The sequence below is a fragment of the Aliihoeflea sp. genome, from assembly GCF_052435475.1.
In the GTDB taxonomy this organism is placed as follows: domain Bacteria; phylum Pseudomonadota; class Alphaproteobacteria; order Rhizobiales; family Rhizobiaceae; genus Aliihoeflea.
The window spans coordinates 108,572-163,682 of the sequence record NZ_JBQVMV010000007.1; the positions used below are offsets into that span (position 1 = coordinate 108,572).

General features: G+C 65.5%; 56 protein-coding genes (2 of these 56 cut by a window edge). 30 read left to right on the forward strand and 26 right to left on the reverse strand.

The genetic code is table 11. The features are described 5' to 3' along the window. Positions 1–339, reverse strand: partial view of a bifunctional nicotinamidase/pyrazinamidase gene (gene pncA / locus ACT6QU_RS10540; RefSeq protein WP_444565363.1) — the 5' portion only. It extends 261 nt beyond the left edge of the window; 339 of the gene's 600 nt are visible here — the first part of the coding sequence; the start codon lies at positions 337–339; its stop codon lies off the left edge, out of view. 134 nt (positions 340–473) lie between these two features. Between pncA and ACT6QU_RS10545 the strand changes: the two genes are divergently transcribed. Genes ACT6QU_RS10545 through ACT6QU_RS10565 form a run of 5 tightly spaced genes read left to right on the forward strand, consistent with a single transcriptional unit; the run spans position 474 to position 4,114 of the window. Further along, positions 474–1,637, forward strand: a complete 1,164-nt coding sequence (locus ACT6QU_RS10545) for a M20 aminoacylase family protein (RefSeq protein ID WP_444565364.1) — start codon at positions 474–476, stop codon at positions 1,635–1,637. After that, positions 1,634–1,849 (forward strand): hypothetical protein, encoded by a 216-nt coding sequence (locus tag ACT6QU_RS10550; protein WP_444565365.1) that lies wholly within the window; start codon positions 1,634–1,636, stop codon positions 1,847–1,849. Before ACT6QU_RS10545 ends, ACT6QU_RS10550 begins: the two co-directional genes overlap by 4 nt. Then, a complete protein-coding gene (gene pdxY, locus ACT6QU_RS10555; RefSeq protein ID WP_444565414.1) occupies positions 1,846–2,685 on the forward strand; it encodes a pyridoxal kinase PdxY in 840 nt (279 codons plus the stop codon). Before ACT6QU_RS10550 ends, pdxY begins: the two co-directional genes overlap by 4 nt. Next, the gene (locus tag ACT6QU_RS10560) at positions 2,666–3,442 is read left to right on the forward strand and encodes a DUF429 domain-containing protein (protein ID WP_444565366.1); all 777 of its coding nucleotides are present in this window, start codon (positions 2,666–2,668) and stop codon (positions 3,440–3,442) included. Before pdxY ends, ACT6QU_RS10560 begins: the two co-directional genes overlap by 20 nt. A gap of 36 nt (positions 3,443–3,478) precedes the next feature. Next, complete coding sequence (locus tag ACT6QU_RS10565) at positions 3,479–4,114, forward strand: carbonic anhydrase (RefSeq protein WP_444565367.1); 636 nt, start codon at positions 3,479–3,481, stop codon at positions 4,112–4,114. A 6-nt stretch (positions 4,115–4,120) separates the two neighbouring features. Here the strand turns inward: ACT6QU_RS10565 and ACT6QU_RS10570 are convergent, their stop codons facing one another. Together ACT6QU_RS10570 and ACT6QU_RS10575 are read right to left on the reverse strand one after the other, a co-directional pair. Further along, on the reverse strand, positions 4,121–5,377 hold the full coding sequence (locus ACT6QU_RS10570; RefSeq protein WP_444565368.1) for a multidrug effflux MFS transporter: 1,257 nt from the start codon (positions 5,375–5,377) through the stop codon (positions 4,121–4,123). Continuing rightward, a complete protein-coding gene (locus ACT6QU_RS10575; protein ID WP_444565369.1) occupies positions 5,374–5,841 on the reverse strand; it encodes a MarR family winged helix-turn-helix transcriptional regulator in 468 nt (155 codons plus the stop codon). Before ACT6QU_RS10575 ends, ACT6QU_RS10570 begins: the two co-directional genes overlap by 4 nt. A 125-nt stretch (positions 5,842–5,966) precedes the next feature. On the opposite strand from ACT6QU_RS10575, the gene ACT6QU_RS10580 reads away from it, so the two are divergent. Then, a complete protein-coding gene (locus ACT6QU_RS10580) occupies positions 5,967–7,997 on the forward strand; it encodes a M3 family metallopeptidase (RefSeq protein WP_444565370.1) in 2,031 nt (676 codons plus the stop codon). A gap of 220 nt (positions 7,998–8,217) precedes the next feature. On the opposite strand, the gene lpdA is transcribed toward ACT6QU_RS10580, so the two are convergent. From lpdA to ACT6QU_RS10630, 10 genes are all read right to left on the reverse strand, one after another. Beyond that, on the reverse strand, positions 8,218–9,624 hold the full coding sequence (lpdA, locus tag ACT6QU_RS10585; RefSeq protein ID WP_444565371.1) for a dihydrolipoyl dehydrogenase: 1,407 nt from the start codon (positions 9,622–9,624) through the stop codon (positions 8,218–8,220). A gap of 24 nt (positions 9,625–9,648) precedes the next feature. Beyond that, positions 9,649–10,395 carry an SDR family oxidoreductase gene (locus tag ACT6QU_RS10590; protein ID WP_444565372.1) on the reverse strand — a complete coding sequence of 249 codons (747 nt, stop codon included), beginning with the start codon at positions 10,393–10,395 and terminating at the stop codon, positions 9,649–9,651. Between the two features lie 190 nt (positions 10,396–10,585). Continuing rightward, entirely contained in the window at positions 10,586–11,014 is a 429-nt protein-coding gene (locus tag ACT6QU_RS10595) for a VOC family protein (RefSeq protein ID WP_444565373.1), read from the reverse strand. Positions 11,015–11,038: 24 nt separating this feature from the next. Then, entirely contained in the window at positions 11,039–12,259 is a 1,221-nt protein-coding gene (gene odhB, locus ACT6QU_RS10600; RefSeq protein WP_444565374.1) for a 2-oxoglutarate dehydrogenase complex dihydrolipoyllysine-residue succinyltransferase, read from the reverse strand. Positions 12,260–12,287: 28 nt separating this feature from the next. Beyond that, positions 12,288–15,275, reverse strand: coding sequence for a 2-oxoglutarate dehydrogenase E1 component (locus ACT6QU_RS10605; RefSeq protein WP_444565375.1), 2,988 nt, complete (start codon positions 15,273–15,275; stop codon positions 12,288–12,290). Positions 15,276–15,412: 137 nt separating this feature from the next. Then, complete coding sequence (sucD, locus tag ACT6QU_RS10610) at positions 15,413–16,315, reverse strand: succinate--CoA ligase subunit alpha (RefSeq protein ID WP_444565376.1); 903 nt, start codon at positions 16,313–16,315, stop codon at positions 15,413–15,415. A 5-nt stretch (positions 16,316–16,320) separates the two neighbouring features. After that, positions 16,321–17,517 (reverse strand): ADP-forming succinate--CoA ligase subunit beta, encoded by a 1,197-nt coding sequence (sucC, locus tag ACT6QU_RS10615; RefSeq protein WP_444565377.1) that lies wholly within the window; start codon positions 17,515–17,517, stop codon positions 16,321–16,323. Between the two features lie 12 nt (positions 17,518–17,529). Then, positions 17,530–18,495, reverse strand: a complete 966-nt coding sequence (gene mdh / locus ACT6QU_RS10620; protein ID WP_444565378.1) for a malate dehydrogenase — start codon at positions 18,493–18,495, stop codon at positions 17,530–17,532. A 194-nt stretch (positions 18,496–18,689) separates the two neighbouring features. Next, complete coding sequence (gene zapE, locus ACT6QU_RS10625) at positions 18,690–19,844, reverse strand: cell division protein ZapE (RefSeq protein ID WP_444565379.1); 1,155 nt, start codon at positions 19,842–19,844, stop codon at positions 18,690–18,692. A gap of 19 nt (positions 19,845–19,863) precedes the next feature. Continuing rightward, on the reverse strand, positions 19,864–20,445 hold the full coding sequence (locus ACT6QU_RS10630; protein WP_024587455.1) for an AprI/Inh family metalloprotease inhibitor: 582 nt from the start codon (positions 20,443–20,445) through the stop codon (positions 19,864–19,866). A 226-nt stretch (positions 20,446–20,671) separates the two neighbouring features. Here ACT6QU_RS10630 and ACT6QU_RS10635 point away from each other — a divergent pair, with 226 nt between their 5' ends. The 10 genes from ACT6QU_RS10635 (at position 20,672) to ACT6QU_RS10680 (ending at position 30,324) form a co-directional block, all read left to right on the forward strand. After that, entirely contained in the window at positions 20,672–21,751 is a 1,080-nt protein-coding gene (locus ACT6QU_RS10635) for an MBL fold metallo-hydrolase (protein ID WP_444565415.1), read from the forward strand. A 31-nt stretch (positions 21,752–21,782) separates the two neighbouring features. Next, positions 21,783–21,956 (forward strand): DUF1328 domain-containing protein, encoded by a 174-nt coding sequence (locus ACT6QU_RS10640; RefSeq protein WP_444565380.1) that lies wholly within the window; start codon positions 21,783–21,785, stop codon positions 21,954–21,956. A 49-nt stretch (positions 21,957–22,005) separates the two neighbouring features. Continuing rightward, positions 22,006–22,887, forward strand: coding sequence for a diaminopimelate epimerase (gene dapF / locus ACT6QU_RS10645; protein WP_444565381.1), 882 nt, complete (start codon positions 22,006–22,008; stop codon positions 22,885–22,887). Positions 22,888–23,065: 178 nt separating this feature from the next. Next, complete coding sequence (gene mtaB, locus ACT6QU_RS10650) at positions 23,066–24,355, forward strand: tRNA (N(6)-L-threonylcarbamoyladenosine(37)-C(2))-methylthiotransferase MtaB (RefSeq protein ID WP_444565382.1); 1,290 nt, start codon at positions 23,066–23,068, stop codon at positions 24,353–24,355. Positions 24,356–24,364: 9 nt separating this feature from the next. Then, positions 24,365–25,900, forward strand: a complete 1,536-nt coding sequence (gene ftsY, locus ACT6QU_RS10655; protein ID WP_444565383.1) for a signal recognition particle-docking protein FtsY — start codon at positions 24,365–24,367, stop codon at positions 25,898–25,900. Positions 25,901–25,902: 2 nt separating this feature from the next. Further along, a complete protein-coding gene (locus ACT6QU_RS10660; protein ID WP_444565384.1) occupies positions 25,903–26,562 on the forward strand; it encodes a septation protein A in 660 nt (219 codons plus the stop codon). Positions 26,563–26,572: 10 nt separating this feature from the next. Further along, the gene (locus tag ACT6QU_RS10665; RefSeq protein ID WP_444565385.1) at positions 26,573–27,187 is read left to right on the forward strand and encodes a pyridoxamine 5'-phosphate oxidase family protein; all 615 of its coding nucleotides are present in this window, start codon (positions 26,573–26,575) and stop codon (positions 27,185–27,187) included. A gap of 57 nt (positions 27,188–27,244) precedes the next feature. Then, entirely contained in the window at positions 27,245–28,465 is a 1,221-nt protein-coding gene (locus ACT6QU_RS10670; protein ID WP_444565386.1) for an NAD-dependent epimerase/dehydratase family protein, read from the forward strand. 168 nt (positions 28,466–28,633) lie between these two features. Further along, the gene (locus tag ACT6QU_RS10675; protein WP_444565387.1) at positions 28,634–29,449 is read left to right on the forward strand and encodes a glycosyltransferase; all 816 of its coding nucleotides are present in this window, start codon (positions 28,634–28,636) and stop codon (positions 29,447–29,449) included. Then, the gene (locus tag ACT6QU_RS10680; protein ID WP_444565388.1) at positions 29,446–30,324 is read left to right on the forward strand and encodes an NAD-dependent epimerase/dehydratase family protein; all 879 of its coding nucleotides are present in this window, start codon (positions 29,446–29,448) and stop codon (positions 30,322–30,324) included. The genes ACT6QU_RS10675 and ACT6QU_RS10680 overlap by 4 nt, the downstream gene beginning before the upstream one ends. Here the strand turns inward: ACT6QU_RS10680 and ACT6QU_RS10685 are convergent, their stop codons facing one another. The 6 genes from ACT6QU_RS10685 to acnA form a co-directional block, all read right to left on the reverse strand. Beyond that, complete coding sequence (locus ACT6QU_RS10685) at positions 30,325–30,897, reverse strand: DsbE family thiol:disulfide interchange protein (RefSeq protein WP_444565389.1); 573 nt, start codon at positions 30,895–30,897, stop codon at positions 30,325–30,327. Then, entirely contained in the window at positions 30,894–31,052 is a 159-nt protein-coding gene (gene ccmD, locus ACT6QU_RS10690; protein WP_444565390.1) for a heme exporter protein CcmD, read from the reverse strand. Before ccmD ends, ACT6QU_RS10685 begins: the two co-directional genes overlap by 4 nt. Beyond that, positions 31,049–31,816: a heme ABC transporter permease gene (locus ACT6QU_RS10695; protein ID WP_444565391.1), complete on the reverse strand. Its 768-nt coding sequence runs from the start codon at positions 31,814–31,816 to the stop codon at positions 31,049–31,051. Before ACT6QU_RS10695 ends, ccmD begins: the two co-directional genes overlap by 4 nt. 78 nt (positions 31,817–31,894) lie before the next feature. After that, positions 31,895–32,278 carry a DUF2794 domain-containing protein gene (locus ACT6QU_RS10700; protein ID WP_444565392.1) on the reverse strand — a complete coding sequence of 128 codons (384 nt, stop codon included), beginning with the start codon at positions 32,276–32,278 and terminating at the stop codon, positions 31,895–31,897. A 325-nt stretch (positions 32,279–32,603) separates the two neighbouring features. Beyond that, complete coding sequence (locus tag ACT6QU_RS10705) at positions 32,604–33,395, reverse strand: DUF1223 domain-containing protein (protein ID WP_444565393.1); 792 nt, start codon at positions 33,393–33,395, stop codon at positions 32,604–32,606. A gap of 193 nt (positions 33,396–33,588) precedes the next feature. Next, complete coding sequence (gene acnA, locus ACT6QU_RS10710) at positions 33,589–36,282, reverse strand: aconitate hydratase AcnA (RefSeq protein ID WP_444565394.1); 2,694 nt, start codon at positions 36,280–36,282, stop codon at positions 33,589–33,591. Between the two features lie 260 nt (positions 36,283–36,542). Between acnA and ccmA the strand changes: the two genes are divergently transcribed. After that, complete coding sequence (gene ccmA, locus ACT6QU_RS10715) at positions 36,543–37,148, forward strand: heme ABC exporter ATP-binding protein CcmA (RefSeq protein WP_444565395.1); 606 nt, start codon at positions 36,543–36,545, stop codon at positions 37,146–37,148. A 187-nt stretch (positions 37,149–37,335) separates the two neighbouring features. After that, complete coding sequence (gene ccmB / locus ACT6QU_RS10720; protein ID WP_444565396.1) at positions 37,336–38,001, forward strand: heme exporter protein CcmB; 666 nt, start codon at positions 37,336–37,338, stop codon at positions 37,999–38,001. 3 nt (positions 38,002–38,004) lie between these two features. Here ccmB and ACT6QU_RS10725 read toward each other — a convergent pair whose 3' ends face one another. The 4 genes from ACT6QU_RS10725 to ACT6QU_RS10740 all read right to left on the reverse strand — a co-directional run bounded on the left by ACT6QU_RS10725 (position 38,005) and on the right by ACT6QU_RS10740 (position 42,981). After that, positions 38,005–38,574 (reverse strand): GNAT family N-acetyltransferase, encoded by a 570-nt coding sequence (locus tag ACT6QU_RS10725; RefSeq protein WP_444565397.1) that lies wholly within the window; start codon positions 38,572–38,574, stop codon positions 38,005–38,007. Positions 38,575–38,696: 122 nt separating this feature from the next. Next, positions 38,697–39,476, reverse strand: coding sequence for a Bax inhibitor-1/YccA family protein (locus ACT6QU_RS10730; RefSeq protein WP_024588348.1), 780 nt, complete (start codon positions 39,474–39,476; stop codon positions 38,697–38,699). A gap of 219 nt (positions 39,477–39,695) precedes the next feature. Then, the gene (locus ACT6QU_RS10735; protein ID WP_444565398.1) at positions 39,696–42,242 is read right to left on the reverse strand and encodes an ABC transporter permease; all 2,547 of its coding nucleotides are present in this window, start codon (positions 42,240–42,242) and stop codon (positions 39,696–39,698) included. Positions 42,243–42,303: 61 nt separating this feature from the next. Continuing rightward, positions 42,304–42,981 carry an ABC transporter ATP-binding protein gene (locus tag ACT6QU_RS10740; protein WP_444565416.1) on the reverse strand — a complete coding sequence of 226 codons (678 nt, stop codon included), beginning with the start codon at positions 42,979–42,981 and terminating at the stop codon, positions 42,304–42,306. 110 nt (positions 42,982–43,091) lie between these two features. Between ACT6QU_RS10740 and ACT6QU_RS10745 the strand changes: the two genes are divergently transcribed. The 4 genes from ACT6QU_RS10745 (at position 43,092) to ACT6QU_RS10760 (ending at position 45,353) form a co-directional block, all read left to right on the forward strand. After that, positions 43,092–43,727, forward strand: a complete 636-nt coding sequence (locus ACT6QU_RS10745) for an arylesterase (protein ID WP_444565399.1) — start codon at positions 43,092–43,094, stop codon at positions 43,725–43,727. 300 nt (positions 43,728–44,027) lie between these two features. Continuing rightward, positions 44,028–44,624, forward strand: a complete 597-nt coding sequence (gene thpR / locus ACT6QU_RS10750; protein ID WP_444565400.1) for an RNA 2',3'-cyclic phosphodiesterase — start codon at positions 44,028–44,030, stop codon at positions 44,622–44,624. Beyond that, positions 44,624–44,920, forward strand: coding sequence for a 4a-hydroxytetrahydrobiopterin dehydratase (locus tag ACT6QU_RS10755; RefSeq protein ID WP_444565401.1), 297 nt, complete (start codon positions 44,624–44,626; stop codon positions 44,918–44,920). The genes thpR and ACT6QU_RS10755 overlap by 1 nt, the downstream gene beginning before the upstream one ends. A gap of 52 nt (positions 44,921–44,972) precedes the next feature. Continuing rightward, positions 44,973–45,353 carry a YkvA family protein gene (locus ACT6QU_RS10760; protein WP_444565402.1) on the forward strand — a complete coding sequence of 127 codons (381 nt, stop codon included), beginning with the start codon at positions 44,973–44,975 and terminating at the stop codon, positions 45,351–45,353. Here the strand turns inward: ACT6QU_RS10760 and ACT6QU_RS10765 are convergent, their stop codons facing one another. Next, positions 45,354–45,929, reverse strand: coding sequence for a sigma-70 family RNA polymerase sigma factor (locus ACT6QU_RS10765; protein ID WP_444565403.1), 576 nt, complete (start codon positions 45,927–45,929; stop codon positions 45,354–45,356). Positions 45,930–46,315: 386 nt separating this feature from the next. On the opposite strand from ACT6QU_RS10765, the gene ACT6QU_RS10770 reads away from it, so the two are divergent. The 3 genes from ACT6QU_RS10770 (at position 46,316) to ACT6QU_RS10780 (ending at position 48,709) form a co-directional block, all read left to right on the forward strand. Beyond that, the gene (locus tag ACT6QU_RS10770; protein ID WP_024588340.1) at positions 46,316–46,819 is read left to right on the forward strand and encodes an invasion associated locus B family protein; all 504 of its coding nucleotides are present in this window, start codon (positions 46,316–46,318) and stop codon (positions 46,817–46,819) included. 191 nt (positions 46,820–47,010) lie between these two features. Then, a complete protein-coding gene (gene rlmN / locus ACT6QU_RS10775) occupies positions 47,011–48,234 on the forward strand; it encodes a 23S rRNA (adenine(2503)-C(2))-methyltransferase RlmN (protein ID WP_444565404.1) in 1,224 nt (407 codons plus the stop codon). A 10-nt stretch (positions 48,235–48,244) separates the two neighbouring features. Continuing rightward, positions 48,245–48,709 carry a hypothetical protein gene (locus ACT6QU_RS10780; protein ID WP_444565405.1) on the forward strand — a complete coding sequence of 155 codons (465 nt, stop codon included), beginning with the start codon at positions 48,245–48,247 and terminating at the stop codon, positions 48,707–48,709. On the opposite strand, the gene ACT6QU_RS10785 is transcribed toward ACT6QU_RS10780, so the two are convergent. Next, positions 48,690–49,334 (reverse strand): LysE family translocator, encoded by a 645-nt coding sequence (locus tag ACT6QU_RS10785; protein WP_444565406.1) that lies wholly within the window; start codon positions 49,332–49,334, stop codon positions 48,690–48,692. The two genes, ACT6QU_RS10780 and ACT6QU_RS10785, sit on opposite strands and share 20 nt — an antisense overlap. A 160-nt stretch (positions 49,335–49,494) precedes the next feature. On the opposite strand from ACT6QU_RS10785, the gene ACT6QU_RS10790 reads away from it, so the two are divergent. The 5 genes from ACT6QU_RS10790 to ACT6QU_RS10810 all read left to right on the forward strand — a co-directional run bounded on the left by ACT6QU_RS10790 (position 49,495) and on the right by ACT6QU_RS10810 (position 54,286). Further along, entirely contained in the window at positions 49,495–50,631 is a 1,137-nt protein-coding gene (locus tag ACT6QU_RS10790; protein WP_024588334.1) for a TRAP transporter substrate-binding protein, read from the forward strand. A gap of 80 nt (positions 50,632–50,711) precedes the next feature. Then, positions 50,712–51,332 carry a TRAP transporter small permease subunit gene (locus ACT6QU_RS10795; protein ID WP_444565407.1) on the forward strand — a complete coding sequence of 207 codons (621 nt, stop codon included), beginning with the start codon at positions 50,712–50,714 and terminating at the stop codon, positions 51,330–51,332. Then, complete coding sequence (locus tag ACT6QU_RS10800; RefSeq protein WP_024588332.1) at positions 51,329–52,747, forward strand: TRAP transporter large permease; 1,419 nt, start codon at positions 51,329–51,331, stop codon at positions 52,745–52,747. Before ACT6QU_RS10795 ends, ACT6QU_RS10800 begins: the two co-directional genes overlap by 4 nt. A gap of 14 nt (positions 52,748–52,761) precedes the next feature. Further along, the gene (locus ACT6QU_RS10805) at positions 52,762–52,956 is read left to right on the forward strand and encodes a hypothetical protein (protein ID WP_444565408.1); all 195 of its coding nucleotides are present in this window, start codon (positions 52,762–52,764) and stop codon (positions 52,954–52,956) included. A 106-nt stretch (positions 52,957–53,062) separates the two neighbouring features. Beyond that, positions 53,063–54,286, forward strand: coding sequence for an argininosuccinate synthase (locus ACT6QU_RS10810; protein WP_444565409.1), 1,224 nt, complete (start codon positions 53,063–53,065; stop codon positions 54,284–54,286). 66 nt (positions 54,287–54,352) lie between these two features. Here ACT6QU_RS10810 and ACT6QU_RS10815 read toward each other — a convergent pair whose 3' ends face one another. Next, positions 54,353–55,111 carry the 3' portion of a lytic murein transglycosylase gene (locus ACT6QU_RS10815; protein ID WP_444565410.1) on the reverse strand. Its footprint extends 57 nt past the window's final position, so 759 of the gene's 816 nt are visible here — the last part of the coding sequence; its start codon lies off the right edge, out of view — the gene reads right to left on this strand; it ends in the stop codon at positions 54,353–54,355.

A 55,111-nucleotide genomic window follows, 5' to 3' on the forward strand; every position in this document is an offset into this window, starting at 1 on the left:
GGCGGGGCGGAAGCCCTTGCGAACCACCAGCTCGGCGCGCGTCCAGTCGAGGTCGGGATGGAACGCCGCGCCCTTCGTGCCCTGGACGCAATGGTCGGGCCAGAGCGTCTGCGCGCCGTACTCCATCTCGACCGTCTCGAACGGCGCCTTGCCCGCGTGGCGCGAGGCGAAGCTGGAATGGCCGGCCGGGTGCCAGTCCTGCGTCAGGATCACATGCGGCGCGGCCTGGATCATCCGATTGACGACCGGCACGATCGCGTCGCCATCCTCGACGGCGAGCGCGCCGCCGGGGCAGAAATCGTTCTGCACGTCGATGACGATCAGTGCTTCCTCGGCCATGCGCGCGTCTCCCTGTTGGCGGCCCGCACCGTAGTCAGCGACCGGGCGAAGGGCAACATTTGCGGTTCCCATGATTTCCGGTTCCCATGCCGCAAGCCGCTGGATAGTCTGCGACGAGCGAACTGGAGACCATGATGCCGATCCTGAACCGCGCGAGCGAACTGCATGATGAAATCGTCGGCTGGCGCAGGCACATCCACCAACATCCCGAGATCGGCTTCGAGGTTCACCAGACGGCGGAATTCGTCGCGCGCAAGCTGGAGGAATTCGGCGTCAACGAGATCCATCGCGGCTTCGGCGAGACGGGTGTCGTCGGCGTGATCCGCGGCCGCCTCGGCGACGGTCCGGCCATCGCGCTGCGCGCCGACATGGACGCGCTGCCGATCGTCGAGGCGACGTCGCAGCCGCACGCCTCGACGGTCGAGGGCGCGATGCATGCCTGCGGCCATGACGGCCACACGGCAATGCTGCTGGGCGCTGCGAAATACCTCGCCGAGACGCGCAATTTCAAGGGCTTCGTCGTGCTCGTCTTCCAGCCGGCCGAGGAGATCGGCGGCGGCGCCAGGGCGATGATCGAGGACGGGCTCTTTGACCGCTTCGGCATCGGCCATGTGTACGGCATGCACAACATGCCCGGACTGGCGACGGGCCATATTGCGCTTCGTCCAGGCTCGATCATGGCAGCATCGGCCAAGTTCACCATCCGGGTGACCGGGCGCGGCGGCCATGCGGCGCGCCCGCACACGACGATCGACCCGATCGTCACCGGCGCTCAGATCGTCACCGCGCTCCAGACCATCGTCTCGCGCAATACCGATCCCGTAACGTCCGCAGTGGTGACGGTGACGAAGTTCGACGCCGGCACGGCCTACAACATCATCCCAGAGATCATCGAGTTGTGGGGCAGCGTGCGCGCGCTCTCGATGGATGTGGCGAAGGCGACCGAAGACCGGATCGTCCACATCGCGACCAAGATCGGCGAGTCAGCGGGTGCGTCGGTGGAGGTCGACTACAACCAGACGATCTCGGTGACCCACAACGACCCCGACGAAGCCACCTTCTCGACCGCAGTCGCGCGCGAGGTGGTCGGCGATGCGATGGTGGACGCCGACGTGGCGCCGGTCATGGCGGGCGAGGATTTCTCGCGCATGCTGGAATTGCGGCCGGGCACGCTGGTCTTCCTCGGCAACGGCAAGTCGGCCGACCTGCACCATCCCGCCTATGATTTCGAGGACGAGGCGATTCCGGCCGGCGTGTCCTATTGGGTCCGGCTGGTCGAGCGGAAGCTGGCCGCATGAAGGACGACACCGAATCGAAGCGCATCATCCGCCGCGTCGGGCAGGAGAGCGAAGCGACGATGGCGACGCGCATCCGCCGCCACATGAGCGGCGCGGACGCCGACCCGGACGACTGGGTCGAAATCTGGGGCACGCGCATCGGCCGCGTCTTGAGCGTCGTCCTCGCCGCGGTTCTGGTCTGGTGGCTGATCGATTTCATCCGCACCCTATGACAAAGCTGGCGATCCTCGTCATATCGAGCCATGTCGTGCGCGGCACGGTCGGCAATCGCGCTGCCGTCTTCGCGCTCGAAACGCTCGGCTTCCCGGTCTGGGCCGTGCCAACGGTAACGCTGCCTTGGCACCCCGGCCACGGTCCCGCGACGCGGATCATCCCGCCCGCCGACGCCTTCGCGGCGATGCTGGCCGATCTCGAACGCGCGCCTTGGCTCGGCGAGGTGGGCGGCGTCCTGACCGGCTACCTCGGCAGCGCGGAACAGGCCGCGCCAGTCGCGCGGTTGATCGAGGCCGTGAAGGCATGCCGCCCCGATGCGCTCTATGTCTGCGACCCGGTGATCGGGGATCGGGGCGGCCTTTATGTGCCGCAAGCCACCGCCGAGGCGATCCGCGACCATCTCCTGCCGCTCGCCGACATCGCGACGCCGAACCGGGCCGAACTCGACTGGTTGTCGGGACAGCGAAACGAAACGCTGGACGGAATCGCGGCGGCAGCACGCAGCCTGCCGCCCCAAGGCATGCTCGTCACCTCCGCGCCGGCGGGCGAAGGACGCATCGGCAATCTCTGGGTCGAGGAGGAGACAGCGCTCGTCGCCAGCCACGACCTCGTCGCGAAACCGCCGAACGGGCTCGGCGATCTGACGGCGGCGATGCTGCTGGCGAAGCGCCTTGAAGGCCAAGGTGCACCCGAAACCCTCCGGCAGGTCACAGCCGCCGTGTTCGACATCCTGTCGCGCGCAGCAGATCGCGGCGCGGACGAGTTGATGCTCGAGACGGATGCGGCGAGCCTGACTGCGCCGACGGCTGGAGTCGATGTCCGGCCGCTCGGCTGAGAGGCCGATCGTCGGCGTCGACGGCTGCAAGGGCGGCTGGATCGCCGTTTCGCGGAACGGCGCTGGCAGAACCGCCTGCCGCATCCACGCGACCTTCAAGACTCTGATCGCGTCCTATCCCCCAGACGCGATCATTGCCGTCGATATGCCGATCGGCCTTCCCGACCGGATCGGCCGTGCCGGGCGCGGGCCGGAGGCGTTGGTACGCAAGCATCTGGGTGAGCGGCAATCGAGCGTCTTTGCGATCCCGTCGCGGCCGGCGGTCTATGCCGCCATCAATCCATTCACGACATTGGACAAGTGGTACGACGACCATCGCAAGGCGAGCGAAGTCGCGTGCGAAACCTCCGACCCGCCGCGTGGCGTTTCGATTCAGGCTTTCGCGCTGTTTCCGAAAATCCGCGAGATCGACGCGCGCTTGCGCGTATCGCCTGAACTGCGCGCGCGCGTCATCGAATCCCACCCTGAGGCCGCTTTCTGGCGGCTGAACGGCGAGCACGCGATGACCCTCCCGAAGAAGGTCAAGGGAAGGGTCAACCCGGCCGGCATGGCGGAACGGCAGACGCTTCTTGCGTCATCCGGGCTCGATTCGGCGTTTCTGCAGGAGCGGTGCCCGGTCGGCTCGGGTGCGGACGACTTCCTCGACGCCTGCGCGATGCTGCTGGTGGCCGAGCGCTACGCGAATGGTGAAGCACGGCCATTCCCCGACCCGCCGCTCGTCGACAGCCACGGCATTCCGATCGCAATCTGGACGTGATTGCCCGCGCGGAATTTTCCGTCTATCTCATCTCCCATGAGCTATCTGCCTGACAATCTCCTCACCGGTTATCGCGATTTCATGAGCGGTCGTTATGCGACCGAGAGCGAGCGCTATCGCACTTTGGCCAAGGAGGGCCAGAAGCCCGAGACGATGGTGATCGCGTGCTGCGACAGCCGCGCCGCGCCCGAAACGATCTTCAACGCCAGCCCGGGCGAGTTATTCGTGGTGCGCAACGTGGCGAATCTGGTGCCGCCCTACGAGCCTGACGACAAGCTGCATGCGACGTCGGCGGCGCTGGAATTCGCGGTGCAAAGCCTGAAGGTCAAGAACATCGTCGTGCTCGGCCATGGCCGCTGCGGCGGCATCTCGGCCGCGCTCAATCCGATGAGCGAACCGCTGTCGCCCGGAGATTTCATCGGCCGTTGGATGAGCCTTGTCGCTCCTGCCGCCCAGATGGTCGCCGGCAACGACGTGATGACTGCCAGCGAACGCCAGACTGCGATGGAGCGCATCTCGATCCGCTTCTCGCTCGCCAATCTGCGCACGTTTCCCTGCGTCGACATCCTGGAGAAGAAGGGCCGGCTGACGCTGCATGGAGCCTGGTTCGACATTTCCTCCGGCGAGCTTTGGGCGATGGACCCCGCGACCGGCGATTTCGAGCGCCCGTGATCGGGGCTACTCGGCCGGCGCCGCCGGAGTGATGACTGTGCGCGCCAGCGCCGGCTCCGGATAGCGGCTCCACAGGAACCACGACAGGATCGCGAAGAAGCCCATCGCCGGGATGACGGTCGAGATGCCGATGACCGGATCGCCGACGAGCGCCGCGACCATGCCGCCCACGAGCCCGCCGCCCATCTGGATGAAACCGCTCATCGAGGCGGCCGCGCCCGCCATGTGCGGGAACGGCGCCAGCGAGGCCGTCGACATGGCCGGCATGACGAAGGCGATGCCGAACGCATAGACGCCGACCGGCGCCATGACGAGCAGGAAGCTCGGCTCGAAGGCGTGCATCCCGATTGCGAGCAGAAGGCTGCCGGCGGCGATGAACCACAGCCCCGGCTTGACGAGCTGGTAGGCGCTGCGCGTCCCCATCAGCCGGCGCATGACGACAGCGCCGATGAAGAAGGCGCCAGACTGCATCAGCATGCCGAGGCCGAACTGGGTCGGCGTCAGCCCGACGCGGTCCATCAGCACGAAGGGCAGGATGGTGGCGAGCGTGTAGAGCGCGCCGACGGAGCCGCCCATGACGAGGCTCGACCACATGAAGTAGCCGCTGGTCGACAGCGAACGGTACGAGCGCATGAGCGCCCGCGGCCTGACGCGCGAGGGATCGCGCACCACCGTCTCCGTCATCGCGAACTTGACGACGAGAATGATGGTGACGCCGAAGGCCAGCATGAAGGCGAAGATCGCGTGCCAGCCGAACAGCTCCATCGTGATCCCGCCGAGCGTCGGCGAGAAGGCAGGCCCGATGCCGAGGATCATGCCGATGAGGTTCATGATCCGCGCGGAACGCTCGTTGGTGAAGAGATCGCGCACGATGGCGCGCGAGATGGCGACGCCGGCGGCCGCGCCGACGCCCTGCGCGAAACGCGCGGCGATGAGCAGTTCGATGGTCGGGGCAAGGATCGCGGCGACGGTGGCGGCGAGATAGATGCCCATGAAGGCGATGGTGATCGGCTTGCGGCCATAGCCGTCCGACAGCGGCCCGCAGACGAGCTGCGCGAAGGCGAAGCCGGCGAAGTAAAGCGACAGCGTCATCTTCACCGCCGCATCCGTCGTCCCGAACGCGCGCACGATCTCGGGCATGGCGGGGGTGAACAGCGCCATCGAAATCGGGCCGATGGCGACGAGCATCGCGCCGATGATGGAGACGCGCAATTCGCTCATGACGGGCTGAGGAGCGACCGGCTGGGCTGGCTGCATGTTCATGCCGCCGAACTCCGCGCTTCGATGCGGGCGTCCGAAAGGTTGCAGCGAACCGTCTTCAGCACCTTGAGCATCACCGCCCATTCCCCCGGATCGACCGAATGCGCTGCCTGCCGGCGCGCCTCGTCCGCGAAGACCTTGACCTGGTCGAGCACGGCGTCCGCCGCGTCGGTCAGCGCGATCAGCTTGGCGCGCCGGTCGGACGGATCGGGCAACCGCTCGATCAGCCCGCGCGCTTCCAGCCGGTCGACATAGGAAGAGACGGTCATCGCCTCGACACCGATGCGCTCCGCGAGGACGGACTGGCGAACCGTTCCGGCGCGCGCGGCCTGCGCGAGGAGGCGCACCTCGCCGGGCGTCAGCTCCATGCCGGAGCCGGCGATGCGACGGTCCATCTCGGCGCGCAGCATGCGCGCGAGGTCCGTCACCAGGAAACCGAAGGATTCGGGGTCGATCTGTCTGAGCATATGCTAAGTAAACCTTATTATCTGGTCTACTTAGTATTTGTGCGCCGCAGCGTCAAGCGATGCCGGTTGCGGCGTGCGGACGAGGTGCCTAAATGTCGATGACGCCACTTCGCCCGAGGATTTTCATGACCATCGATCTTGCCCGCCACCCGCTCACACATTGGACGGGTCCGCTCGGCCTGCCCGCCTTCGAGACGATTACCGATGCCGATTTCGGACCTGTCTTCAACGCGGCGCTGACCGTGCACCAGGCGGAAATCGACGCGATTGCGAACAATCCCGCGACGCCGACGGTCGAGAACGTGCTGGCGCCGCTGGAGCTCGCCGGCGAAGCGCTCGGCCGCGTGTCGGCGATCTTCTGGTGCAAGGCCGGTGCCGACACCAACCCGCAGATCCAGGCGATGGAACGCGAGATTTCGCCGAAGATGGCGCGGCACTTCTCCGCGATCCACATGAACGCGGCTCTGTTCGCCCGCATCGACGCGCTTTACGCCCGGCGCGACACGCTCGGCCTCGACGCCGAGACGCTGCGTGTTCTCGAAAAGACCTGGAAGCGTTTCGTCAAATCCGGCGCGAAGCTGGACGAAGTGTCGAAGACCCGGCTCGGCGCGATCAACGAGGAACTGGCCTCGCTCGGCGCCGCGTTCGGCCAGAACGTGCTTGCCGACGAGGCGGGCTGGGTGATTTTCATCGACGAAACCGACCTCGACGGCCTGCCTGACTTCGTGCGCGATGCGATGGCCGAAGCCGCCGCCTCGCGCGGTCAGGAGGGGCGCTATGCGGTGACGCTCTCACGCTCCATCTACGAACCCTTCACCACCTATTCGACGCGCCGCGACCTGCGCGAGGACGCATGGCGCGGCTTCACCTCGCGCGGCGGGAAATCGAATGCGGACCTCGTGACCAAGACGCTGGCCCTGCGCGCCGAAAAGGCGAAGCTGCTCGGCTATGAAAGCTATGCCGCGCTGAAGCTCGACGACACGATGGCCAAGACGCCCGAAGCGGTTCTCGGCCTGCTCGAGCCGGTTTGGGAAAAGGCCCGCGCCCGCGCGGCCGAAGACCAGCGCGAACTCGAACGCCTCGCGCGCGAGGCCGGCGCAAACGAGCCCTTCGCCGCCTGGGACTGGCGCCACTATGCCGAAAAGCTGCGCGCCGAGCGCTATGCCTTCGACGAGGCGGAACTGAAGCCCTATCTCCAGCTCGACCGCATCATCGAGGCCTCCTTCGATGTCGCGACGCGGCTCTTCGGCGTCACCTTCGAGGAGAAGACCGGCATCGCCGCCTGGCATCCGGACGTGCGGGTCTTCGAGGTGAAGAACCCGGACGGCTCGCACCGCGCGACCTTCCTCGCCGACTATTTCAACCGGCCTTCAAAGCGCTCGGGCGCGTGGATGAGCAGCCTGCAGTCGGGCTTCGACCTCGGCGACGGCCAGCCGCCGATCATCTACAATGTGATGAACTTCGCCAAGCCGTCGAAGGGCGAGCCGGCACTGCTTTCCATGGACGAGGCGCGCACGCTCTTCCACGAGTTCGGCCACGCGCTGCACGGCATGCTGACCGAAGTCACATGGCCGTCGGTTTCGGGAACGTCCGTCTCGCGCGACTTCGTCGAACTGCCCTCGCAGCTCTACGAGCACTGGCTGACCGTGCCGGAAATCCTGAAGGCGCACGCGGTGCACTACCGCACCGGCGAGCCGCTGCCGCAGGACCTGCTCGACAAGATGCTGGCGGCGAAGAATTTCGGCCAGGGTTTCGCGACGGTGGAGTTCACCGCCTCCGCCCTGGTCGACATGGCGTATCACGCCAAGGCCGACGCACCCGCCGACCCGGTGGCGTTCGAGGCGGCAACGCTGAAGCGGCTCGACATGCCCGCCGCCATCGCCATGCGCCACCGCACGCCGCACTTCCTGCACGTCTTCTCCGGCGACGGATACTCGGCCGGCTATTATTCCTACATGTGGTCCGAAGTGCTCGACGCCGACGCCTTCGCGGCCTTCGAGGAAACCGGCGACGCGTTCAACGGGGCGATGGCCGAAAAGCTGAAGACGCACATTTATGGGGCCGGCGGGTCGAAGGACCCGGAGGAGCTTTACCTGGCGTTCCGCGGCAAGATGCCGACGGCGGAAGCGATGATGGCCAAGCGCGGGCTGGTGTGAGGCGGGTTCAGTGAAGCGAGCCGAAGGCTCGGAGTCTTTGTCGAGAACCCCCACCCTTTATCCCTCCCCACAAGGGTGAGGGAGGGCATCCTCGCTGCGACGCGCCCATCCACTTGGAGCTTCATTGACCGGAGAATTACGACGCTGACGACCTCCCTCCCCCTTGTGGGGAGGGATAAAAGGGTGAGGGTCCTGACAGAAGAGCGGCGAAAGCCTCCGCCTACATATGGATCGGCTTGAAGAACGTCGCCAAAGCGGCTTCCTTGACCGCTTCCGACATCGTCGGATGCGCGTGGCAGGTCCGCGCGAGGTCTTCCGACGAGCCGCCGAATTCCATCAGGACCGCCGCCTCGTGGATCATCTCGCCGGCGCCGAAGCCGACGATGTGAACGCCGAGAACCCGGTCGGTGGCCTCGTCGGCCAGCACCTTCACGAAGCCGTCCGTCTGCTGCATCGCGCGCGCGCGGCCATTGGCGGAGAAGGGGAACTTGCCGGCCTTGTAGGCGATGCCGGCCTTCTTCAGCTCTTCTTCCGTCTTCCCGACGGAGGCGACTTCGGGGCTCGTGTAGACGACGCTCGGGATCACGTCGTAGTTCACGTGACCGGCCTGACCGGCGATGATTTCGGCGACCGCCGCGCCTTCGTCCTCACCCTTGTGGGCGAGCATCGGGCCGCGAATGACGTCGCCGATGGCGTAAATGCCGGGGATCGAGGTGCAGAAATGATCGTCGACCGCGACGCGGCCGCGCTCGTCGAGCGTCACGCCGGCAGCTTCGAGGCCGAGCCCGTCGACATAGGGGCGGCGGCCGGTCGCGACCAGCACGACGTCGGCGTCGAGCGTCTCCGCATCGCCGCCCTTCACCGGCTCGAACGTGACCTTGGCGCCCTTGCCGGACTTGGCGACGCCGGTGACCTTGGCGCCGAGCTTGAAGTCGAGGCCCTGCTTGGCGAGGAGCTTCTGGAACTGCTTGGCGACCTCGCCGTCCATGCCGCCGAGGATCGTGTCGAGATATTCGACGACCGTGACCTTGGCGCCGAGGCGCGACCAGACCGAGCCGAGCTCGAGCCCGATGACGCCGCCGCCGACGACGACGAGCGTGCCCGGCACCTTTTCCAGCGCCAGCGCGCCGGTGGACGAGACGATGACCTTCTCGTCGAACTTGACGTCGACGCCCGGAATGCCGGCGACGTCGGAGCCGGTGGCGATGACGATGTTCTTCGCCTCGATCTCCTTCTCGGTCCCGTCGTCGCCGATCACGGACAGCTTGCCCTGGCCGATCACCTTGCCGGTGCCGCGCAGCCAGTCGATCTTGTTCTTCTTGATCAGGAATTCGAGGCCCTTGACGTTGGCGTCGACGGTCGCCTGCCGGTGGCCCAGCATCTTTGCGAGGTCGAGCTTCGGCTTGCCGACATCGATGCCGAGCGCGGCGAAGGAATGGCCGGCCTCGGCAAACATTTCGGATGCGTGCAGCAGCGCCTTCGACGGAATGCAGCCGATATTGATGCAGGTGCCGCCGGGCGTGGCGCGCTTTTCGACGAGCCCGACCTTGAGCCCGAGTTGCGCCGCCTTGATGGCGCACACATAGCCGCCCGGCCCCGCGCCGATCACCACAACATCATAGCTCATTGATCCGTCCTTCCTGATGATATGTTAGCGCCCGCCGCCGACGTCGAGCAGCGCGCCTGTCGTGTAGGATGCCTCGTCGGACAACAGCCACAAAATGGCTTTCGCCACCTCGTCGGCCGTGCCTTCGCGCAGCATGGGGACCATGCCGCGAACGCGCGCGACACGGTCGGGCTGGCCGCCCGAGGCATGGATTTCAGTGTCGATGATGCCGGGCCGCACCGCATTGACGCGGATGCCCTCGGCCGCGACTTCGCGGGCAAGGCCGAGCGTGAACGTATCGATCGCGGCCTTGGAGGCAGCGTAGTCGACATATTCAGCGGGGCTGCCGAGCTTTGCCGCGACCGACGAGACGTTGACGATGGCACCGCCCGCGCCGCCATGGAGCGTGGAGAGGCGCTTCACGGCTTCCCCCGCGCAGAGCATGGGCCCGACGACGTTGGTGCGCATCATGCGCGTCAGTCGCGCCTCCTCCATCTCGTCGACGCGCGACTTGGCATCGACGACGCCCGCATTGTTGACTAGAGCACAAAGCGTGCCGCGCGCGTCGGCAGCAGTGAAGATCGTGGCGATGCCGGCCGCGGTGGAGGCGTCGGCCTGGACAGCGAAGGCGCGCCCGCCGGCGGACTCGATGTCGGCGACGACGGAGGCGGCGGCTTCGGCGTTGGAGACGTAGTTGACGAGAACGTCATAGCCCGCCGCGCCGGCAAGCCGGGCGGTTGCCGCGCCGATGCCGCGTGAGGCGCCGGTGATGATGACGATGCGGGGGGTCATGCGCAAACTTCCTGATGGCCAATCGCCGAGCGAAACACTCTACGGCGCCCCCCTCTGGCCTGCCGGCCATCTCCCCCGCAGATGGGGAGATCACGCGGTGTCGGCGACGAGACTGATCTCCCCCCTTGCGGGGGAGATGCCCGGCAGGGCAGAGGGGGGCGCGACGAAGCGCACGCGGCGACGAAGTCGCTCATCTCCCCCTCCCCAACGGCGCATTGAACGCCCAGACATGGCCGAACGGGTCGCGCAATTTCGCATAGCGCGCGCCCCAGAACACGTCGGCGGGCGCCATCACCACATCCGCCCCCGCCTCCACCGCCCGCGCGAACGCGGCGTCCACCTTTTCCGGCGTCGACAAATTGACCGAGACCGTCATGCTGGCGCCGCCGCGCGTGTCCGGTCCCATAACGTCGCCGCCGAATTCCGGAAACTCGTCATGCAGCATGACCTCGGAGCCGAACAGCGCGAGGTTGGCGTGCAGGATGCGCGTGCCGTCCTCGGCCATCTGCTCGTAGGTCTCGACCGCTTCGAAGGCGGTCTCGTACCAGGCAACGGCCGCCTTCCCGCCCTTGACGCACAGGTGAACCTGGATCGGCGGAATGTCGGGATCGTAGGCCATCGCGGGAGCCTCCCAGACCTCGCCCTACAAGTCGAGGACGAGGCGCTCGGGGTCCTCCAGCGTCTCCTTGACGCGCACGAGGAAGGTGACGGCTTCCTTGCCGTCGACGATGCGGTGATCGTAGGAGAGCGCGAGATACATCATCGGGCGGATGACGATCTGGCCGCCGACGACGACCGGGCGCTCCTGGATCTTGTGCATGCCGAGAATGCCCGACTGCGGCGCATTGAGGATCGGCGTCGACATCAAGGAGCCGTAGACGCCGCCATTCGAAATGGTGAACGTGCCGCCCTGCATGTCGGCCATGCCGAGCTTGCCGTCGCGCGCGGCGACGCCGAGGCGGCCGATTTCCTTCTCGATCTCGGCGATCGACATCTGGTCAGCATTGCGGACGACCGGCACGACGAGGCCCTTGTCGGTGCCGACGGCGACGCCGATATGGGCGAAGTTCTTGTAGATGATGTCGGTGCCGTCGATCTCGGCATTGACCGCCGGGATTTCCTGCAGCGCGTGCGTCACGGCCTTGGTGAAGAAGCCCATGAAGCCGAGCTTCACGCCGTGCTTCTTCTCGAACAGATCCTTGTACTTGGAACGCAAATCCATCACCGGCTTCATGTCCACCTCGTTGAAGGTGGTGAGCATGGCGGCGGTGTCCTGCGCGTCCTTGAGGCGGCGCGCGATGGTCTGGCGCAGGCGCGTCATCTTTACGCGCTCCTCGCGGGACGCGTCGTCACCGGAGGACGGCGCGCGGGCAGCCTGCGGCGCTTCGACCTTGGCGGCCGGACCTTTCGCTATGGCGTCAAGCACGTCGCCCTTGAGCACCTGACCGCGCTTGCCGGAGCCCGAAACCTGGTCGGCCGAAACGTTCTTTTCGGCCATCAGCTTGGCGGCGGACGGCGCGGCCGGCATGTCGCCCGACTTCGCCGGCGCGGCCGCCTTTTCTTCCTTGGCGGGCGCCGGAACAGGCTTTGCCTCTTCCTTCTTCGGCGCAGCGGCGGCTGCCCCCGAACCGGCGGCGATCATGCCCAAAAGCGCGCCGACCTCGACCGTCTCGCCTTCCTGGACGGTGATTTCGGACAGCGTGCCGGCGGCAGGCGCGGGCACCTCGACGGTCACCTTGTCGGTTTCCAGTTCGACGATCGGCTCGTCGGCGGCGATCGCGTCGCCGGCCTTCTTGAACCACTTGCCGATGGTTGCCTCGGAGACGGATTCGCCCAGGGTCGGGACGCGGATTTCGGTGGCCATGGTTTGGTTGCCTTGCCTTTGTTCGTTTCTATTCGCCGAGCGCGTCTTCGAGGAACGCTTCGAGCTGTGCGAGATGCTTCGACATCAGGCCGGTAGCCGGCGACGCCGAGGCCGGACGGCCGGTGTAGCGCACGCGCTGATGCTTGGCGTCGATATGCTGCAGCACCCATTCCAGATAGGGATCGATGAACGCCCAGGAGCCCATGTTCTTCGGCTCTTCCTGGCACCACACCATCTCGGCGTTGCGGAAGCGGGACAATTCGTTGATCAGCGCCTTGGCCGGGAACGGGTAGAGCTGTTCCACGCGCAGGAGGTAGACGTCGTCGATGCCGCGCTTTTCGCGCTCCTCGTAGAGGTCGTAATAGACCTTGCCCGAGCACATGACGACGCGGCGAACCTTGGAATCCTTGACCAGCTTGATCGGCTGGTCGCCCAGATACTGCGCGTCGTCCCACAGCAGGCGGTGGAACGAGCTTTCGCCCGACATTTCCGACAAGGTCGACACGGCGCGCTTGTGGCGCAGGAGCGACTTCGGCGTCATCAGGATCAGTGGCTTGCGGAAGTCGCGCTTCAACTGACGGCGCAGGATGTGGAAGTAGTTCGCCGGCGTGGTGACGTTGGCGACCTGCATGTTGTCTTCCGCGCACATCTGCAGGAAGCGTTCGAGGCGTGCCGAGGAGTGCTCCGGGCCCTGGCCCTCATAGCCATGCGGCAGGAGGCAGACGAGCCCCGACATGCGCAGCCACTTGCGCTCGCCCGAAGAGATGAACTGGTCGAACACGACCTGCGCGCCATTGGCGAAATCGCCGAACTGCGCTTCCCACAACGTCAGCGCGCGCGGCTCGGCGAGGCTGAAGCCATATTCGAAACCGAGCACCGCTTCTTCCGAAAGCATCGAGTTGATGACTTCGTAATTGGCCTGCTGCGGCCCCAGATTGTTGAGCGGGATGTAGCGGTCTTCGTTGCGCTGGTCGTAGAGGACGGAGTGGCGCTGGCTGAACGTCCCGCGCTCCGAATCCTGACCCGAAAGGCGGATCGGGTTGCCGTCCATCAGGATCGCGGCAAAGGCGAGCGCCTCGGCGGTCGACCAGTCGATCCCCTCGCCCGTGTCGATCATCTTGCGGCGATTGTCGAGGAAGCGCTGGATGGTCCGGTGCGCCTCGAAATCCTTCGGCACCTCGGTCAGCTTCTTGCCGATTTCCTTGAGCGACTTGACCGGCATCGCGGTCTTGCCGCGACGCATCTCGTCCTGGCTGTCGGCGGTGCGCAGGCCCGTCCAGGCGCCGTCGAGCCAGTCGGCCTTGTTGGGCTTGTAGGCCTGGCCCGATTCCCATTCCTGTTCGAGATGGGCGCGCCAGTCGGCCCGCATCTTCTCGACCTCGCCATCCGAGACGACGCCCTCGGAGATGAGCTTTTCCGAATAGAGCTGCACGGTCGTCCGGTGCTGGCGGATCGACTTGTACATGATCGGCTGCGTGAACGCCGGCTCATCGCCCTCGTTGTGGCCGAAGCGGCGGTAGCAGAACATGTCGATGACGGCTGGCTTGTGGAACGTCATCCGGTATTCCATCGCGACCTTGGCCGCATAGACCACGGCTTCCGGATCGTCGCCGTTCACATGGAAGATCGGCGCCTCGATCATCTTCGCCACGTCCGACGGATATGGCGAAGAACGCGAGAAGCGCGGATTGGTGGTGAAGCCGATCTGGTTGTTGATGATGAAATGCAGCGTGCCGGCGACGCGGTGGCCGCGCAGACCCGACAGGCCGAGGATTTCGGCGACGACACCCTGGCCCGCGAAGGCCGCATCGCCGTGCAGCAGCAGCGGCAGCACCTTGGCTCGCGCCTCGATCGGCACGACTTCTTCGCGCGTGCGGCCGAAGATCTGGTCCTGCTTGGCGCGCGCCTTGCCCATCACGACGGGGTTGACGATTTCGAGGTGCGACGGGTTGGCCGTCAGCGACAGATGCACCTTGTTGCCGTCGAACTCGCGGTCCGACGAGGCGCCCAGATGGTACTTGACGTCCCCCGAGCCCTCGACGTCGTCGGGTGCGAAGGAGCCGCCCTTGAACTCGTGGAAGATCGCGCGGTGGGGCTTCGCCATCACCTGGGAAAGAACGTTGAGGCGGCCGCGATGGGCCATGCCGAGGACGATCTCCTTCAGGCCCATGGCGCCGCCGCGCTTGATGATCTGCTCCAGCGCCGGGATCAGCGCTTCGCCGCCATCAAGGCCGAAGCGCTTGGTGCCCTTGTACTTGACGTCGATGAATTGCTCGAAGCCTTCGGCCTCGATCAGCTTGGCGAGGATCGCCTTCTTGCCGTTGGCGGTGAATTCGATGCCCTTGTCCGGCCCCTCGATGCGCTCCTGAATCCAGGCCTTCTCCTCGGGATTGGAGATGTGCATGAACTCGACGCCGAGCGTCGAGCAATAGGTGCGCTTCAGGATGTCGACCATCTCGCGGATGGTCGCGAATTCGAGGCCGAGCACGTGGTCGATAAAGATCGGCCGGTCGTAGTCGGCTTCGGTGAAGCCGTAATTTTCCGGCGACAGCTCGTTATAGTCTTCCTTCGCCTCGGCGAGACCGAGCGGGTCGAGATTGGCGTGCAGATGGCCGCGCATGCGGAAGGCGCGGATCATCATGATGGCGCGAACGGAATCGCGCGTCGCCTGCATGACCTGGGCGGGCGAGAGCGCGGAGGTGCCGTCCGCCGCCTTTGCCTTGAACTTCTTGTCGAAATGCTGCTCGAGCGCGCCCCAATTGCCATCGAGCGCCGAGACGAGTTCGCCATTGGCGGCAACGGGCCAGTTCTTCTTGGACCAGGACGCGCCGGCCGCGCCCTTCTTGACCGCCTCGGCATCGTCCTTCAGTTCGGCAAAAAACTCCCGCCATTCCGGCTCGACGGAGCTGGGGTTGTCCTGCCAGGACGCATAGAGCTCGTCGATATAGGCGGCATTGCCACCATAAAGGAACGAGGTGAGCGATGCCCGGTCGTTTGCCTGGTCCTGACGTGCCATTTTCTTCAATCTCGGAGCGCCGCGCTCCGTCTCCTGATGTGAGGGGAGTAGGTGAGTAGGGAGTTAGGGGAGCAGGTGTTGAACGGGGCGACTTTGTGCCCTACTCCCGAACTCCCTTACTCCCCCAATCCCTTCTGTTAGCCCTTCAATGCCTCGACCAGCGTCGTGCCGAGACGTGCCGGCGAGGGCGACACGCGGATGCCCGCTGCCTCCATCGCCGCGATCTTGTCTTCCGCGCCGCCCTTGCCGCCCGAAATGACCGCGCCGGCATGGCCCATGGTGCGGCCTTCCGGCGCCGTGCGGCCCGCGATGAAGCCTGCCATCGGCTTGCTTCGGCCGCGCTTGGCCTCGTCGCGCAGGAACTGCGCCGCGTCTTCCTCGGCCGAGCCGCCGATCTCGCCGATCATGATGATCGACTTGGTCTCGTCGTCGGCGAGGAACATTTCGAGCATGTCGATGAACTCGGTGCCCTTGACCGGATCGCCGCCGATGCCGACGGCCGTCGTCTGGCCGAGGCCGGCATTGGTGGTCTGGAAGACCGCCTCATAGGTAAGCGTGCCCGAGCGCGAGACAACACCGACCGAGCCCTTCTTGAAGATGTTGCCCGGCATGATGCCGATCTTGCACTCGTTCGGCGTCAGGACACCGGGGCAGTTCGGGCCGATGAGGCGCGAGGACGAGCGGTCAAGCCGCGCCTTGACCTTCACCATGTCCATGACCGGGATGCCCTCGGTGATGCAGACGATGAGGCCGATCTCGGCTTCGATCGCCTCGAGGATCGCATCGGCCGCGCCTGCCGGCGGAACGTAGATCACCGACGCATCGGCGCCGGTCCGCTCCTTGCCTTCGGCGACGGTAGCGAAGATCGGCAGGCTCTCGCCCTTCGATCCGGTCCACGTCTCGCCGCCCTTCTTCGGGTGGATGCCGCCGACCATCTGCGTGCCGTGATAGGCGAGCGCCTGTTCGGTGTGGAACGTGCCGGTCTTGCCGGTGAGGCCCTGGACGAGAACCTTGGTGTCTTTGTTGATGAGGATGGACATCAGGCTCAGGCCCCCTTCACTGCATTGACGATCTTCTGCGCCGCGTCGTCGAGATCGTCGGCGGAGATGACGTTGAGGCCGCTTTCGTTGATGATCTTCTTGCCGAGCTCGACATTGGTGCCTTCGAGGCGCACGACCAGCGGCACCTTGAGCCCGACTTCCTTCACGGCCGCGATCACGCCTTCGGCGATGACGTCGCACTTCATGATGCCGCCGAAGATGTTGACCAGGATGCCCTTCACCGCCGGATCGGCCGTGATGATCTTGAAGGCAGCCGTCACCTTCTCCTTGGACGCGCCGCCGCCGACGTCGAGGAAGTTGGCGGGCTCGGCTCCGTAGAGCTTGATGATGTCCATGGTCGCCATGGCAAGGCCGGCGCCGTTGACCATGCAGCCGATATTGCCGTCGAGCGCGACATAGGCGAGGTCGTACTTGGAAGCCTCGATTTCCTTGGCGTCTTCCTCGGTCGTGTCGCGCAGTTCGACGATGTCGGCCTGGCGGTAGAGCGCGTTGTTGTCGAACGACACCTTGGCGTCGAGAACGCGCAGGCGCCCACTGGTCATGACGATCAGCGGGTTGACCTCGAGCAGCGCCATGTCCTTCTCGGTGAAGGCCTTGTAGAGGATCGGGAACAGCGTCTCGCCGTCCTTCGCCGCATCGCCAGTCAGTTCCAGCGCCGCGTTGAGCTTCGTCACGTCCTCGGCGGTGACGCCCTTTTCGGGGTCGATCGCGACGGTGATGATCTTTTCGGGCGTGTCATGCGCGACCGTCTCGATGTCCATGCCGCCTTCCGTGGAGACCACGAAAGCGACGCGGCCGACCGAACGGTCGACGAGGATCGAGAGATAGAGCTCGCGGTCGATGTCCGCGCCATCCTCGATGTAAAGACGGTTGACCTGCTTGCCGGCATCGCCCGTCTGCTTGGTGACGAGCGTGTTGCCGAGCATTTCGTTGGTGTGGGAGACGACCTCCTCGACCGACTTGGCGAGACGCACGCCGCCCTTGGCGTCCGCGCCGAGTTCCTTGAACTTGCCCTTGCCGCGCCCGCCGGCATGGATCTGGCTCTTGACCACGTAGAGCGGGCCGGGCAGCGACTTCGCTGCGGCCTCCGCCTCGGAGGCCTTCATGACGGGAACGCCTTCGGCAACCGGAGCGCCGAACGACTTCAGGACCTGCTTGGCCTGGTATTCATGGATATTCATGCCGGGAAATCCTTACTGCTTCAGTGCGGGCGCGATTTCGGCGCAGGCGTCGCAAAGGCCCTTTACCGATTCCACCGACTTTTCGAACATCTTCTGCTCGGCCTTGTTGAGGTCGATCTCGATGACGCGCTCGATGCCGCCGGCGCCGATCACGGTCGGCACGCCGACATACATGTCCTTGACGCCGTACTGGCCCGAAAGATGCGCCGCGCAGGGGAGGACGCGCTTCTTGTCCTTGAGGTAGGCTTCGGCCATCTGGATCGCCGAAGAGGCCGGCGCGTAATAGGCCGAGCCGGTCTTCAAGAGGCCGACGATCTCGGCGCCGCCGTCGCGGGTGCGCTGGACGATCTTGTCGAGCTTGTCCTGGGTGGTCCAGCCCATCTTGACGAGGTCGGGCAGCGGAATGCCGGCGACGGTCGAATAGCGGGTCAGCGGCACCATCGTGTCGCCATGGCCGCCAAGCACGAAGGCGGTGACGTCCTCGACCGAGACCTTGAACTCGTCGGCGAGGAAATAGCGGAAGCGGGCGCTATCAAGCACGCCGGCCATGCCGACGACATGGCTCTTCGGCAGGCCGGAGAACTTCTGCAGCGCCCAGACCATCGCGTCGAGCGGGTTGGTGATGCAGATGACGAAGGCGTTGGGCGCGTATTTCTTGATGCCGGCGCCGACCTGCTCCATCACCTTCAGATTGATGCCGAGAAGATCGTCGCGGCTCATGCCCGGCTTGCGCGGCACGCCGGCGGTAACGATGCACACGTCAGCGCCCTCGATCGCCGAATAGTCGTTGGCGCCGGTGAAGCTCGCATCGAAGCCGTCGACCGGCGAGGACTGCGCGATGTCGAGGCCCTTGCCCTGCGGCACGCCCTCGGAAATGTCGAACAGGACGACGTCGCCGAGTTCCTTGAGGCCGATCATGTGGGCGAGCGTGCCGCCGATCATGCCGGAGCCGATGAGGGCAATCTTGTTGCGAGCCATGTATGGAAATCCCCTGGATTGGTTTGCGACGGCGCGGAGCCGAAGATGCGTTTCAACCATTTAACGCGGGCACGGGAGGTCGCCCGGGAGTGGGCGTCGCATAGACCGATCGGCCAAAAAATTCAACCGATTCTTTGGCAGCCATATCTTTCAATCGGTTAGATCATGGCGGGCTTACGTAAACGTAAGAATTTTTACGCGGCGTCCGCTGCCGACGCCCATTCCGCGCTCTGCATCTCGATCAGACGGGACACCGTGCGATCGAATTCGAACGCCTCGGTGCCGCTGCGTGCACGGTAGAGATCCTGGGGCGGCACTTCGGCCGAGAGGATCAGCCGGGTCTTGCGATCGTAGAGCGTGTCGACCAGCAGGATGAAGCGCTTGGCTTCGTTGCGCCGGTCCATGTCCATGGCCGGAACGCAGTCGACGAGGATGGTGTCGAACTCGGCGGCGATGGCGAGATAGTCGCGGGCGCCGAGCGGTTGGGAGCACAGATCGGCGAAGCTGAACCGCGCCGCACGTCCATTCGCCAGCGGAACCGGAATTTCCCGGCCCTTGACGCGGATGGTGCGCGGCTGGGTCTGGTGGCCCGAGCCGGCGACGCCCCACGCCTCGTCCATCAGGCGTTCGCCCTCGCCGTCGCAGGGCGTGATGTAGACGGGAATGCGGCCGAGCTTTTCCAGACGATAATCCGTCGCTCCGTCGAGCGGCAGGATATCGCAATGCCGCTTGAGCACAGCGACGAAGGGCAGGAAGAGACCGCGATTGAGCCCGTCGCGGTAAAGATCATCCGGCGCGACGTTGGAGGTGGCGACGAGCACCACGCCGCGCTCGAACAGCGCCGTGAACAGCCGCGACAGGATCATCGCATCGGCGATGTCGGTGACGGTGAACTCGTCGAAGCACAGCACCCATGCCTCGTCGGCGAGCGCTGCTGCGACGACGGGAATCGGGTCGCTCTCCTTCGTCTCGCCACGCTTCAGCGCCTCGCGATGCCGTCCGATCCGGTCGTGGACGTCGGCCATGAAGTCGTTGAAATGCGCACGCCGCTTGCGCCTGACCGGCAGCAGCTCGAAGAACAAGTCCATCAGCATGGTCTTGCCGCGCCCGACACCGCCGAAAAGATAAAGCCCCTTCACCAGTTCGCGCGCCTCGCGACGCTTGCCGAACAGCCAGCCGAGCGCGCTCGACTTCGCGGCGAGGCGCTTGGTGCGGATTTCCGCCGTCAGCCGGTCGAACCTGTCGGCCAGCGCGAGCTGCCGCTCGTCGCGCGTCAGCGCGCCATTCGCAACGCGGTCGAGATAGGCATCCCGGACCGAGCGGAATTCGGGCAGGCCGTCATGCGGCATGGGGCAAGGCGTCCGGCGATTAGCGCGACAGCGAGAGCGGCTGACCCGTCGTGGTCTGGCCGTTGAACGACCCGCTGCCGGCCGACGACAGATTGGCGAGCGCGCCGCCATTTGCGTCATAGAGCGTCAGGGTCGAGCCCGACACATTCCACGAGCGCACGCCGTCGAGCGGAGCCGGGCAGCGCAGCGGGCCGGCTCGGAAGCCTTCGCCGAAGCGCGTCTGCGGCGTCGCGATGCGGCAGGACTGGCCGGCGACCGAGGCGTTCCACACGCCCGCGACACCGCCTGCCGAGACCGGCGCGCCACCGCCGGCTGGGGGAAGCGAGGCGACCTGCGCGCCGCCGGCATCGGAACCGGGAGCTGCCGGGAAGGCGCCCTGCGTCATTCCGGGCTGGATCGGGCCGGGATTGGTGACGCCGGGCTGCGTGGGGGGCGGCAACTGGCTGGACGAGACCTGTCCGGCCGGCGCGGCCGTGATCGGCGAGGGCGCGGTCGCGACCACCGCCGGGCGGGTGTCGACGCGCGAGAAACGGTCGCTCGTGCAGCCGGTGACGGCGAGAGCGGAAACCGCGATGAGTAGCGTGCTTTTAGTCAGAGTCATTGATCCACCTCCGTCGAAGCAACGCCCGGTCACTCCGCAGGTTCCTGTCTGTGCGTCCCTTGATGCGCCCAATGGCGCGCAACTGTGGCGACGGTCGGGTCATATTCGGCATAACAAGGTTAATTTACGATGTGCTGTTGCTGGAATTCAACAGTCTCATGGGCTTAAACCCACGCTTATGTCATTTGCGCATGACGAACCATCGGATAATTTCGCGCGCATGAAGATGAACAGGCGACGCATGCTGACATGGCTGGGACTGGGTGGACTGGCGGCGATGGCCGGCGGCATCGGGATCGCGAAGGCGCAGAGCGGCAACCGCTACTATAGCGGCCCGGTCAGCGACCATTTCGACGGGCGGGTGTTCTTCAACCCCGGCGGCGAGGAGCCGCGCGGCTTTTCCGACCTTCTGCGCTGGCAGTTCGGCGAGACCAAGTCCCGCTGGCCGGCCGAGTTCGCAAGCCCGTTCGCGGGCGCAATGCCGGATGCGTCGGTCGGCGGCGAAGAGATACGCGTGACCATGATCGGCCATGCGACGATGCTGATCCAGGTCTCCGGCCTGAACATACTGACCGACCCGGTCTTCTCGACCCGCGCCTCGCCCTTCCAGTTCGCCGGTCCGGCACGCGTCAACGCGCCCGGCATCGCCTTCGAGGCGCTGCCGAAGATCGACCTCGTGCTCCTGACGCATAATCATTACGACCATCTCGATCTTCTGACGCTGTCGCGCCTGAAGCAGGATCACGACCCGCTGGTCGTCACCCCGCTCGGCAATGACGTAATCGTCAAGACAGACATTCCGGACATGCGTCTCCACGTGCAGGACTGGGGCGACGCCTTCGAGTTCGGCCCGCTCACCATCCATTGCGAGCCCGCGCATCACTGGTCGGCGCGCGGCATGCGCGACCGGCGCATGGCGCTCTGGGCGTCCTTCGTTCTCGAAACGCCGGCCGGCAAGATCTACCATATCGGCGACACCGGCTTTCATTCGGGCATCAACTACCGCGCGGTGGCCGAAAAGCATGGCGGTTGCCGCCTCGCCATCCTGCCGGTCGGCGCCTACGACCCGCGATGGTTCATGGCCGCCCAGCACCAGGACCCGAACGAGGCGGTGGAGGGCATGAAGCTCGCCAATGCCGACTTTGCGATCGGCCACCACTGGGGGACGTTCCAGTTGACCAATGAGGCGATCGAGGAGCCGCGCGACCTGCTTCTCGCCGCTCTCGACACGGCCGGCATCGCCCGCGAGCGTTTCCGCCCGCTCCAGCCCGGCGAGGCATGGGACATTCCATCAGGAATCGCTTAGGCTAGGGACGCACTTTCAGAGGGGGCTTTGAATGTTCGGCTGGTTCGTCTTTTTCGTCGTGGTGGCGGTCGTCGCCGGTGCGGTAGGCATGCGCAGCGTCTCGCGGGTGGCAAGCCGCATCGCCTTCGCGATCGCCGCATTCGCTATCGCGCTGTTCGTCATCCTGCTTCTGATGTTCGGCTGGGCGGATTCCGTCCAGCTCTGACCGGCGCCGACACTGGTAATTCAGCGTCGTTTCCGCCATATAGCGGCGCATGAGCAATCTGGCGCCATTCGCGAAGATGAACGGGCTCGGCAACGAAATCGTCGTCGCCGACATGCGCGGCCGCGCCGGCCGCGTGACGCCTGCCGCCGCAATTGCGCTCAACGCCGATCCCGCGACGCGCTTCGATCAGATCATGGCGATCCACGACGCAAGGACGCCCGGCACCGCGAACTATGTCGAGATCATCAATTCCGACGGCTCGATGGCGCAGGCCTGCGGCAACGGCATGCGCTGCGTCGTGCAGGCGCTGGCCGCCGAAACGGGCGAACGCGTCTTCACCTTCGAGACCATCGCCGGCATCCTGACGGCGAAGGAGCACGAGGACGGGCAGATCTCCGTCGACATGGGCATTCCGAAATTCGGCTGGCAGGACATTCCGCTGGCCGAAGAGTTTCGCGACACGCGCATGATCGAGCTTCAGATCGGCCCGATCGACGCGCCGGTGCTGCATTCGCCCTCCGTCGCCTCGATGGGCAATCCGCACGCGATCTTTTGGGTCGACGAGGACGTGTGGTCCTACGATCTGGAACGCTTCGGACCGTTGCTGGAAAACCATCCGATCTTCCCCGAGCGCTGCAACATCTCGATCGCGCAGGTCACCGCGCGCGACGCGATGACGATCCGAACCTGGGAACGCGGCGCGGGCCTGACGCGCGCCTGCGGCTCCGCCGCCTGCGCCGCCGCCGTCTCCGCCGCCCGCACGCGCCGCACCGACCGCGTCGTCACCGTGACCGTCCCCGGCGGACCGCTGCTGATCGAATGGCGCGACGACGATCACGTGATCATGACCGGCCCGGCGGAATGGGAATTTTCGGGCATGTTCGATCCCGCGACGGGAGCTTGGCAGCGCGACGAGACGAGCGCGGCATGAGGGGTTTTTCCAAATTGAACCCCACCCTGTATCCCTCCCCACAAGAGGGAGGGGGGCGTGAGCCCCGCGCTTCCTTTATTTGTGCAGCGCCCGGCGGGTCTGGCGCAACGCTGGCGACCTCCCTCCCCCTTGTGGGGAGGGATAAAGGGTGGGGGTATGCAGCCCCCAACGCATCCACATGACCAAAGGCCTCGACATCGTCACCTTCGGCTGCCGGATGAACACCTACGAATCCGAGGTGATGCGCCGCGAAGCCACACAGGCCGGCCTCGGCGAACTCGCCGGCGGCGCCATCGTCTTCAACACCTGCGCTGTCACATCCGAAGCCGTTCGCCAGGCGCGGCAGGCGATCCGCAAGGCGCGGCGCGAGAACCCGGATGCGCGCATCATCGTCACCGGCTGCGCGGCGCAGACCGAGCCCGGCACCTTCGCCGAAATGGGCGAAGTCGACCTCGTCCTCGGCAACGAAGAGAAGCTGAAGGCCCACAACTACCGCGCTTTGCCCGACTTCGGCGTCAACCAGTTCGAGAAGGCGCGCGTCAACGACATCATGTCGGTGACCGAGACGGCCGGCCATATGGTCGACGCCATCGAGGGCCGCGCCCGCGCCTTCGTGCAGGTGCAGAACGGCTGCGATCACCGCTGCACCTTCTGCATCATCCCCTACGGCCGCGGCAATTCGCGCTCCGTGCCGATGGGCGCGGTGGTCGATCAGGTCAAGCGCCTCGTCGGCAACGGATACGCCGAGATCGTGCTGACCGGCGTCGACATGACGAGCTACGGTGCCGATCTGCCGGGAGCGCCCCGTCTCGGCAAGCTGGTACGCACGGTTCTGCGGCAGGTGCCCGATCTTCAGCGCCTGCGCCTCTCCTCCATCGATTCCATCGAGGCCGACCCCGAGCTGATGGAGGCGATCGCGACCGAGGCGCGGCTGATGCCGCATCTGCATCTGTCGCTGCAGGCTGGCGACGACATGATCCTGAAGCGCATGAAGCGCCGGCATCTGCGCGACGATTCGATCCGCTTCTGCGAGGAGGTCCGCGCGCTGCGCCCCGACATGGTCTTCGGCGCCGACATCATCGCCGGCTTCCCGACCGAGACCGAGGCGATGTTCGAGAATTCGCTGAAGATCGTCGACGAATGCGGGCTGACGCATCTCCACGTCTTCCCCTTTTCGCCGCGCGAGGGCACGCCCGCCGCGCGGATGCCGCAGGTGCGGCGCGAAATCGTCAAGGACCGCGCCGCGCGGCTGCGTGGTGCGGGCGATGCCGCCTATCGCCGCCACCTGGTCAAGCTGACCGGCACGAGCCAGCGCATCCTCGTCGAGCGCGACGGGATCGGCCGCACCGAAGGCTTCACCATGGCCGCCATCGATGCCGGTGCGCCCGGCAAGATCGTCGAGGCGGTCGTCACCGGCCATGACGGCGAGCGGCTGACCGCAACGACGCGCGCGCAACGCGCCGCCTAAGGGAATTCGATGGCCGGTTTCTTCAAGAAGATGTTCTCCTTCGGCCGCAAGGACGAGGCCGCCGAGGAACCGCCGCGCGAGGAAATCGCTTCGTCCACGACAGGAGCACCGGTCGACGCGCCGGCCCTCCCGGACTTCCTGCGCCAGCGCGCGGAAGAACCCGAGCCGACGCCAGTCTCGCCCGCGCCGCTGCCCATCCCCGAAGTGCCGATCGAGACGCCGACCCAGGCGCCCGAACCGCGCGAGATACCCGAGCCCGAGCCTGTCGCGCCGCCGAGCGAGCCGGAACCCGTGACGCCGCCGGCGGAGGTCCCGGTCGAGCCGGCTCCGGTCGAAGAGCCGGCACCCGAGCCTGCTCCGGTCGAGGTTCCGCCTGCGCCATTGGAAGTGCCCGAGCCGCCAAAGGAAATTCCGCCCGCGCCTGGCGAGGTGCCACCGGCACCCGTCCCGGAAATCGCGCCCGAACCGACGCCGGCCCCGCCGCCACGGCCGCAGGCCGAAGCGCCGGCCGTTCCCGAATTCCTGAAGCGCACGGTCGAGACCGAACCCGACGCGTCCGCTCTGGTGCGCGTCTCGAAGACCGTCGAGCGCGGCCCCGCGGCCGTGCCTGTTGCCGTGCCTTCCGTCCAGCGTCCCTGGTTCGACCGGCTGCGCGACGGCCTGTCGCGCTCGTCGCGCGAACTCTCGACCAACATTTCCGGCGTCTTCACCAAGCGTAAGCTGGACGACGACACGCTGCAGGACCTCGAAGACGTGCTGCTGCGTGCCGACCTCGGCATGGAAACCGCGATCCGCATCACCGATTCCTTGAGCGAAGGCCGCTTCGGCCGCGACGTCTCGGACGCCGAGGTCCGCGCGGTCATGGCAAGCGAGGTCGAAAAGGTGCTCGGCCCTGTCGCAAAGCCGCTTGAGCTCGACCTCTCGCATAAGCCGCACGTCATCCTCGTCGTCGGCGTTAACGGCACCGGCAAGACGACGACCATCGGCAAACTCGCCGCCAAGCTCGTCGCGGGCGGCCTCAAGGTGACGCTTGGCGCGGGCGATACGTTCCGCGCCGCCGCCATCGAACAGCTCAAGATATGGGGCGAACGCACCGGCTCCGAAGTCGTCGCGTCAAAGCTCGGCGCCGATGCGGCCGGCCTCGCCTGGGACGCCTTCGAAACGGCCAAGGCGAACGGCTCCGACGTCTTGATCATCGACACCGCCGGCCGGCTGCAGAACAAGGCCGAGCTGATGGACGAACTGGAGAAGATCGTCCGCGTGCTGGGCAAGCACGACCCGGACGCCCCGCACACGGTGCTCCAGACGGTCGACGCCACGACCGGCCAGAATGCGATGAACCAGGTCGAGATCTTCCGGAACGTGGCGGGCGTCAACGGCATCGTCATGACCAAGCTCGACGGCACCGCGCGCGGCGGTATTTTGGTCGCAATCGCCGCCAAATATCGCCTGCCCGTCTATTTCATCGGCGTCGGCGAAGGCGTCGACGACCTCGAACCCTTCGAAGCACGCGATTTCGCCCGCGCGATCGCTGGAGTGAATTGAGCATGAGCGAACGCATCATCGAACGCGAGCCCGGCGACCCCAGGAAGGTGGAGATCAATCCGCTCCTGAAATTCGCGCTCGAACTCGGGCCGCTGCTCGTCTTCTTCTTCGCCAATTTGCGCGGCGAATGGCTGATCGGCACATTCCCGGCGCTCGGTTCGATCGGCGACCCGATCTTCCTCGCCACCTTCCTGTTCATGGTCGCGACGGCGATCGCGCTCGCCGTTTCCTGGGCGCTGACGCGCACCTTGCCGATGATGCCGCTCGTCTCAGGCGTCGTCGTCCTGGTCTTCGGCGCGCTGACGCTTTATTTGCAGGATGAAATCTTCATCAAGATGAAGCCGACCATCGTCAACGGCCTCTTCGCCGCCGTGCTGCTCGGTGGACTGATGTTCGGCAAGGCGCTGCTCGGCTACGTCTTCGAGGCCGCGTTCAAGCTCGACGCCGAGGGCTGGCGCAAGCTGACCCTGCGCTGGGGCCTGTTCTTCGTCTTCCTCGCCATTCTCAACGAGGTCGTCTGGCGCAATTTCTCGACCGATTTCTGGGTCGCCTTCAAGGTCTGGGGCACAATGCCCATCACCATCGCCTTCACGCTCTCCCAGATGCCGCTGATCATGCGCCACTCGCTGCCCGAGCCGGGCAAGAGCCGGCCTGCCGAATAGGGTTTCCGCCATGGAATTCATCACCAGCCGCGAAGGCCTGCGCGCGCATTACAAGGAGGCGAGCGATGGGGCCGTGCGCAAGGAACTGCCCACGCTCGACGCCCATGCGCGCCGGTTTCTCGAACGCTCACCCTTCGTCTTGATCGGCTCGTCCGACGATGCCGGCAATGGCGACGTGACGCCGAAGGGTGACCGCCCCGGCTTCGTTGCTATCCTCGACGACTGCACGCTGGCGATCCCCGACCGGCCAGGCAACAACCGGCTCGACACCTGGGAAAACATCGTCGCCAATCCGGCGGTCGGCCTGCTCTTCCTCATTCCCGGCATGAACGAGACGCTGCGCATCAACGGCATCGGCCGCATCACGGCGGATGAGGAACTGTGCAACCGCCTCGCCGTCGACGGCAGGCCGGCGATCAGCGCGCTCGTGGTCGAAATCCGCGCCTCCTACATGCACTGCGCCAAGGCCTTCATGCGCTCGGCGCTGTGGAAGCCCGAGACCTGGCCTGCGCGCGAAGAGATGCCGACGCTGGGCGAGATGCTGCGCGATCAACTCGCCCTTTCGGTCGCCGCCGACGTGATCGACCGCGATCTCGACGACGCCTACAAAAAGTCGCTCTGGTAATATCCACGTCATATCGACCGGCGACATTCGGCCTTACGATTCGAGGAGTGGAATTTGATGAAGATTGCGGTTCTGGGCGGTGACGGTTTCGTGGGCTGGCCGACGAGCCTGCATCTGTCGAACGCCGGCCACGAGGTTCACATCCTCGACAATCTGTCGCGCCGCTGGATCGACACGGAGCTCGGCGTCCAGTCGCTGACGCCGATGGATTCGATCCAGGAACGCACCCGCATCTGGTATCAGGAGACCGGCCGGCGCATCCATTTCCACCTGATCGACCTCGCCCGCGACTACGAGATCCTGAAGACGTGGCTCGCCGCCGAACGGCCCGACGCGATCATCCATTTCGCCGAACAGCGCGCTGCGCCCTATTCGATGAAGACGGACCGGCACAAGAACTACACGGTCAACAACAACGTCAACGCGACCCACAATCTGCTCAACGCGATGGTGGAGGTCGGCCTCGACGCGCATCTGGTGCATCTCGGCACCATGGGCGTCTACGGCTATTCGACCGTCGGCGCGGCGATCCCCGAGGGCTATCTGCCGGTCGGGATCGACACGATGGCGGGCGAAACGGTGAAGCAGGATATCCTCTATCCGGCCAATCCCGGCTCGATCTACCACATGACCAAGTGCCTCGATCAGTTGCTCTTCCAGTTCTATGCGAAGAATGACGGGGTGCGGATCACCGATCTGCACCAGGGCATCGTCTGGGGCACCCATACCGACCAGACACGCCGGCACGTGCAACTCGTCAACCGCTTCGACTATGATGGCGACTATGGCACGGTTCTGAACCGCTTCCTGATCCAGGCCGCGATCGGCTATCCGCTGACGGTGCACGGCACCGGCGGCCAGACCCGCGCCTTCATCCACATCCAGGATTCGGTGCGCTGCATCGAGATCGCGCTCAAGAATGCGCCCAAGCGCGGCGACCGCGTCAAGATATTCAACCAGATGACCGAGACGCACCGCGTGCGCGATCTTGCCGAACTGGTGGCGAAGATCGCCGGCGCCAAGGTCGCGTATCTGCCGAACCCGCGCAAGGAAGCCGCCGAAAACGACCTCGTCGTGCGCAACGAACAGTTCATGGCCCTCGGCCTCGACCCGATCCGGCTCGCCGAAGGGCTCTTGTCCGAGGTCGTCGACGTGGCGAAAAAATACGCCTACCGCGTCGACCGCTCCCGCATCCCCGCAATCTCCGCCTGGACCAAGGACATCGCCCCAACGCTCGACCGCGACCCGGAAGGCAAGGCGCTGAAGAGCGTTTCGTGATTTGACTGAGATGTCAGCGCTCGACGTTGCCCCCCTCTGGGCTGCCGCCCATCTCCCCCGCAGGTGGGGAGATCACGCGCGTCAACGTCGGCGACTGGCTGATCTCCCCCCGTGCGGGGGAGATGTCCGGCAGGACAGAGGGGGGCGCGACAAAGCGCGTAAGGCGACGTGAAGCCCGAAAAACACGCCTACGCCACCCTCGTCACCAATCCCGACTACGTCCTCGGCGCCACCGCGCTTGTCCGCTCGCTGAAGCTGACCGGCACGGCTGCCGACATCGTCGTCATGCACACCGGCGGCGTCGACGCCGCCATGCTCGCACCGTTGACCGCTCTCGGCGCGAAGCTCCACCGCGCCGACCTCCTGCCCACCTCCGATGCTTTCAACGAGCGCCATTCCCGCGCTCGCATCCATGCCGAAAAACCCTTCACCAAGGGCCGCAAGCCGGACTTTCATACTCCGCTCGACAATTTCGCCAAGCTGCGTCTGTGGGAAATGGAGGAATATGAGCGGATCGTCTTCATCGACGCCGATGCCATCGTGATCCGCAACACCGACCGGCTCTTCGCCTATCCCGAATTCTCCGCAGCGCCGAATGTCTATGAAAGCCTTGCGGACTTCCATCGGATGAACTCCGGCGTGTTCGTGGCGAAGCCCTCGCTCGCGACCTTCGACGCCATGCTGGCCCGGCTCGACGCGCCCGGGGCGCACTGGCCGCGCACCGACCAGAGTTTTCTGCAGGATTTCTTCCCCGACTGGCACGGCCTGCCGGTCTTCGACAACATGCTGCAATATGTCTGGTTCGCACTGCCCGCGTTGTGGGACTGGAAGTCCCTCCGCGTGATCCATTTCCAATATGAAAAGCCGTGGGAAGCCGACCATCCGAAGGCCGAGCGTCTACGCCCGCTGATCGATCTGTGGCGCGCATATCTCACCGGAGAGAACATTCCGGATATCGACACTCTGGCCAATCCGTCGCGATGACCCGCGTCCTCGTCACCGGCGGTTCCGGCTATGTCGGCCGCTTCATCATCGAGCGGTTGCTGGCCGATAGCGACGCGGTGACAGTCCTCGGCAGGAACATGCCGCCACCCGGCTTCTTTCCCAAGCCTGTCGACTTCCATATTTGCGACCTCGAACCGCAGACGTTCCGCCCCGAAACCCTCGCCGGCTCCGACGCGGTCGTCCACGCGGCTTTCGATCATCTGCCGGGGAAGTATCGCGGCGGCGAGGGCGACGATCCTGAAAGTTTCGTCCGCCGCAACCGCGACGGCTCGATCGCGCTCTTCGAGGCGGCGAAGCAGGCCGGCGTTTCGCGCGTGATCTTTCTGTCGACTCGGGCCGTTTACGGACCCAAAGCCTCCGGCACGGCGCTGAACGAAGACACGCCGGCGACGCCGGACACACTCTACGGCAAGGTCAAGCGCGATGCGGAACAGGCATTGCTGGCCATGATGGACAGAGATTTTGCCGCGACCGTCCTGCGCGTCACCGGTGTCTATGGCCCTGCTGGCCCGGGACGCCGGCAAAAATGGGCCGACCTCTTCGACGATTACCTCGCAGGCAGGGAAATCGCGCCCCGCGCCAGCACGGAAGTCCATGGCGAGGACGTCGCCGCCGCGATCCGCATCGCGCTCGACGGGCCGACGCCGGCGATCCTCAACGTGTCTGATCTGATGGTCGACCGGCACGACCTGCTCGCCATCGTCAAGGCTGCAACCGGCTCGGCGCATCCCCTGCCCAAGCGGGCAGATGCGTCGGCGATCAACGCGATGGATTGCGCCCGGTTGAAATCACTTGGCTGGACACCCGGCAGTCGCCCTTTGCTCGAACGAACCATCCGCGCGCTGCTGGCCTGATCAGCCGCCGCGCGCTCTTTGGATCGCCGGCATCAGCCCGTCGCGCATCGATTGCGTCGTGAACGGGCCGACATGCTTGTAGAGGATCGTCCCGTCAGGGCCGACGAGAAAGGTTTCGGGAACGCCATAGACACCCCAGTCGATGGCGGTGCGCCCCGACCCGTCGACGCCGATCGCGTCATAGGGATTGCCGAGTTCGGCGAGAAACCCGCGCGCCTGCTGCGGCCGATCCTTGTAGTTCAGCCCGGCGATGACGAGGTTCTCGTCCTCGGCGAGGTCCATCAGCAGCGGATGCTCCTGCCGGCAAGGCGCGCACCATGATGCCCAGACATTGACGAGCGTCAGCTTGCCGTCGAAGGCGGCGCTCTCGATGCCGGGCAGCGGCGAGCCTTCGAGCGGCGGCAGGCTGGTCTGCGGCGCCGTCGCGCCAATCAGCGCGGAGGGCACGACGGAGGCATCGCGCCCGGACAGAAGCTGGAACAGGAAGACGCCGGCAAGGCCGAGGAAAAGCGCGAGCGGCAGCAGCGCCAACCACGGCAGGCGCTTTTTCGACGCGTCGGCCTCTACGCTCATGGCCGTGCCTGCGAGCGCCGCCGCACGCCCCGCGTTTCGAGTTCGGCAAGCTCGCGCCGGCGCGCGCGATGGTCGGCGGCGAGCCAGACCGCGATGCCGGCGAGGACGAGAAGCGCCGCGCCATAGGCCGCGCTGACATAGGCGAGATGGTTCAAACCCTTACCTCCGCATCCGCCCGCCGCGCTGCCAGCCGGCGCATGGCGGCAACCCGCCGGCGCCAGATTTCGGTCCGCATCGCGGTCAGGTGAAAGGCCAGGAACAGCACCGTGAAGCCGAGTGCCATGACCAGCAGCGGCAACAGCATCGAGGAATGGATCGTCGGCCCGTCGAGGCGGATGACCGAGGCCGGCTGGTGCAGCGTGTTCCACCAGTCGACCGAGAACTTGATGATCGGAATGTTGATGAAACCGACCAGCGTGACGATCGCCGCCGCCTTGGCAGACCGCCCCGGATCGTCGAGCGCGCGGGTCAGCGCGATGATGCCGAGATACATGAGGAAGAGGACGAAGACGGAGGTGAGTCGCGCGTCCCAGACCCACCACGTTCCCCACATCGGCTTGCCCCAGATGGAGCCGGTGGCGAGCGCGAGCAGCGTGAAGGCGGCGCCGAGCGGCGCTGCCGCCTTGAGCGCGACGTCGGCCAGCGGATGGCGCCAGACGAGCGTGCCGAGCGCGGAAACCGCCATCAGCGAATAGCACATCATGGCAAGCCACGCGAACGGCACGTGGATATACATGATCCGGACCGTGATGCCCTGCTGGTAGTCTTCCGGCGCGGAAAAGCTCAGGACGAGGCCGACGGCCAGCATCAGCGCGGCCAGCCCGTAGATCCACGGAAGCAGGCGGTCGACGATGCCGATGAACCGCGTCGGGTTGGCGAGATCGGTCAATCTGGCTTGAGGGGCGCTCGTTTCGCTCATCGCTTCCAGATAAACCGCGGCGGTCGGCCGTGCAATCGCCGCATGATCACGCCCGTGTGCGTGAGTTCGTCGCGCGCCTCAGGCGCCGACGAGCTTCAACTTGGAATCGAAGACGTTCAGGACACGGGGCAGTTCGTGTCCGCGTTTCAGGATGGCTCCGTTCGCGGCCACGACAGAGAACGCTCCTTGCTTGCGCGCCAGAGCCGGCGTCTTCACGATCTGGAAGAGCGGAACTTCGCTTGTTCGCCGAAAGACCGAGAACAGCGCCTTGTCCTTGAGATGGTCGATGGCGTAGTCCCGCCATTCGCCGGCGGCGACCATACGGCTGTAGAGACGCAGGATCAGGTCGAGTTCGAGACGGTGAAAGGTGACGGGAAGCTCCATGCGCTCGCGGCGGGCCTCATGGAGCGGGATGAGTATTGCGGAAGAATCGGTGCCTCCGCCAAATCCGCCATCGGTCATCGGCGAACCTCCTCGTGACAGTTTCGCGACAAGGAAGGGTCGCGCGGTCGGCTGGAGATTGCAAGGCCAAATGCACTGTTGCCCCGCAGTCACACCGCCTTCACGACGCGGGACAGACTGTCCGAATTGGTGATGACCAGGCATAATTTCGCCACAATTAATCCCATTTGCGGCCCCAATCCGGGGACAGTCTGCAGCCGTTGCCTGAGACGGTTCGGTCCGACCCGGTTTCCGTAACCCCAAGCCCCCCGCCCACGGGGCCGACGTCGGATCGAACCAACTCCGGTCAACAATCCTTCAAAATCTGCGTGCATTCGCGGTCCGGTCAGGAGCCGGGCTGATGATGGATCATCGCCGCGCCGCGGATCGTTCCCGGCAGCCCGTTGGCGTTGATCTCCTGCACGAGCACGGCTACGCCGCCGCTGCTCTTCTTCTGCACCTCGTGCAGAGGCATCCGCAATTCCTGGCTCTCGCCCTGCCACATGCCCGCCGCGTGATAGGCGCGAACCGGGTGGATGTAGCTATGCGTCTGGCCGCGATTCTTGCCCTGCGTGATCGCGACATCCGCCCGTTCGTCGAAATAGAGGATGACGATCGCGGCCTCGGCCGCCACCTTCCCGCCCCCGATCCCGATCAAAAGGCTGTCGTCATTGAAGGCGAGATCGACGTCGACCGGCAGCGAATGGCCCATCTGCGCCCGACGCAGCGCCGATTCGACACGAGCGGGCTTCGAGCCCTTCACGTCGATCGAGCCATTGACCACAATCTGGGGCGTATAGACCGAACGGTTGCCGAACATGCGCGAATAGTCGCGCTGGCGCTCGGTGTTCTCCGGCCGGGCGAGCGTATCCTTCCAGCCCAGATAATCCCAATAATCGACATGGAAGGCGAGCGCGACGACGTCGCCCCGCTCCGCCAGTTCGCCCAGCAGGGAATCGGCGTTCGGGCAGGAATTGCATCCCTGGCTGGTGAAAAGCTCGACGACGGCGACGGGCCGTTCGACATCCGGCGTGGCCGATGCCGCAAATGCTCCAAGGCTGGCTATCGCAAAGGCGATGAGCCCGAATGCGCGTCGCTTGCCCATGATCGTTCCGGTTGCGAGCGGTCGAGCCGACATGGCACCGCCCTAGAGGGATAAGGTTAGGCCCGCGCGAAGGTCAACGGAAAGTCACGTTGCGGTGAAAGTTTTGCGCCAAACGACACCAAATGACACCGTTTTTCGCATGTTCTCGGCGCTTTGGCGCGCGAAACGAAAAAACCGGGGCGCGAGGCCCCGGTTTCGATCACGCGACCTTGATGGCCGCATTCGGTCAGGCCGCGAGATCGCGCAGCACGTAGTGCAGGATGCCGCCATTCTTGAAGTAGTCGAGCTCGTCGAGCGTATCGATGCGGCACCAGACCGGAACGTCCTTCACGGAACCATCCGCATAGGTGATCTTCGCGGTCATGAGCTGGCGCGGCTTGATCTGGTCGAGCCCTTCGATGGTGACGGTCTCGTCGCCCTTCAGGTTCAGGTCCTTCCAGCTTGTGCCGTCCTCGAGGCAGAACGGGATGACGCCCATGCCGACCAGGTTGGAGCGGTGGATGCGCTCGAAGGACTGGGCGATGACGGCGCGCACGCCGAGAAGGTTGGTGCCCTTGGCCGCCCAGTCGCGCGAGGAGCCGTTGCCGTATTCGATGCCGGCGAAGACGACCAGCGGCACGCCCTCGGCCTTGTACTGCATGGCCGCGTCGTAGATCGACATCTCCTCCTTCGAGGGATAGTGGATCGTGTAGCCGCCCTCGCGCCCGTTCTCGCCCAGCATGTGGTTGCGGATGCGGATATTGGCGAAGGTGCCGCGCATCATCACTTCATGATTGCCGCGGCGCGTGCCGTACTGGTTGAAGTCGGCAACGCCGACGCCGTGCTCGGTGAGGTAGGCGCCCGCAGGCGACGCCGCCTTGATCGAACCCGCCGGCGAGATGTGGTCGGTGGTGATCTTGTCGCCGAAGAGGCCGAGGACGCGCGCCCCGGCGATCGGGGCGATCGAGCCGCCGGCCTTCTTGCCCATGCCCTCGAAATAGGGCGGGTTCTGCACATAGGTCGAATCGTCGTCCCAAGTGTAGGTCTGGCCGGACGGCGCCTGCACCTTCTGCCAGTTCTCGTCGCCCTTGAAGACGTCGGCATATTTCGACGCGAACAGTTCGCGGGTGACGTTCCGCGCGATGAAGTCCTGGATCTCCGCCGAGGTCGGCCAGATGTCCTTCAGGAACACGTCCTTGCCGTCCTTGTCCTGACCGATCGGCTCCGACGTCAGGTCCTTGGTGACCGTGCCGGCGAGCGCATAGGCGACGACGAGCGGCGGCGAGGCGAGGTAGTTCGCCTGCACGTCCGGCGAGACCCGGCCCTCGAAATTGCGGTTGCCCGACAGGACGGCCGCGGCGATGAGGCCCTTCTCGTTGATCGTCTTGGAAATCGGCGCCGGCAGCGGGCCGGAGTTGCCGATGCAGGTCGTGCAACCAAATCCGACGAGGTTGAAGCCGATCTGGTCGAGTTCGGTCTGAAGGCCGGCACGCTCGAGATATTCGGCGACGACTTGGCTGCCGGGCGCGAGCGAGGTCTTGACCCATGGCTTCTGCTTCAGGCCGAGGCGGTTGGCGTTGCGCGCCAGAAGGCCGGCGGCGATCAGCACCGACGGGTTGGAGGTGTTGGTGCAGGACGTGATAGCCGCGATGGCGACGTCGCCATGGCCGATCTCGTAGTCTTCGCCCTCGACCGCATAGCGGCGGTCGGTGTCGACGGTCTTCTTGTATTCGCCGCCGAGCGCCTCGGCGAAGCCGGAGGCGATGCCTTCCAGCGCGACGCGGCCCTCGGGGCGCTTCGGGCCGGCCATCGACGGGACGACGGTGCCCATGTCGAGTTCGAGCGTGTCGGTGAAGACGAGGTCGGAGCCGTCGCCGTCGCGCCACATGCCCTGCGCCTTCGAATAGGCCTCGACCAGCGCGATGCGGTGCTCGTCGCGGCCCGACATGGTCAGGTAGTTGACCGTCTCGCCGTCGACCGGGAAGAAGCCGCAGGTTGCGCCGTATTCGGGGCCCATGTTTCCGATCGTCGCGCGGTCGGCGAGCGTCATGTTGTCGAGGCCCGAACCGTAGAATTCGACGAACTTGCCGACGACGCCCTTCTTGCGCAGCATCTGGACGACGGTGAGCACCAGATCGGTCGCGGTGACGCCTTCCCTGAGCTTGCCGGTCAGCTTGAAGCCGATGACTTCCGGCAGGAGCATCGAGACGGGCTGGCCGAGCATAGCGGCCTCGGCCTCGATGCCGCCGACGCCCCAGCCCAGGACGCCGAGGCCGTTGATCATGGTCGTGTGGCTGTCGGTGCCGACGCAGGTGTCGGGATAGGCGATGGTCTCGCCGTCCTCTTCCTTCGTCCAGACCGTCTGGCCGAGATATTCGAGATTGACCTGATGGCAAATGCCGGTGCCGGGCGGCACGACGCGGAAATTGTCGAACGCCTGCTGGCCCCACTTCAGGAACTTGTAGCGCTCTTCGTTGCGCTGGTATTCAAGCTCGACATTGCGGGCGAACGCCATCGGCGTGCCGAATTCGTCGACGATGACCGAGTGGTCGATGACGAGGTCGACGGGAACGAGCGGGTTGATCTTCTCCGGATCGCCGCCGAGTGCGACCATCGCATCGCGCATCGCGGCGAGGTCGACGACGGCCGGAACGCCGGTGAAGTCCTGCATCAAAACGCGCGCCGGGCGGTAGGCGATCTCGACGCCGGCCGTGCCCTTGTCGTTCAGCCACTCGGCGACCGCCTGGATCGCTTCCTTCGTGACGGTGCGGCCGTCCTCGTTGCGCAGCAGGTTTTCGAGCAGCACCTTCATCGAATAGGGCAGCTTGGAAACGCCCTTCAGGCCGTTCTTCTCGGCTTCGATCAGGTTGTAGTAGGTATATTGCGTGCCCTGCACGTCGAGCGTGCGGCGGCAATTGAAGCTGTCGAGAGATTTTGACACGTGCGTTCCCTAACTGTCGGTGCCGATGGGGGACGAACGCCAGTGTGCATCACGCGCAAAGGTGCGGGTACGGTCATTTCCGCTGTCCGTCACCTCGCAACCGGGCCGTTCAAGGCGGCGCGCATGCTGGTTCGGCCAAAATGATCTGCACGCCGACCGCTGGCGTGGTTGCCGGTTCTATAGAGAATTTCGTAGAAGAGTTCTAGAGAGCGGCGGGGCAAATTTCGCCGTAGTGATAGATATTTGGCAAGGGGTCCGCCATGCGGCTCGTGGCAACAGGGCTGAGCGGCGAACGGAGCGGCGAACATGTGTTCGGCCCGCTCGACTTCGCGATTTCGGCCGGCGAGGCGCTGGTCGTCACCGGCGAGAACGGCTCGGGCAAATCGACCCTCCTGCGCGTCGTCGCCGGGCTTCTCGCGCCGTCGGCGGGAAGTGTTTCGCTCAAAGGCGTCGGCGAGGAGACGATCGCGTCGTCGGCGCACTATCTCGGTCACCAGAACGCGATGAAGACGGCCTTGAGCGTCGAGGAGAACCTGAAATTCTGGCGCGACTTCGAGGGCGAGCCGCATCTGGAGATCGACGAGGCGCTGGACATGGTCGGCCTTCCCGACATCGGCCACCTACCCTTCGGCTACCTCTCGACAGGCCAGAAGCGCCGGGCGTCGATCGCGCGCCTGCTGGTGAGCTATCGCCCGGTCTGGCTGCTGGACGAGCCGACAGCGGGGCTCGACGCGCGTTCGGAACGGCAGTTCGCGGGGTTGATGGCGGCGCATCTGGAGGATGGCGGGCTGATCATGGCCGCGACGCACGTGCCGCTGGGAATTGCGGGGGCTCGGGAGATGGTGATGGGCGGCGCTCACGCATGACGCCGCGCAAGCACCCCCACTCCGGCCGCCTTCGGCGGCCACCTCTCCCCCTGCCCGGGGGAGAGGAAATGCGCTGCCGCATCGTCGGCGTTTTTCCAGCTTGGCTTGCTCTCCCCCGGGCAGGGGGAGAGGTGGCCCGAAGGGACGGAGTGGGGGTGATCTCCCACAACGCTTCGGGATCACCCGCATGCTAGCCCTCCTCCACCGCGACATCCGGCTCGGCATCCGCGCCGGCGGCGGGGCGCTGGTGGGCGTCCTGTTCTTCCTCGCCATCGTCGCCGTCGTCCCGTTCGGCGTCGGACCCGACCTGAACCTCCTCGCCCGCATCGGCCCGGCCATCCTCTGGATCGGCGCGCTGCTCGCCAGCCTGCTCGGCCTCGACCGCCTGTTCCAGGCCGACCGCGAGGACGGCTCGCTCGATCTCCTGATCATCGCCGACCAGCGCCACATGCTGGCCGTGACGATCTTCGTCAAATGCGCCGCGCACTGGACCGCGAGCGTGCTGCCGCTGGTCGTCGCCTCGCCGCTGCTCGGCCTGTTCATGAACATGGAGCCGGTCGCGATCCTCGCGACCTCTGCGACGCTTCTCGCCGGCACTCCGGCCATCGCTTTCATCGGCGCGGTGGGCGCGGCGGTCGCCGTCTCGCTCCCGCGCGGCGGGCTGCTCGTCTCGGTGCTGATCCTGCCGCTGGTGATCCCGGTTTTGATCTTCGGCGTTTCCGCCGCCTATGGCGCGGCGAACGACCCCCAGCCCTTCCTGCCGCCTTTCCTGATCCTGTGCGCCCTCACCCTCTTCTTCGCAGTGATCGGCCCCTTCGCCGCCGCGCTGGCGCTCAAATCGTCATCGGATTGAACCTCAGGCCTCGCCGCGGAACCGGCGCTCGGGCAGCGAGGCGGGGTCCGGCGGCGCATCCGCGCCCTCGTTGAGCGCAAGCTGCATGAAGGCCGTGTCGAGCCAGCGGCCATGCTTGTAGCCGGTTCCGACGAGCCTGCCGGCATCCGCAAAGCCCATCTTCGCATGAAGCCGCACCGAAGCACTGTCCGGCCGACCGTCGCCGATGACTGCGATCATCTGGCGAAAGCCGAGCTGTGTCGCTGCCTCGATCAGGCGCTCCATCAATAGCCGTCCGACGCCCGCACCCTTGGCGTCGGGCGCGACATAGACCGAGTTCTCGACGATGAAGCGGTAGGCCGGGCGCGGACGGAACGCGCCGGCATAGGCGTAGCCGACCAGCTTGCCGCCCCGCTCCGCCGCGAGATAGGGAAAGCCGCCCGCCTCGAGCGCGGCGAAGCGCGTCGTCATCTCGGCAAGATCCGGCGGGACGAGCTCGTAGCTCGACGTGCCGTTCGAAACGGCGTCGGCGTAGATTGCGGTGATGGCGGGAAGGTCGGCGCGCGTGGCGGGGCGGATGGTGATGGCGGTCATGCAAAGGCTCTCCGGTCGATCATTGATAGGAGAGCTTTCCGATCAGGAAAATCCCGCGTGCGGCTGGCCCAACGAAAAAGGGCGGCCCGAAGGCCGCCCTTGTCCATTTCCGTTCGTGCCGACTATTCGCGGTTGCCCAGGAACTGCAGCATGAACATGAAGAGGTTGATGAAGTCGAGGTAGAGACGCAGCGCGCCCATGATGGCCTTGCGGCCCATGGCGACGGCGCCGTCGCCCTCGAAATACATCTCTTTGATCTTCTGCGTGTCGTAGGCGGTGAGGCCCGCGAAGATCAGCACGCCGATCGCGGAAACCGCGAACTGAAGCGCCGAGGACTGCAGGAAGATGTTGACGATCATCGCGATGATGAGGCCGAACACGCCCATGATCAAGAACGAGCCCATGCCCGTCAGGTCACGCTTGGTCGTGTAGCCCCACAGCGACAGGGCACCGAAGGCGGTCGCGGTGATGAAGAAGGTCTGCGTGATCGACTGGGCCGTGTAGACCAGGAAGATCGACGACAGCGAAACGCCCATCATTGCGGCATAGGCCCAGAAGGTGGTCTGCGCGGCCGATACGCTCATCTTGTCGATGCGGAACGACAGGAAGAACACCATGGCGAGCGGCGCGAGCATGACGACCCAGCGCAGCGGCGAACCGTAGAGCGTGGCGCCGAGCGCGGTCAGCATCGAGCCGTTGCCGAGCGTGGCGACGGCCTGGCTCGGATCGGAAGTGGTGGCGAGCGAGACGGTGCCTAGGGCGGCAACGCCGGTGATGGCGAGGCCGAGCGCCATCAGGTTGTAGACCCTGAGCATATAGGCGCGCAGGCCCTGGTCGATAGAGGCATCGGCCTGGACGCCGGCGGCCCCGTACCGCGCCTGATAATTACGAAGGTCAGCCATGTGAATGGTCCTCTTTGCTACTGTCCCGTCCGGTGTCGGGCGTACTCATGAACATGTCGTTAAACATGCGCCCAGGCGCCGCTGGCGGGACTCCAGCATGCCTGTGGCAGAATATGCGCATTCCGTGCGACGATCACAAGACCAAACTGGCGCTGAAATGTGGCGTGAACGGCGGCAAATAGTCCCGATCGTCAACGCTGACAACAATGTGAGCCCATTCTAAAGTTCGCGCAAGACGGGTGCCGCCTTGTGACCGAGCACGCGCCACGTGCCGACGAGCCCGAAACCGACCGTTAGCACCAGCGCGATGACGATCGTCGAGACGGCAACTTCGGGCAGGAATGCCGAGGGCAGCCCCATGATCCGCGCGATCACGAACCAGGCCGCGACACCGCCTGCGAAGAGCGCGAAGATCGCCGTCGCCAGCCCGATGATCGTGTATTCGAGCGAGAAAGCCGTGATCAGCGTTCGCCGCGTGGCGCCCAGCGTCTTCAGCACCACCGCATCGTGAACCCGCGCCCGGTTGCCGGCGGCAAGCGCGCCCGACAGCACCAGCACCGAGGCGACGAGCGCCACGCCCGCCGCCGCCCGGATCGCGACGGCGAGCTGCGCGACGATCTGGTTGACGATGTCGAGCGCGTCCTTGACCCGCACCGACGTCACCGACGGGAAGGTCCGCGTGATCGCATTGAGGATGCGTGCCTCGTCGGCGTTGGTCGCGGTATCGTCGGCAAGCGTCGCCAGCCAGGAATGCGGCGCACCGGCGAAGGTGTTGGGCGAAAACACCATGACGAAGTTGATGCCCATCGATTCCCACTCGACCTGCCGAAAATTGGCGATCCGGGCTGTCACGTTGCGGCCGAGCACGTTGACGGTGATCGTATCGCCGAGCTTCAGGCCGATCTCGCCGCCCTCCTCGGCTGCGAAGGAGACCAGCGGCTCGCCGTCGTAATCTTCCGGCCACCACGTGCCCTCGGAGAGCGTCGAGTTCTCCGGTGCGTTGCGCGCATAGGTGATGCCGCGGTCGCCGCGCAGCACCCAGGCGCCTTCCGGCGGCACCTGAATTTCGCGCACGTCGACATCGTTGATCTCCATTACCCGCCCACGCAGCATCGGCACGCGAATGAGCTTGCCCTCGGGCGCCTCGGCCTCGACCAGCGACGCGAAATCCTCGACCTCGTTCGCCTGGATGTCGACGAAGAAGAAGTTCGGCGCCTGCTCGGGCAGGTTGCCCGAAATCTGCCGGCGAAGATTGCCATCGATCAGCGCCAGCGTGACGAGGAGCGTCAGGCCGAGCCCGAGCGACAAGACGACGGACGGCGTCAGGGCGCCGGGACGGTGGACGTTGCCCAGCGCGAGCCGGAGCGCGGTGGAGGAAACGCGCGGGCTGCGGCGGGCAAGCGCCTGCACCAGCACCCCCACGACGCGCAGCACCAGAAAGGCGAATATGGTCGCGCCGACGAAGATGGTCGCGATACGCCGGTCGCCGGAGAAACCGACCGCAAGGACCGCCAGCATGATGGCGATCGCCGCCGCCGAAATCACATAGACCGCACGCGGCAGGCCACGACCTTCGAGCCCGAGTTCGCGGAAAAGCGCGGTCGCCGGCACGTCGCGGGCGCGGCCGAGCGGCAATATGGCGAAGGCGAGCGTCACCATCAGGCCGAACAGCGCCGCCAGCGCCAGCGCGCCGGGATAGATGCCGCCTTCGGACGGGATCGGCAGGACATTGGCGAGCATCGCGCTCGCCGCGAACGGCATGATCGCAGCCAGCACAAGACCAACGGCGATACCGACGCCGGCGATGATCAGGATCTGGATCAGGTAGATGGAAAAGACCAGCGCGCCCGACGCGCCGAGGCTCTTGAAAGTGGCGATGACCCCGCGCTTGGCATCGAGATAGGCCCGCACGGCATTTGCCACCCCGACGCCGCCGACGACGAGGGCGGTCAGCCCGACCAGCGTCAGGAATTGCGAAAAGCGCTCGATATTGGAGGAGAGCGACGGCGCGGCGTTGGTGCGCGAGCGGATCGACCAGCCGGCCTCGGGAAACTGCGCGCCAGCGGCCTCGCGGATGGCCTCGATCTCGTCTTCCGACGTACCGAGCGGCATGCGGATCTTGTAGCCATGCTCGACGAGGCTGCCTTCCTGCAACAGGCCTGAGGCGCGCAGGCCATCGATCGACACCATCAGGCGCGGCGCAAGGCCGAACCCGTCCGAAATCGCGTCGGGCTCGTTCAGCAGTTCGGCGCGCAGCTCGAAGATTTGGTCGCCGAGGACGACACGGTCGCCGATCTCGAGCCCGAGCCGCTGGAACAGGATGTCCGGCGCCACCGCGCCATAGACACCGTCGCGCTCCTCGATCTGCGTCGCGATGGGGTTCGTGAGCGTGGTCTCGACCGCGCCATAAAGCGGATAGGCGCCATCGACGGCCTTGGCCTCCACCAGCGTCTGGTCCGACCCGTCCTCGAGCCGCACCATCGACCGGATGCCGGCCGTGTGCGTCACGTCGCCGATCTCGGCGAGGAAACCCGCCTCATCCGGCGTCGTCTCGCGCTGGTTGAGCTCGAAGCGCATGTCGCCGCCCAGCAGGGTCTGGCCCTGGTTGGAAACGCCAAGCGTGATCGCCTGTGCGACGGAGTTGACGCCTCCGATGGCCGCGACACCGAGCGCGATGCAGGCGATGAAGATGAGGAAGCCGGAAAGGCCGGCGCGCATTTCGCGGCCGGCGAAACGGAAGGCGAGGGCGAGGTGGCGGGAGGTCATGGGAGCGGCCTCGCAGTGCGAGAGTCTTTGGTAGGGTTCCCGCTCAAAAGACTCACCCCCATCACGCCCGCACCGCCTGCAATTGCGGCTCGCTCTCGATCCGCCCCGACCGAATCGCGATCTGCCGCGAGCACCGCGCCGCCAGTGCCGGGTCGTGCGTCACCAGCATCAAGGTCATGTCGCGCTCGACGGCCTTGGCGAACAGCATGTCGGCGATCTGCCGGCCCGTCGCCTGGTCGAGGTTGCCAGTCGGCTCGTCGGCGATGAGCAGGCGCGGCGAGGGCGCAAGGGCCCGTGCGATGGCGACGCGCTGCTGCTCGCCGCCCGACAATTCGCCCGGATAATGCGTCAGCCGATCCTTGAGGCCGACCTCAGTCAGCTCCCGCTCCGCAATGGCGAAGGCGTCGTCACGGCCGGCAAGCTCCAGCGGCACGGCGACGTTTTCGAGCGCCGTCATATTGGGGATCAGGTGGAAGGACTGGAAGACGATACCGACATTGCGGCCGCGAAAGGCGGCAAGCTGGTCCTCGCTCATCGCGGTCAGATCTTCGCCGGCGATCCGGATCTGCCCGGCATCGATGCGCTCCAGCCCGGCGAGCACCATCAAAAGCGTCGACTTGCCCGACCCGGACGGGCCGACGATGCCGGCCGTCTCGCCGGCGGCGATGTCGAGGCTGATGCCCTTCAGGACATGGACGGACGATGCGCCCTCGCCGAGCGTGAGCGAAACGTCTTTCATCTCGATGACGGGTTTAGTCACGGCCGATCGCTCCTATATGCGCTTTGAAGCGGGAACGGTCGTTCCCTGACGGGCCGGCGAACCGGCTGGTTTCATATGGGTTGTGGGTGATGGCGTTCAATTCTTCCATACGCGTTTTGGTCGTAGGCGCGCTGGCGCTCGTCGCCGGTGTCGCCTCGGCGATGGCCGAACCGGTGCGGATCGTGGCCTTCGGTGACAGTCTGATGGCCGGATACCAGTTGAACCCGGGCGAATCCTTCCCCGAAAGGCTGGAAGAAGCGCTGAAGGCGCGCGGTCACGATGTGGTGATCGCCAATGCCGGCGTCTCCGGCGATACGACGAGCGCGGGCCTCGCCCGCCTCGACTGGTCGGTGCCCGACGATACACAGCTCGTCATCCTGGGGCTCGGCGCCAACGACATGCTGCGCGGCGTCGACCCGGGCGTCACCGAGCGCAACCTTACCCAGATGATGGAACGGCTCGATGCCCGCGACATCGACGTGATGCTGATGGGCATGCTCGCCGCGCCCAATCTCGGCGCGTCCTACGGCACCCGCTTCAACGGCATCTATCCGGGCCTCGCCAGCCGCTTCGACGTCGAGCTCTACCCCTTCTTCCTCGACGGCGTGACCACCGTTTCGGGCATGACGCTCGACGACCGGATGCACCCGAGCGCGGCCGGCGTCGACCGCATGGTCGAGGGCGTGCTGCCGATGGTGGAAGCCTATATCGAGGCGCAAGGGTAACGTTAACGGTTGATGAATTACGCTGCGCTGCAAAATCGCTTGCGGAACGAAGCCGCCGGTGATTCGCTTGTAGTCAGACGCAGTCGATTCGAGGAGGGCCAGAGCCGGTCTCGAAGTACCGGTGAAAAGTCCCGGACGGCAGATGCCGCACTACAAGCGTCGTTTTTCGCCGACCGGTTCGCCGCCCGATCTTCGGGCTGACATCCCGGCTTCGGCGCCCTTCAGGCAAACTCGGCGTCGAAGCGGCCAAGGCCGCCTGCTCCCGTCAGCAGCCGGCCGGATTTGGGGAAGGACCAGACCATGCCGCGACTTTTCACCGCTCTCGAAATTCCGCGCGACGCCGCCCTTTCGCTCTCCCTCTTGCGCGGCGGCCTGCCCGGCGCACGCTGGATCGACCCCGAGAATTATCACCTGACGCTGCGCTTTTACGGCGACGTGCCCGGTCATGTCGCCGACGAGATCGCGGTCGCGCTCGACCGTGTCCACCGGCCCCCCTTCACGCTCTGCCTGTCCGGCGTCGGCGCCTTCGGCTCGAAGAAGCCGCATTCGGTCTATGCCCGCGTCGCGCCCTCGCCCGAACTCAACGCGCTTCAGGCCGAGATCGAGCGGATCGGCCAGCGCCTCGGCCTGCCGGCGGATGCGCGCAAATTCACCCCGCATGTCACGGTCGCACGCCTGCGCAACGTCTCGCCGGGCGAAGTCGCGCATTACCTGTCCATGCGCGGCAATTTCTCGACCGCTCCGTTCCGGGTCGGCCGCTTCGTCATGATGTCCTCGCGCGATTCGATCGGCGGCGGCCCCTATGTGGTCGAGGAGGCATGGCCGCTCGACCGGGTCGAGCAGACGGCGCGCGGCGGCTGGGCAAGCATCCCCCAGCCGGCATGGACGCCGCGCTGATGGCGACGGACGCCCTCGCGGAAACGGAAATCCCGGCAGCGCTCGAAACGCTGCCGGACTGGACGCGCGACGCGGATGGCAAGGGCATCTCGCGCAGCTTCAAGTTCAAAAATTTCAGCCAGGCCTTCGGCTTCATGACGCGCTGCGCGCTTGCCGCCGAAAAGGCCGACCACCATCCCGAATGGTCGAACGTCTACAACCGCGTCGACGTGCGCCTGACCTCGCACGATGTCGGCGGCCTGTCGCAGCGCGACGTCGACATGGCCAAGCGCTTCGACAAATTGTTCGAGGCTTGAAGCGGTTTCGCACTGATCCCATTTCTCAACCGTTGAACGGGATCGAAAACCGATGAAGCAGGCGACAATCGACGACATTCTGCAGCCGGGCGACCGGCGCACCAACGAGGAGCGCGCGCGCCGCGTGGCGGGCGGCTTCTGGCGCACCTTCAAGCGCGCCTCGCGCCACATCCCCTTCGCCGACGAACTCGTCGCCGCCTATTATTGTGCGCTCGACCCGAAAACGCCCTTGCGCGCGCGGGGCACGCTTCTGGCCGCGCTCGCCTATTTCGTCCTGCCCTTCGACCTGGTGCCGGATTTCATCCTCGGCCTCGGCTTCACCGACGACATCGCGGTGCTGACCGCCGCGATCGCGAACATTCGCGCCCACATCACGCCCGAACATCGCGACGCCGCGCGCGACGCGCTCGACCGTTTCGAGCGCTCGGCCTGATCAGTCGGCCGTATCGACCTGCGCATCGGCTTCCAGCGCCTTGCGCATCCGCGAGAAGGCCAGCCTGATCCGCGACTTGACGGTGCCGAGCGGCAGTCCGGTGCGCTCCGCGATCTGGCTGTGCGTCAGCCCGGCGAAGAAGGCGAGGCGGATCAGTTCGATCTGCTCGGCCGGCAGCGCGGAAAGCGCCAGCTGCACCCGCTCGTCGCGACGCGCGCCGTCCACCGCCTCGTCGGCGGGTTCGGGCGCGTCCGGCTCGAAGATCGGGTCGGCAGGATCGAGCCGATGCGATTTGTCACGGCGCAGGAGGTCGATCCGCCGGTTGCGCGCGATGCGGTAGAGCCATGTCGCGAGCGAGGACTTCGCCGGATCGAACAGATGCGCCTTGTGCCAGAGGACCGACATGACCTCCTGAGCGAGGTCCTCGGCCTGCCCCCGGTCCATCCCAAGACGCTGCAGATGGCCGTTCACGCGCGGCGCGAAATGGTCGAACAGGATTTCAAAGGCGGCCCGGTCGCGGTCGACGGCCACGCGAGCGGCCAGCCTTGCGTGGTTCTGTGCAGGCGTCGTCGTCATGCGATGCGGAAAACTCTCCCGAACGGCCTTGCTGCCGCTGTTTCGGGCAAGAGTAAGCGGCGTGTCTGGCGCGCGCAACCGTCAACTTCGCAGCCAACTTCACGGCCTGACACATTCAGTCAAAATCTTGCCGCGTTTGCCCGGTTCAACATCCGGTCAGGGACGACGGGCGCGCAGGGCCACGGCACGGATGCGCCCGTGCAATCAGAACTGACCCTGAGGCCGGGCGACCGGATGAGGGGAGGGGAAGCTCGGGGATCGGCAAGCCAGCGCCAGCCGGTTTATTCTTTGGTAACCCCGTTTCCGTAAAATTCGAGGCAATCCGGGCCTCAGCGCCCGTTTCGTTAAGCAGTCCAAAACGATCAGACAGGGATCAAAGATAAGCCATGCGCAGAACAATCGCGACACTCTCCTGCCTCAGCATGGTCGCTCTCGCCACGCCGGCGCTCGCCCAGTCCGCGACCAAGATCGGCCAGCACAATGCCTGGGGCACCTATTCCTACGAGGGTGATGGCGGGCGCGTGTGCTATGTGCTGACGGTTCCGACCGACAAGCAGCCGACCAGCCTCAACCATGGCGACATCTTCTTCTTCGTCAGCCAGAAACCGGGCCAGAACGTCTCCTACGAGCCGCAGTTCATCGCGTCCTACAATCTGCAGGACAATTCGAAGGTGACGGTCCAGGTGGGCAATTCGACCTATTCGATGTTCACGCGCGGCACCTCCGCCTGGCTCGAAAACGCCGCTCAGGAGGGCGAGCTGATCGCCGCCATGCGCGGCGGCGCCGACATGAAGATTTCGGCGCGCTCCGGCCGCGGCAACGAGACCAACTACACCTTCTCGCTTCGCGGCATCACCGCCGCCCTCTCCTCGATCCAGAACTGCAGCTAGGATCGGCTTGAGAAACGCTGAATTGGCCGGGGCGAAAGCTCCGGCCTTTTCATTTGCCGCAACGTCGCTTATGTGAGCGCCACCGACCGGCCGGCCCTCGCGCCGCCCGATTAGCGGCGACGTTTCGTTCGTGATAGGAACGATTGACGTTCAGCCGCCGCGATTGTCCCGATTTCCGAGATCACCGACCGATGACCCTGACGCTCGACCTGACCCAGCCCGCCACCCGTGCCGCCCTTCGCCCGAAGAGCGCCGAGAAGCCGTCGCTGATCGGCATGTCGCGCGAGGAGATGGCCGCGGCGCTGGGCGAGATCGGCATTCCCGAAAAGCAGCGCCGCATGCGCGTCCAGCAGCTCTGGCACTGGCTCTATGTGCGCGGCGTCGCCGATTTCGCGCATATGTTCAACATCTCCAAGGAACTGCGCGGCAAGCTGGCCGAAGCCTTCACCATTGCCCGGCCGGAAATCGTCGAGGAGCAGATCTCCGAGGACGGCACGCGCAAGTGGCTGTTCCGCTTTCCCCCGCGCGGCGCCGGCCGCCCGGTCGAGATCGAGACCGTCTACATTCCCGAGGAAGGGCGCGGCACGCTGTGCATTTCGAGCCAGGTCGGCTGCACCTTGACCTGCACCTTCTGCCACACCGGCACGCAGAAGCTGGTGCGCAACCTGACGGCCGAGGAAATCCTCACCCAGTTGATGACCGCCCGCCACCGGCTCGGCGACTTTCCCGACCGCGACACGCCGGACGGCGCGATCGTGCCCGCCGAAGGGCGCAAGATCACCAACATCGTCATGATGGGCATGGGCGAGCCGCTCTACAATTTCGAGGAAGTGAAGAAGGCGCTGCTGATCGCCTCCGACGGCGACGGGCTGTCGCTCTCCAAGCGCCGCATCACGCTCTCCACTTCCGGCGTCGTGCCGGAAATCTACCGCACCGGCGACGAACTCGGCGTCATGCTGGCGATTTCGCTCCACGCCGTGAACGACGATTTGCGCGACCTACTGGTGCCGATCAACAAGAAGTATCCGCTGCACACGCTGATCCAGGCCTGCCGCGACTATCCCGGCCTGTCGAACGCACGCCGCATCACCTTCGAATATGTGATGCTCAAGGACATCAACGATTCGCTGGAGGACGCCAAGGAACTCGTAAAGCTCCTGCGCGGCATTCCCGCCAAGATCAATCTGATCCCGTTCAATCCGTGGCCCGGCTCCAACTATCAGTGCTCCGACTGGGAGCAGATCGAGAAGTTCGCCGACTACGTCAACGCCGCCGGCTACGCCTCGCCGATCCGCACCCCCCGCGGCCGCGACATCCTCGCCGCCTGCGGCCAGTTGAAGTCCGAATCCGAGCGCATGAAGAAATCGGAGCGCCTGGCGCTCGAGGCGATGATGATTGCAGGCCACGGCGAATAGGCCGGCGAGGATGGATCGCCTCGTCACCTACATCGTCCGCTTCATCGCGATCCTTGCCGGTTTCGTCGTCGCCTGCCTCGCCGCAAGCTTCTTCCTCAGTTTTCTCTTCGCCTCGACCGTCGTCGCAATTATCCCGGAACTGTCCGAGGCGGCACGCCCGACGCTCTTCGTCACGGTCCCGTTCCTCGCCCTGATCATCGGCAATTTGTCCTTCGGCGCCTTCCTGCTGGTCGCCGTCGCAGCCGAGCTTCTGGGCTGGCGGTCCTGGCTCGCCCATGCGCTCGCCGGTGCGCCGGTCGCGCTTTACGCCGGCTGGCGGATGGCCGAAATACTTGATGCGCCAGGCGCTGCCAACGATCCCGGCCTGATGCTGCTGACGGTCGCCGCCGGCCTCGTCGGCGGCATCGCCTATTGGCTCGTCGCCGGTCGCAATGCGGGCCGCTGGCGCGACGAGCCTAGCGCGCCTGCGTCATGAGAATGCGCAGCGCGAAGGCCGAGAACACGCCTGCGAACACATAGTCGATGACCCGCGTCACGCGCGGCGAGCGCTTCAGGAGCGCCGAAAAGCTGTCGGCCGCGATCACCATCGGCACCGTGATCGGCAGCGACAGCGGAATGAACAGCGCGCCGAGGAAGAACAGCTTCGCGGGCGCATCGGGGTCGGATGCCGAGACGAACTGCGGCAGGAAGGTCATGAAGAACAGGATGATCTTCGGATTGAGCAGGTTGATGCCGAGCCCCGTCGCCCAATTGGCGAAGAAGGAGCGCTTCGCCCGCGCCTCCCCGGTGCCGGGCGAGAAGGCCGATCCGTGCCGGATCGCCTGATAGGCGAGCCAGACGAGATAGAGCGCACCGACGAGCTTCAGGACGAAGAAGGCCTCGGGCGAGGCGACGATGAGCGCGGAAAGCCCGAGCGCGACCAGCGCCGTGTGGATGACGATCCCGGTCATCGCGCCCAGCATGCAGGCAAACCCAGCCGCCCGACCCTCCGACAGCGCGCGGCCGACGAACAGCGTCATGTCGGGCCCCGGCGTGATCGCGATGACGATCGTGGCGATGGCGAACTGGACAAGCATGGCGGTGGTCGGAAGGAATTCCATGGGCGTCATCCGGATCAGAAAAGGCAGTCGCGATCATATTAGCCATTAGTCGTATGCGCCACACATCGCGCGACGGCCGCTTGCGTTACTTAACGTAATAGCTATCCTCCGCGGCAGGGCCGGCGAGAAATGCCGGCGCTGTCTTTGGGAGGAGACCAATATGGAAAACAGATCGCTTTCGCGCCGGAAATTCCTCGGCGCAGGTGCAACCACCGTTGTCGGCGCGACCGCCGCCAGCGCGCTGGCCGCACCCGCCGTGCTCGCGCAGGCACCCGTCACCATCAAGATGCAGACCTCGTGGCCTTCATCCGACATCTGGATGGATTTCGCGCGCCAGTACATCGAGCGCGTCGAGAAGATGTCGGCGGGCCGCATCAAGTTCGAGCTTCTGCCGGCCGGCGCCGTCGTCGGTGCCTTCCAGGTTCTCGACGCCGTCAATGACGGCATCATCGACGCCACCCACACCGTTCCGGTCTACTGGTACGGCAAGCACAAGGCGGCCTCGCTCTTCGGCACCGGCCCGGTCTTCGGCGGCAGCGCCACGACCATGCTCGCCTGGTTCCACCAGGGCGGCGGCAAGGAGCTCTACCAGGAGCTGACGCAGGACATCATGGGCCTGAACGTGGTCGCCTTCTACGGCTTCCCGATGCCGGCCCAGCCCTTCGGCTGGTTCAAGGAGCCCGTCACCACGGTCGCCGACATCAACGGCTTCAAGTACCGCACCGTCGGCCTTGCCGCCGACCTGCTGCAGGAAATGGGCATGAGCGTCGCGCAGCTTCCCGGCGGCGAAATCGTGCCGGCGATGGAGCGTGGCGTCATCGACGCCTTCGAGTTCAACAATCCCTCGTCGGATCTTCGTTTCGGCTCGCAGGACGTCGCCAAGCACTACATCCTGTCGTCCTACCACCAGGCGAGCGAATCCTTCGAGTTCATGTTCAACCGCGACGTCTTCGACGGGCTGGACGACGATCTGAAGGCGATCCTCGAATATGGCGTCGAAGCTGCCAGCACCGCCAACACGGCGCTCGCGCTCGACAACTACTCGGCCGATCTCGTCAAGCTGCAGGAAGAAAGCGGCGTGACGGTGCACCGCACGTCGAGGGAAATCCTCGCCGCGCAACTCGAAGCCTGGGACAAGATCATCCCCACGCTCGAGGCCGATCCCTTCATGAAGAAGGTGCTCGACAGCCAGCGCGAATGGGTCGAACGTGTCACCTTCTACGAACTGATGAACTCGGCGGACCTGGCGCTTGCCTACGAGCATTATTTCCCCGGCAAGCTGAAGATGGAAGGCTAAGGGCCGAGCCCGGAACCTTCTTCTTGTCCGGCTCCTGTTCGTCAGGGGCCGGACTTTATCTGTAACGGGATTGGCAGTTCATGCTCCGCTTCATTGCATTCGCCGACGAGTTGTCGGCGTGGTTCGGCAAGGTTTTCGCCTGGTGCATCGTCATCATGGCTCTCGGCGTCGGATACGAGGTTCTCGTCCGCTACGCATTCCGCGCCCCGACCCCCTGGGCCTTTGATCTGAGCTACATGATGTACGGCACGATGTTCATGATGGCCGGCGCCTACACGCTGTCGCGCAACGGACATGTGCGCGGCGACTTCGTCTACCGGCTCTGGCAGCCGCGCACGCAGGCCAAGATCGAGTTCGTCCTCTACTTCTTCTTCTTTTTCCCTGGCGTGCTCGCTCTCGTCATCTCCGGCTGGAAATATGCCAGCCGCTCCTGGGGCTACATGGAAGTCAGCACGATGAGCCCGGCGGGAATGCCGATCTACCAGTTCAAGACCGTCATCGTCGCCGCGGGAACCCTGCTCCTGATCCAGGGCATCGCGCAGGTCTGCCGCTGCCTCGTCACCATGCGGACCAACGAATGGCCGCAGCCCGCGCCTGACGTAGAGGAACTCGAAACCATCATGCTGCGCGAAAACGCGCCGGTGCTTCAACACGGCAGCGAAGCCGTCGATGTCGTCACGCCGAAGGAGCCCCGCCCATGAGCGATCCCGTCATTGCCCTGGTGATGCTCGGGCTGTTCATCTTCGTCATCATGCTGGGCTTTCCGATTGCCTTCACCTTGATGGCGCTGGCGATCGGCTTCGGCTACTACGCCTATTTCGACGCCGGCCGCATGTGGGCGCCGTACAACCGGATGCTCGATCAGGACGTGTCGTCCTTCGATCTGTGGCAGTCCTGGATCGGCGGCTTCTTCAACAACCGCATCTTCGATCTCTTCGTCAACCAGACCTATTCGGTCATGGCCAACGACGTCCTGACCGCGATCCCGCTGTTCCTGTTCATGGGCTACATCGTCGAACGCGCCAACATCGTCGACCGCCTGTTCGAGACGCTGAGCATCGCCACCCGCCGCGTGCCGGGTTCGATGGCGGTCGCCGCGCTCATCACCTGCGCGCTCTTCGCCACCGCCACCGGCATCGTCGGCGCCGTCGTCACGCTGATGGGCCTGCTCGCCTTCCCGGCCATGATGAAGGCGCGCTACGACACCAGCTTCGCCTCGGGCGTCATCTGCGCCGGCGGCACGCTCGGCATCCTGATCCCGCCCTCGATCATGCTGATCGTCTACGCGGCGGCGTCGGGCACCTCGATCGTGCGGCTCTATGCCGGCGCGCTCGTTCCCGGCTTCCTGCTGGCGGGCATGTATCTCGTCTACATCATCATCCGCGCGGTCATGCAGCCGAGCCTTGCGCCAAAGCCCGTCGAACCGGCGGAGCCGATCCCGCTCGGGCGGCTCATGTGGATGATGCTGACCTCGTTCTTCCCGCTCGCCGTTCTCATCATGTCGGTGCTGGGCGCGATCCTGTTCGGCCTCGCAACGCCGTCCGAGGCCGCGGCCATCGGCGCTCTGGGCGGTCTCGTCCTGGCGATCGCCTACCGCGCGCTGACGTGGCGAAGACTGCGGGAATCGGTCTATCTGAGCGTGCGCACGACGGCGATGGTCTGCTGGCTGTTCGTCGGCTCCTGGGTCTTCGCCTCCGTGTTCTCCTATCTCGGCGGCGAGCATGTCGTGCGCGACTTCGTGGTCGGCATGGACCTGACCCCGTTCCAGTTCCTGATCCTGGCCCAGTTCATCATCTTCCTTCTGGGCTGGCCGCTCGAATGGTCGGAGATCATCATCATCTTCGTGCCGATCTTCCTGCCCTTGCTGGTGATCTTCGAGATCGATCCCCTGTTCTTCGGCATCCTGATCGCGCTCAACCTGCAGACGTCGTTCCTGACACCGCCGATGGCGATGTCGGCCTACTATCTCAAGGGCATCGCCCCGCCGGAGGTCCGCCTGACGCAGATCTTCGCCGGATCGCTGCCCTATGTGGGCATGGTCTTCATCACCATGGCGCTGCTCTACATCTTCCCGCAGCTCGTCTACGGCCTGCCCCAGGCGATCTACGGAAGATAGGAAAGGACGCTTCGATGCTTGCCAACAGACTGGCTCCGCCGCTCGCCCTGATCGGGTTCGTCGCCTTCTTCGCGGTCATCTTGTGGAAGGTGCCGCGGCTCGACCTCGGCATGGTCATCGCGATCGGCATCGCTGCCGTGCTCTACGATCTCTACGAGACGGCCCGCCGAGGGGTCCGCTCGAAGCGGGCACGCATGCACGACCTGTAGGACACGGCCCGGGCCGGACGCCTTGTCCGGCCCGCCATTCCTGCTAAAAGGGCGACCGGACGGGCTTTGGCGCCCGAAACGGAATTCATCGCAGGCAGGTTCCCGAATGTCGAAATGGAAAGACGTTAAGAAGGTCGTGCTCGCCTATTCGGGCGGCCTCGACACCTCGATCATCCTGAAATGGCTCCAGACGGAGCTGGGCGCGGAGGTCGTGACCTTCACCGCCGATCTCGGACAGGGCGACGAGTTGGAGCCGGCCCGCAAGAAGGCCGAGATGCTCGGCATCAGGGAAATCTATATCGAGGACGTGCGCGAGGAATTCATCCGCGACTTCGTCTTCCCGATGTTCCGCGCCAATGCCGTCTATGAAGGCACCTACCTTCTCGGAACCTCGATCGCCCGCCCGCTGATCTCCAAGCGCCTCGTCGAGATCGCCGAGGAGACCGGCGCCGATGCCATCGCCCACGGCGCGACCGGCAAGGGCAACGACCAGGTCCGCTTCGAGCTCTCCGCCTACGCGCTCAACCCCGACATCAAGGTCATCGCGCCGTGGCGCGATTGGACCTTCAAGTCGCGCACGGACCTGATCAATTTCGCCGAGCAGCACCAGATTCAGGTCACCAAGGACAAGAAGGGCGAGGCACCTTTTTCGGTCGACGCGAACCTCCTGCACTCCTCCTCCGAGGGCAAGGTGCTGGAAGACCCGTGGCAGGAGCCGCCGGAATATGTCCACCAGCGCACCATCTCGCCGATGGATGCGCCCGACAATGCGACGGATGTCGTCATCACCTTCCGCAAGGGCGACCCGGTCGCGCTTGACGGCAAGGAAATGTCGCCGGCGACCCTCTTCGCCGCACTCAACGACCTCGGCCGCGACAACGGCATCGGCCGTCTCGATCTCGTCGAGAACCGTTTCGTCGGCATGAAATCGCGCGGTGTCTACGAGACGCCCGGCGGCACGATCCTCATCGCCGCGCACCGCGCCATCGAATCGATCACGCTCGACCGCGGCGCCGCGCATCTGAAGGACGACATCATGCCCCGCTATGCGGAGCTGATCTATAACGGCTTCTGGTTCTCGCCCGAGCGCGAGATGCTGCAGGCGCTGATCGACAAGAGTCAGGAAGACGTCGAGGGCGAAGTGCGCCTCAAGCTCTACAAGGGCAACGTCATCGTCACCGGCCGCCGCTCGCAAAAGTCGCTTTACTCAGATGCTCTGGTCACCTTCGAGGACGACCGCGGCGCCTACGACCAGAAGGACGCCGAAGGCTTCATCCGCCTCAACGCCCTGCGCCTGCGCACGCTGGCGGCAAGAAAGCGGCAGGGCTGAGCCCCGAATTACGATCCATAAAAAAGGGCCCCTCGCGGGGCCCTTTTTCTTGTCCGGATCTCCGTCTCAGTTCGCGTCGATCTGGCGTCCGAGCACGGCGATCGCCTGCTGGTAGACGCTGGCGGCGTTCCAGCCCTGGATCGCCGCGAAGTTCGGCTCGCCCGGCTGGTAGCCGGCGCCGGCGCGCCAGCCATGGCCGCGCAGGAAGTTGGCGGTCGAGGCGAGCGCATCGGCGCGGCTGTTGATCAGGTCGATGCGCCCGTCGCCATCGCCGTCGACGCCGTAGCGCACGACGTTTGCCGGCAGGAACTGCGTCTGGCCGATTTCGCCATGCGCCGCGCCCTTGGCCGCCGGGTTGAGGTTGCCCTGGTCGACGAGCTGCAGCGCACCGATCAGGTGGCCGGAAAAGAATTCCGAACGCCGGCAGTCATAGGCAAGCGTGGCGACGGCGGACAGGATGTTCTCGTTGCCGAGGAAGCCGCCGAAGCCGGTTTCCATGCCCCAGATCGCCATCAGCGGGCCGGCCGGCACGCCATAGACGCGCTCGATGCGGGCGAGAAGATCGGCGTTCTGGCGCTTGAGCTGCGTGCCGCGCGAGACGATGGCGTTGCCGCCGCGCCGCTCGAGGAACTGGTCGAGCGTCAGGGTGAAGCCGCCACCCTGCTTGCGATCGGCCGCGATGGTGCGCGTCGCGTAGCTGGTGCCCTGGAGGGCCGAGACGCCGCGCTGCCCGATGCCGTTCGATGCCGCGCGCTGTGCGAACTGGCCCTTCCAGGCCTCGAAGCCCGCGCCGTCATTGCCGCATTGCTGCGCCTGGGCGAGCGA

Coding starts and splice junctions, on each gene's coding strand:
- ACT6QU_RS10545 (WP_444565364.1), top strand. CDS start 474: ATGCCGATCCTGAACCGCGCGAGCGAACTGCATGATGAAATCGTCGGC.
- ACT6QU_RS10550 (WP_444565365.1), top strand. CDS start 1,634: ATGAAGGACGACACCGAATCGAAGCGCATCATCCGCCGCGTCGGGCAG.
- pdxY (WP_444565414.1), top strand. CDS start 1,846: ATGACAAAGCTGGCGATCCTCGTCATATCGAGCCATGTCGTGCGCGGC.
- ACT6QU_RS10560 (WP_444565366.1), top strand. CDS start 2,666: ATGTCCGGCCGCTCGGCTGAGAGGCCGATCGTCGGCGTCGACGGCTGC.
- ACT6QU_RS10565 (WP_444565367.1), top strand. CDS start 3,479: ATGAGCTATCTGCCTGACAATCTCCTCACCGGTTATCGCGATTTCATG.
- ACT6QU_RS10570 (WP_444565368.1), bottom strand. CDS start 5,377: ATGAACATGCAGCCAGCCCAGCCGGTCGCTCCTCAGCCCGTCATGAGC.
- ACT6QU_RS10575 (WP_444565369.1), bottom strand. CDS start 5,841: ATGCTCAGACAGATCGACCCCGAATCCTTCGGTTTCCTGGTGACGGAC.
- ACT6QU_RS10580 (WP_444565370.1), top strand. CDS start 5,967: ATGACCATCGATCTTGCCCGCCACCCGCTCACACATTGGACGGGTCCG.
- lpdA (WP_444565371.1), bottom strand. CDS start 9,624: ATGAGCTATGATGTTGTGGTGATCGGCGCGGGGCCGGGCGGCTATGTG.
- ACT6QU_RS10590 (WP_444565372.1), bottom strand. CDS start 10,395: ATGACCCCCCGCATCGTCATCATCACCGGCGCCTCACGCGGCATCGGC.
- ACT6QU_RS10595 (WP_444565373.1), bottom strand. CDS start 11,014: ATGGCCTACGATCCCGACATTCCGCCGATCCAGGTTCACCTGTGCGTC.
- odhB (WP_444565374.1), bottom strand. CDS start 12,259: ATGGCCACCGAAATCCGCGTCCCGACCCTGGGCGAATCCGTCTCCGAG.
- ACT6QU_RS10605 (WP_444565375.1), bottom strand. CDS start 15,275: ATGGCACGTCAGGACCAGGCAAACGACCGGGCATCGCTCACCTCGTTC.
- sucD (WP_444565376.1), bottom strand. CDS start 16,315: ATGTCCATCCTCATCAACAAAGACACCAAGGTTCTCGTCCAGGGCCTC.
- sucC (WP_444565377.1), bottom strand. CDS start 17,517: ATGAATATCCATGAATACCAGGCCAAGCAGGTCCTGAAGTCGTTCGGC.
- mdh (WP_444565378.1), bottom strand. CDS start 18,495: ATGGCTCGCAACAAGATTGCCCTCATCGGCTCCGGCATGATCGGCGGC.
- zapE (WP_444565379.1), bottom strand. CDS start 19,844: ATGCCGCATGACGGCCTGCCCGAATTCCGCTCGGTCCGGGATGCCTAT.
- ACT6QU_RS10630 (WP_024587455.1), bottom strand. CDS start 20,445: ATGACTCTGACTAAAAGCACGCTACTCATCGCGGTTTCCGCTCTCGCC.
- ACT6QU_RS10635 (WP_444565415.1), top strand. CDS start 20,672: ATGAACAGGCGACGCATGCTGACATGGCTGGGACTGGGTGGACTGGCG.
- ACT6QU_RS10640 (WP_444565380.1), top strand. CDS start 21,783: ATGTTCGGCTGGTTCGTCTTTTTCGTCGTGGTGGCGGTCGTCGCCGGT.
- dapF (WP_444565381.1), top strand. CDS start 22,006: ATGAGCAATCTGGCGCCATTCGCGAAGATGAACGGGCTCGGCAACGAA.
- mtaB (WP_444565382.1), top strand. CDS start 23,066: ATGACCAAAGGCCTCGACATCGTCACCTTCGGCTGCCGGATGAACACC.
- ftsY (WP_444565383.1), top strand. CDS start 24,365: ATGGCCGGTTTCTTCAAGAAGATGTTCTCCTTCGGCCGCAAGGACGAG.
- ACT6QU_RS10660 (WP_444565384.1), top strand. CDS start 25,903: ATGAGCGAACGCATCATCGAACGCGAGCCCGGCGACCCCAGGAAGGTG.
- ACT6QU_RS10665 (WP_444565385.1), top strand. CDS start 26,573: ATGGAATTCATCACCAGCCGCGAAGGCCTGCGCGCGCATTACAAGGAG.
- ACT6QU_RS10670 (WP_444565386.1), top strand. CDS start 27,245: ATGAAGATTGCGGTTCTGGGCGGTGACGGTTTCGTGGGCTGGCCGACG.
- ACT6QU_RS10680 (WP_444565388.1), top strand. CDS start 29,446: ATGACCCGCGTCCTCGTCACCGGCGGTTCCGGCTATGTCGGCCGCTTC.
- ACT6QU_RS10685 (WP_444565389.1), bottom strand. CDS start 30,897: ATGAGCGTAGAGGCCGACGCGTCGAAAAAGCGCCTGCCGTGGTTGGCG.
- ACT6QU_RS10695 (WP_444565391.1), bottom strand. CDS start 31,816: ATGAGCGAAACGAGCGCCCCTCAAGCCAGATTGACCGATCTCGCCAAC.
- ACT6QU_RS10700 (WP_444565392.1), bottom strand. CDS start 32,278: ATGACCGATGGCGGATTTGGCGGAGGCACCGATTCTTCCGCAATACTC.
- ACT6QU_RS10705 (WP_444565393.1), bottom strand. CDS start 33,395: ATGTCGGCTCGACCGCTCGCAACCGGAACGATCATGGGCAAGCGACGC.
- ccmA (WP_444565395.1), top strand. CDS start 36,543: ATGCGGCTCGTGGCAACAGGGCTGAGCGGCGAACGGAGCGGCGAACAT.
- ccmB (WP_444565396.1), top strand. CDS start 37,336: ATGCTAGCCCTCCTCCACCGCGACATCCGGCTCGGCATCCGCGCCGGC.
- ACT6QU_RS10725 (WP_444565397.1), bottom strand. CDS start 38,574: ATGACCGCCATCACCATCCGCCCCGCCACGCGCGCCGACCTTCCCGCC.
- ACT6QU_RS10730 (WP_024588348.1), bottom strand. CDS start 39,476: ATGGCTGACCTTCGTAATTATCAGGCGCGGTACGGGGCCGCCGGCGTC.
- ACT6QU_RS10735 (WP_444565398.1), bottom strand. CDS start 42,242: ATGACCTCCCGCCACCTCGCCCTCGCCTTCCGTTTCGCCGGCCGCGAA.
- ACT6QU_RS10740 (WP_444565416.1), bottom strand. CDS start 42,981: ATGAAAGACGTTTCGCTCACGCTCGGCGAGGGCGCATCGTCCGTCCAT.
- ACT6QU_RS10745 (WP_444565399.1), top strand. CDS start 43,092: ATGGCGTTCAATTCTTCCATACGCGTTTTGGTCGTAGGCGCGCTGGCG.
- thpR (WP_444565400.1), top strand. CDS start 44,028: ATGCCGCGACTTTTCACCGCTCTCGAAATTCCGCGCGACGCCGCCCTT.
- ACT6QU_RS10755 (WP_444565401.1), top strand. CDS start 44,624: ATGGCGACGGACGCCCTCGCGGAAACGGAAATCCCGGCAGCGCTCGAA.
- ACT6QU_RS10760 (WP_444565402.1), top strand. CDS start 44,973: ATGAAGCAGGCGACAATCGACGACATTCTGCAGCCGGGCGACCGGCGC.
- ACT6QU_RS10765 (WP_444565403.1), bottom strand. CDS start 45,929: ATGACGACGACGCCTGCACAGAACCACGCAAGGCTGGCCGCTCGCGTG.
- ACT6QU_RS10770 (WP_024588340.1), top strand. CDS start 46,316: ATGCGCAGAACAATCGCGACACTCTCCTGCCTCAGCATGGTCGCTCTC.
- rlmN (WP_444565404.1), top strand. CDS start 47,011: ATGACCCTGACGCTCGACCTGACCCAGCCCGCCACCCGTGCCGCCCTT.
- ACT6QU_RS10780 (WP_444565405.1), top strand. CDS start 48,245: ATGGATCGCCTCGTCACCTACATCGTCCGCTTCATCGCGATCCTTGCC.
- ACT6QU_RS10785 (WP_444565406.1), bottom strand. CDS start 49,334: ATGGAATTCCTTCCGACCACCGCCATGCTTGTCCAGTTCGCCATCGCC.
- ACT6QU_RS10790 (WP_024588334.1), top strand. CDS start 49,495: ATGGAAAACAGATCGCTTTCGCGCCGGAAATTCCTCGGCGCAGGTGCA.
- ACT6QU_RS10795 (WP_444565407.1), top strand. CDS start 50,712: ATGCTCCGCTTCATTGCATTCGCCGACGAGTTGTCGGCGTGGTTCGGC.
- ACT6QU_RS10800 (WP_024588332.1), top strand. CDS start 51,329: ATGAGCGATCCCGTCATTGCCCTGGTGATGCTCGGGCTGTTCATCTTC.
- ACT6QU_RS10805 (WP_444565408.1), top strand. CDS start 52,762: ATGCTTGCCAACAGACTGGCTCCGCCGCTCGCCCTGATCGGGTTCGTC.
- ACT6QU_RS10810 (WP_444565409.1), top strand. CDS start 53,063: ATGTCGAAATGGAAAGACGTTAAGAAGGTCGTGCTCGCCTATTCGGGC.